The organism is Brevibacterium aurantiacum (assembly GCF_900169065.1).
Classification (GTDB): Bacteria; Actinomycetota; Actinomycetes; order Actinomycetales; family Brevibacteriaceae; genus Brevibacterium; species Brevibacterium aurantiacum.
The window spans coordinates 113769-160909 of the sequence record NZ_FXZB01000007.1; the positions used below are offsets into that span (position 1 = coordinate 113769).

Sequence of the window (47141 nt, forward strand, 5' to 3'; positions counted from 1 at the left end):
CACCGCGATCAGCGAAGAGAACTATGAGCGTGCCGGGGAACTTCGCGACGAGGTCATGAGTCTCGGGGAGAAGCTGCATGCAGCCGAGAACCCGGACGACGGCGCGCAGCGGGCTGAGGCTGACGCCAAGCCGAGCATCGTCGATGCTGACCAGATCGCACAGGTCGTCTCCCGTGCCACCGGAATCCCGGCGGCGAGCATGACCCAGGGTCAGAAGGCCAAGCTGGCCAAGCTCGAAGAGATCCTCCACGGTCGCGTCATCGGTCAGGACAACGCGGTGACGGCAGTGTCGAAGGCCGTGCGCCGGTCCCAGATGGGAATGGGAGATCCGAACCGTCCCATCGGCAGCTTCCTCTTCCTCGGACCCACCGGCGTGGGCAAAACCGAGCTGGCGAAATCTCTGGCCGCGACCCTGTTCGATGACGAGTCGGCGATGATCCGATTCGACATGAGCGAGTTCGGGGAACGCCACACCGTCTCACGCCTGGTGGGTTCGCCTCCCGGCTACGTCGGCTACGACGAAGCGGGACAGCTGACCGAACAGGTTCGGCGCAAGCCGTACTCGGTGATCCTCCTCGACGAGGTCGAGAAGGCTCACCCGGACGCCTTCAACCTGCTGCTCCAGGTCCTCGACGACGGTCGTCTCACCGACGGTCAGGGCCGGACCGTGGACTTCCGGAACACCGTCATCATCATGACGAGCAACCTGGGCTCCGAGTTCATGTCCGGCAGCACCCCGCTGGGCTTCAGCTCCACCGATGCGAAGGTCACCGAGAAGGACCTGAGTGCAAAGGTGATGGGCAAGCTCAAGGAGTTCATGCGTCCCGAGTTCCTCAACCGGATCGACGAGACCGTGATGTTCTCGCGGCTCGATCGTGAGCAGCTGCGCGTCATCGTCCGTCTTCAGCTGGAGCGTTCGGTCGAGCGTCTGGCGCACCAGGGCATCGGCCTGACCGTGTCCGAGGATGCTGTGGAGTGGCTTTCCGATACCGGGTACGAACCCGAGTTCGGTGCCCGTCCGCTGCGCCGCGTGATCCAGCGTGAGCTCGATGACCGCATTGCGGACCTCCTCGTCAACGAGACAGTGTCCGAAGGCGGAAGGGTCAGCGCCACGGTTGACGACGGAACACTGCGAGTGGTCGCGGAATCACCCGAGGTTCCTGTGGCAGTCTGAGGCAGAGCCGCCTGTGCAGGGTGATCACCTGCACGGCACGGGGCCGGATCGGAAGCGATGTCTTCCGGTCCGGCCCCGCTTCATTCATGCGGCAGGAACTGCCTCTTCCTGCTCGTGAACCTTGAGGACACGGTTGAGCACGAGGCGCTCTGTCAGGGTCCAGGCTGTCGTCGTCATCAGGTAGAGCGTGGCAGCTAGAGGCACAAACAGTGCGATGACCGCGGTCATGAAGGGCATGAAGCTCAGCACCCTGGTCACGCCTGAGAGGTCCGGCATGGCGGGTCCCTCGGTGGTGGAGTTCTGGCTGCCAGACGCCCGGACGGGCGGGGTCTGCGGCATATCGGGGGTGAGCAGATGCCGCGAGAGGGCAGCGACGACGGCGATGATGATCACGATGACGCCGAAGACTGCGGCCGAGACCACGCTCAGGTTCCCTCCGGTCAGGAGACCCACGAAGCCGGCGTTGAGGGGGACGCCCAGCAGGGAATGGTTGAGAAGGTCATTGGCGTGCCCGCCGATCGTGGATTGGATGAAGATTCCATAGACGGCCATGAGCACCGGCATCTGGGCCAGCACGGGCAGGCAGCCGGCCATCGGGGAGGCCTTTTCCTCCTTGTAGAGCTCCATCATCTTCTGCTGCATAAGCTCGGGGGTCTTCTTGTACCGGGTCTGCAGCTCGGTGATCTTCGGTGCGAGGCGTTTGCGAGTGATGCCGGCTCTGACCTGTGAGAGCCCGACGGGGATGAGCACGGCGCGGACGATGATCGTGAGCACCACGATCGCCAGCGCAGCACTTGCGGTGCCAGCCAATGGTTCGAGCAGAGTCGTCAGCCAGGTGACGACCCAATAGGCGGCGTTGACGAGCAGTTCGATGGGTGGAAATTCGTAGATGTTCATGGTGATGGCCCTCCTGGGCGCTGCCGATGCAGGCAATTCGGCCGTGCAGCGTTGAGCAGCAGTGGTGATGTCGTCATGGACGTTCAACGACCGAACGACGCAGGGCGACACCACAGGCGGGATCCGTTAGGGAAACAGACAGGAGTGGCGTCAGCGACCGTGCTTGAGGAGCACGGAGATCACGTCGTCGGTCAGGCGAAGGAGCGGACGACGAAGGAGGGGGCTCTGGCTTGAGCGGTGCCCGGAGTGCCGGGTTCCTCGGGCATGCGGAATTCGCGAACCTCGGTTCGCTCTCCCCGTCCCCAAAGACCGCGAGGAGACTGAGGAAGGAACCTGAAGAGAGCCCTTGCCAACCACGGTGCGACCGGCGACAGCAGTGCCGCACCGAGCAGCACGAGGACGATCAGATGCATCGACGACTGAGGAATGACCGTATCGGCATCGGCGCTGAGAAGCACCACGATGAACTGAACTGTCATCCACAGATTCAGCATCATTCCGTCTCGGCCTTCCCTTGACACAGTCGGGGTTTCTCGCCCGATTTTATCACGGCAGCACCATCACACCGGGCGCACAGGCACGCCGTCCGCTCACAGCGGCACCCTCCTGCTCAAGGCGGAAAAGACTTCCGACTCGGCACAGCCAGCTCCAGTGTGGAGGCATGAACACACGAATCGCACATCAGAATGCTCACAACCGACCCACCTCACCATCGCCGAGGTTCGCCGACGGTGACGAGTCCACGACGACGACCCGCATCCCCGAGTCCCAGAGAATGCTCTACGCCTACCGTTCGGTGGTCTTCAACGGGGAGCTGCGCGATGAGAACGGCATGGAGATCATCTCGCGACTCATCCTCCTCTCCGCCGAAGACTCCCACAGTGACATCCACCTGTGGATCAACTCACCGGGCGGATCGGTGCCGATGATGCACGCGATCGCCGATGTGATCGAGACTCTGCCCAACGATGTGGTCACGGTGGCGTTCGGGTGGGCCGCCTCGGCGGGGCAGTTCGTGCTCATGATGGGCACCCCCGGCAAACGACTCGCCCTGCCCCACGCCCGGATCCTGCTGCACCAGGGATCATCGGGCATCGGGGGAGCGGCCGCTGACATCGAGCTGCAGTCCGGGGACCTGCGCACCGTCCGGGACACGGTCCTGCATCGCATCGCCGAGGCGACGGGAAAGACCTATGAGCGTGTCTTCGAGGACTCCCTGCGCGATCGGTGGTTCACGGTCGAACAGGCACTGGACTACGGGCTCATCGACCGCATCGTCGAGTCCCCGGCCGATCTGCGCGGCGGGATCGGTGCGCCATGAGCCAGTACACGATTCCGAATGTCGTTGACCGCTCGGGTGGCGGGGAGAAGATCGTCGACGTGTATTCCCACCTGCTGGGCAACCGCATCATCTACCTCGGAGTGCCGATCGATGACGGGGTGGCGAATACGATCATCGCCCAGCTGCTCCACCTCGAGGCGAGCAGCCGAGAACTCCCGATCCAGCTGTACATCAACTCACCGGGCGGATCGCTGACGGCCATGACCGCCATCTACGACGCGATGCACCACATCGGTGCGCCCGTGGCGACCATCTGCGTGGGGCAGGCGGCCGCTGATGCCGCGGTGCTCCTGGCAGCTGGCGAACCCGGTCAGCGTTCGATGCTCGAACACGCTCGAGCGGTGCTGCGCCAACCCCATGCCGAGGGTGCTCGCGGGGCAATCCCCGATCTCATCGTCGCCGCCGACGAGATCGCCCGGCAGCGCCGAGATGTTGAGGCGATGCTGGCGAAGGGCACCGGGCGCAGTGTGGACCAGATCCATGCCGACCTCGACCGGGATCTCGTGCTCAATGCGCAGGCGGCCCGGGACTTCGGCCTCGTCGATCAGATCCTCTGAGTTGCTCCCGGGCCGCGGTACTCCGCGGGAAGTCCGGTCGGATACTCCCGTGGTACGACGTTGAATCCGGTGTCAGTGACTACGATCGGAGGATGAGCCGATCCTGGCGTGCCGCCGCCGAGGCGAGCGATCCCGATGCTGATCGTCGCGTCCGTCGTCGACCTCGGCTGCTCCTGGTTGCCCTGAGCGTCCTGGCCCTGCTCCTGCAGCTGCCCTTCGCCGTGTTCATGGCCACCCACGATGGTGTCGATGCCCTGGCCGGGGGCGTGCGCATCGCCGTAGCCCTGCTGTCCCCGATGATCTTCTTACTCTGTGCACGATGGCCGGGCCCGAGAGTCGCGATCATCGCCGGGCTGACGCTGGTTGACTTCGTCGCCTGGGCCGCACTGGCGGGATCCAGCCTGTCCGGTGCGTGGAGCCACGGTCCAAGTAATCGTCCCTGGTCTGGGGAGGGTCCGGGCGGAATGTGGGCGCAGGGGCTCACCGGACCTGAGATGACACCGTTCTATGCGGCGTTCCTCTTCGCTCTCGTCGTGGCCATGGTCCGCGGTCATCAGATCTGGGCCATCGCCTCGGCGGCCGGTGTCTGGTTGGGTGCCCTGCTGCTCGGTCCCTTCCTCGGTGTCGACTGGTCGGTGGGGCGTGTGGCCTCTGCGACGATCGGTCTGCTGATGACCCTGAGCATCGGAGCCTTCGCTCGGCGCAGGCGCGAAGGCAGGAGGCTCGCGGCCGAGGAGGCGCAGGCCCGGCACCAGGAGGTGATTGCGGCCGAAAGGCTGCGCATCGCCAGGGACCTCCACGATGTGCTGGGCCATTCCCTGTCCCAGATCAACGTGCAGGCCGGTGTGGGCGAACACCTCATCGACCGGGACCCCGAGCAGGCCAGACGGGCGCTCGCCGCCATCAAGGAGCTGAGTCGAACGGGACTCAACGAGGTCCGTTCAGTGCTCCACACGATGCGCTCGGATGCTGCCGGCCCAAGCGATCTCGACTCCGACGCGGCCGGCACTGACGCGGCCAGTGCCGACGCAGGCACAGCCGAGCCGCTGGCCCCAGTGCCGGGCCTCGACGAGCTGCCGGCACTCATCGCCGCAATGACCGGGCGACCAGCCATCCACCTCGATGACCGGCGCGAGCTCCGAGCCGACGGTACTCGAGAGAATCCCGGCAGTGCCGCGGATGCGGCCGCCTACCGGATCGTGCAGGAGGCGCTGACGAATATGGTCCGCCACGCTGCCGCCAGCCAGGCGAACGTCAGAGTCTTCCGTGAAGGCGAGTTCCTGCACCTCGAGATCAGTGACGATGGCCAGGGAACAGAGAACGCGATGCACGGGCGAGACGAAGGCACCGGAATCATCGGGATGCGGGAGCGGACGAAACTTCTCCACGGAACCTTCGCGATCACCTCGGCGAGCGGGGACGGCACGCACATCAGCGTCCGGCTGCCCTGGACCAGCGGACACGGACGAACAGATCGGCAGGCTGAGGCATGAACGATATCTCGGTGGCGATTGCCGATGATCACCAGCTGGTTCGCGCCGGCTTCGCTTCGCTGTTGGATGCGGAACCGGGCATCAGCGTGAGTGTGCAGGCCTCCGGCGGGGAAGAGCTGTTGGAGAAACTGGCAGCGACGCCGGTCGACGTCGTGCTCATGGACATTCGGATGCCCGACGGTGACGGACTGTGGGCCACCGAGGCGATCGCAGCCGATCCCGACCTCGGGCACGTTCGGGTGGTGCTGGTGACGACCTTCGGCCTCGACGAGTACATCGTGCGCGCGGTCAGGGCGGGTGCCAGCGGATTCCTGCTCAAGGACACCGAACCGGTCGACCTGATCCGAGCGGTGCGCGTCGTCGCCGAGGGGGAGGCGCTGCTCTCACCGGAGGTGACCCGATACCTCCTGTCGAGGATGTCCCTGGGACTGCGGGCGGAGCCGGCGAAGCATCTCGACGTGCTGACACAACGTGAACGAGAGGTGCTCGCCCTCGTCGGGCAGGGACTGTCGAACGACGAGATCGCGGCGCAGCTGGTGCTCTCACCGCTGACGGCGAAGACCCATGTCTCGCGCATCATGAGCAAGGTCGCCGCACGCGACAGGGTCCACCTCGTCGTGCTCGCCTATGAGTCCGGGCTGGTCTCCCCGGGCTGGCTGCGCGAACAGTAGGAGCTCATCCTCAGCGAGTACCCGAAGTGACTCCCAGCGGGGGATTCGCCGAGGCGGCTGCAGGAGTTGGATTGATGTCATATCCACGAGCGACGTGGATTCCTGACAAGGAGGCATTATGAACATGGAACACGGACCCGCGGCCTGGCCGTTCTTCTTCCTCATCCCGATCTTCTGGGTGCTCATCATCGGACTGGTCGTCACTCTCATCATCACGCTCAATCGGCGTCGTTGGCGCCAAGCCGGGGGACCGCCCTGGGCAGATGGTCAGGGCCGATTCGGGTCGACGAAGAACGCGGAGGCGACACTGTCCGAGCGTTTCGCCCAAGGTGACATCGACGAGGCCGAGTACCGGGGCAGACTCGAGGTGCTCAGGGCCAATCGTCTCGATTCCGGTACGAGCTGAGGCACCCGGCCGGTGTGACTAGGCCACGAGGGACAGCTGCGCCCGTCCGGTGAGCCCGAATGCGGGCACCGTCGCGGGCGCGGCTGTCGGCGTTGAGCCGGCGGCGAGGACGAGCACCTGGGGGAGTGCGAGGCCGAGGACTATGGCGATTGCCTCGATGACCTCCGAAGAGGGATCCTTGAGGCCGCGTTCGACCTCGGACAGGTATTGGGTCGAGACTCCCGAGCGGCGTGAGACCTGAGCCAGGGTCAGGCCCAGCTCGGTGCGGCGCAGCCGCAGCACCCTCCCGAGCATCTCGCGCCACAGCAGCGCCGGAGTCCGGTCGGCGTACGCATCTGTGACGTGAAGTGCATCCATGATGCGATCCTAGGAGGAATCGCCGTCGCTCACGCGGATTTCTGCTCTGAGCAGACGAATACCGGCTGCCCCGTCATGCGCTCGAGGGGGATCAGGGCGCGGTCGAGTTGCACCCAGGCCGCGAAGTTAAGTTAGGCTGTCCTTTGTTAAAGTGGAGAGGTCGACCACGACCCTCACAGACGAAAGGGCAGGAATGTCAGCTCATCTCACTCGCCGGGCCATGGCCATAGGCACCATCGTCACACTCGCCTTCAGCGCGAGCGCCTGCAGCCAGGACTCGGCGGATTCTGCGAAGTCAGCCTCCGACGACTTCCAGACCGTCACGATCGAACACGCACTGGGCAAGGCCGTCATCGAGGCCGAGCCCAAGCGCGTCGTGACCCTCGGGCAGGGGTCGACCGAGACCGCCATCGCACTGGGCAAGACACCCGTCGGCATGGAGGAGTACGCCTGGGGCAGCGATGACACCGGCTATATGCCGTGGATCCATGAAGCCGTGACAGAGAAGGGCGAGGAGCTGCCGAAGCAGTTCCAGGGAGATACCGAGCTCGATGTCGAAGCCATCGCCGAACTCGAACCAGATGTCATCCTCGCACCATGGTCCGGCGTCACCGCAGATCAGTACAAGCAGCTCGACGCCATCGCACCCACGGTCGCCTACCCCAAACAGCCATGGACGATCGAATGGGACGAGCAGATCACGACCATCGGCAAGGCCCTGGGACAGGAGAAGGAATCCGAGGGGCTCGTCGATGACATCAAGACGCAGCTCTCCGAGGCCAAGCGGCCCGAATACGAGGGACTGACGTTCTCCTACATCTACAACGACGGACCGGGCACCCTCGGAGCCTTCTACCCCAATGAGCAGCGAGTGGCGATGGTCTCGGCACTGGGCCTGACTCCTGACCCCGTCGTCGACGAACTCAAGAAGAACTATGACGCCCCGGGTACGGATTCCGCGCTCATCGGGCTGGAGAACGCGGACAAACTCGACGACTCCGACCTCATCTTCACGTTCTACTCCGATGAGAAGAGCAAGAAGGAGATCAAGGCACAGAGCGTGTACGCAAACATTCCGGCGATCAAGTCCGGCGCGGTCGTCGCGCCCGAAGACCAGCCGTTCGTCACAGCCTCATCGATCATCAACCCGCTCACCGTCCCATGGACGCTGGAGCGCTATGTACCGATGATCGACAAGGCCGCAGAGAACGTCAAGAAGTAGGCAGCGCGCTCATCTTCTTCCAGTCATCCCACTCATAGACCCAGTCGGAGATGTCGCTGGCTGCGGTCGACAGGGTGGCATTCGAACCGGTGATCTCGACCGGGTCGCCGAAGATCGCCGAGTCGTAGTACTGCTTGGCACGTGCGGTCGAGAGGTTGATGCAGCCATGGGAGACATTCGCCGACCCCTGAACCCCGGTCGACCAGGGCGCGGCATGGATGAACTCTCCGTTGTTGTGGATGCGCACGGCCCAGCGCACATCGGTTTCGTAGTCCCACTGCTCGGAGGTCATCGTGTAGTCCGAGGCCTTGGACATCACCACATGGGTTCCGTTGTAGGACGGGGACTTCGCAGCACCCAATGAGGCCGGGAAGTTCATGACCTCTTTGCCGTCGCGCGTGACGACCATGCGGTGGGTCTTGGCGTCGGCCTTGACGACCTGCTTGCGGCCGATGTCGAAATCGAGTGTGAGGTCGTTCTGGCCGACGGTGTCATCGGTGGTGGGAACGTTCTTCAGCGGCACGTCGACGGAGACCTTCGAATGCGCGGGCCAGAATTCCTTGGGACGGAAGTGCAGTCGCGACTGCGGGTCATCAGGCAGCCAGGCCCATGAGCCTTCGACTTTGCGCTTCTTCCCATCGTTGTCCGTGACCTTGACCGACAAGCGGTGCTCGACGTCGTCACGGTACTTCTTGGCCACCGTAGAGCCGAAGGTGAGGATGATCGGAGCTCCGACGCCCACGGTCTGGTCATCGGAGAGGATCGTGCGCACCGCCATCGGCGAGGCGTCGCCGGCTGAGACTGTGACCGTGGACCTGAAATCGACTTCCTCTCCATCCGCCGAGGTGGCCGTGGCCGAGAGCTCGTATGTGCTGTCGGCGACGAGGTCGTAGGCAGACATCCAGGCCGCGGCGTCGTCGGGGGCGGTGATCGCGTCTGAGTCTTCTGAGGCTGATTCGCTTGGAGTCGAAGATCCCGCCTTCGCGTCTTCGGTGCTGTCTGCTGCTTCGAGTTCGCTCCCGGCGGTGTCGAAGAAGACTCCGGGATCGGTCTTGATGCGCGGGTGGTCGGATTCGGTGATGGAGATGTCGCTCAGCGCCGCGTTCTCGACGCTGAGGCTGATGCGCTCGCCGGGGGCAGCTGTTGTCTCTGCACCGGGTTCGACCACTTCGCCGGTCTGCTGGGGAGCAGAAGTCTGTGTGCTGGTGGGCGTAGCCGAGGCGGTGGAGTTCGAAGCCTTCGCCGACGAGCCCTGTTCCGTCGCCTGGGCTGCCTCGGCTTCGGAGACGCTCCCTATTCGGAACACCGGCTCGGCTGCGGCCTCGGCTTCGGCCGTCTTCGCACCATCGCGAGTCGCGTCGGGGTCAGAGTCTGCCGGGGTGCAGGCCGTGAGTAGAGCGAGTGCTGAAAGGGCAGCAACCGCCCCGTGAATCTTCTTGGGTGACAAAACAGGGATCCTCGTTCGAGCAAAGGGATGAGAGCTACAGACCATGCTAGTGAAGCCAAATCACGAAAGTATTAAAGCAGTGGCTGAATTCCTCGGGAAAAGGCCATTTATCGTCGTTGAGATGGGCCCTGACCTGGACTGACATAGGGGAGGGGGAGTTGTGGAATTGTAACCTTGAGAAACGAAGGACTCCCCGTGCACCCGCCAGAGCTCGCTTACCCTTGCTGCCTTCCGGCCCTGGGGGAGTTCACAAGATGACGCCGCACGGGGAGCCATCGATCAGTGTAGTCGAGAGCATCCTCGAGGCACAAAACGAGGTCCGAAGTCAGGCCCGGTGCGGCGGGGACTGGAGGGGATTCTATCTGTGATTAGTGTGATGGTTCACACTTGGCCATCTTGATTTCGCATTGTCGACACGACTCATATAGGCTGGCTCGCGGAGGATTCGCCTAGTGGCCTATGGCGCTCGCCTGGAACGCGGGTTGGGTTAACGCCCTCAGGGGTTCGAATCCCCTATCCTCCGCCACGGGAGTCCCGGTCTCGCAGTTTCTGCGGGCCGGGACTTCGTCGATTCACCCGGTTTCGAGCCGAGCGCGGGCCTCGCAGTCGCCTTTCGGGCATCCCTCACCGTTCGTGGCAATCCGGATTGGCCGTGGCATTTCCTACTGGTGCCTCCGCATCCCTCACCATTCGCAGCACTACGCACCGGTGCAACGGGGTGGTGCGCCGGTGAGGGTGAGGGATGCTGAGTGGGCCGCAGCGCAGGACCGCTGCCCGAGGCGCAAATCGCATGACGCCCCGTGGCGGAATGCCTCATTGTGACGGTGCGCGGCGGCCCGCGAAATCTGCTCGCCGTGTGTGGTCTGTGTCTCAGTAATCTGGCACAGCTCGCCCGCACACAGCACTCGGAGGTGGCCCGCGCCCACAATCGGAAAGTCCGTTTCGGACTCAACGGGTTCGTGATCGTCCGCGACACCGAAGCCGAAGCCTGCGACCAGCTGTGCGAGATCATCGCACACGCCGACGCCGAGGCGGTCGAAGGATTCCGCGAGTCCGTGCAGACCGCCGGAGCCGCGACCTCGGATAAGAAAGGCATGTGGGCGGATTCGAGCTTCGAAGACCTCGTGCAGTACAACGACGGCTTCCGTACCCAGCTCATCGGAACCCCCGAACAGGTCGCCGACCGCATCATCGAATACAAGAAGATCGGCGTCGACCTCATCCTCACCGGCTTCCTCCACTTCCAGGAGGAACTTGAAGCGTTCGGCAAGTCCGTCATCCCGATCGTGCGCGAGAAGGAAGCCGAACTCGTCAACAGGGGACTGCTCACCCCTGCCGGAGTCTGAGTCAGCCAGTCGGTTTCCCTCAGGCCACGCTGAATGACGCGGACTTGAGCTTCAGCTTCGTTCGCAGCTGATCGCCGGTGAGGCTCGCGGTCTTCCCCTTCACCGAGGTGGCTTTCACCGTCTTCACCAGACCTGAGCCGGTCTTCGCCACCGCCACAGACCGGACGTCTGCCAGCCCGAAGGCCCGTGCCATGTCGGACTGCTTGGCCGTCACCGACCACGAGGCGTTCGGGTTCTGCGCAGAGGCATACTTCGACGGAGAGTCATCGACCGAGACCAGGTACGGCACGGCCGACCCCCACACCTCGGCAGCCGAATGCGTCTTCGACCCGGCCGACGACGAGTAGACAGCATCGATGAGCCCGCCCTTGTAGGTGATGAGGCGCGCCGACCTCACCGTCGACCCGCTCGTGGTCTGTGTCGCGGCCACGGCCTTGCGCCATGGACCGGAATCGCCTGCATTCTCATGAGTCCACCCGAGGAAACGCTGCGAGGCCACCTCGTCATAGACGTTGCACCCGCAGGCCGGCTTCACCGCACCGAGATTGCGGTAGGCGTAGGTGCGCGAAGCGATGGCCTGAGCGCGCAGGGCCTCGGACTGCCACGACGCCGGCATCTCGGCGATGCCCGGCAGATATTCCTTGTTGAGACCCACCACGTTGATGACGTTGAGCGAGCTCTTCAGCTGACCGATCTCGAGCCGTCCGTGTCGGTAGGTGCCGGTCGCCCCGTTCTGGGCACCGCTGACCGACACCGTCGTCGCCGACGAACTCTTCCAATATCGGGTGCCCTGCCATTCGAGGGTGAGCTTCGACCCCGAATAGCTCTTCGACCCGACGGTCGCCTTGACCGAACCGGATGACGTCCGTTCGATCGTGACCTTCGAGCCCGATTCGATGGTCTTCGACCCGACCTTGATCCGAAGACGGCCGGACCGCGGAGTGACCGTCACGGACTTCTTACCGGTCAGCAGCTGCACCTTGAGACTGGCGTCGGCGTTCTTCGACATCGTCGTGACCTTGGCACCCGTGTAGTAGTGTTGCAGGATCTGCGTCGACGACTTTCCGGCTGTCGCCATTCCGCGCGCTCCGTACTGGCTCATCCCGACCCCATGGCCGAACCCCGACCCCTTGATCGTGAACGACGACGGCGCTTTCGTCACCGTCACCTTCGCCCCGGATTTCGCCGTCCACACGATCATGCCGTTCTGGAACTTCTGCCGGGTCTCCGAACCTGAGCGGTATTCGTTGCTCGTCGGATAGCCGAGCGGACCGCGTTCCCACCCGGACTTCTTCCATGCTGTGCGGATCGCGCCCAGAGTCGCATGGGCGCCGGTGGCCTTCGTCCAATGGATGCTGCCGTGCTTGAACGACTAATAGCAGCCCTTCTGGATCAGCGTGCACCGCTGTGGGCCGACCGCTGGGCCGAGCTTGCCGGAATTCCCACCGAGCGATTTGTGCATCGTTCCGATCGCACCCGAAGTCGCATAGGCAGCATGTGCCGGAGGCTGTGTGGAGCAGAGAACGAGAAGGAACCCGATGAGCAGTGCCGCGAGGGTAGGAGTCGTCGCCTTGACGGACGGGGAAGCTGGCATGAGTAGATCATAAGCGCGGCTGTCAAGACCCCAGGTGACGAACAGACGAACTCCCCGGAACGATCGTTCCGGGGAGTTCTTCGCCGAGGTGGTTCCGCCTCGGCGAAAGAGGCATCGTTCCAGGTCAGCTGAACTTATCAGCGATTGCCTTGTTGAAGGCGTCGAGGTCGTCGGGGCTGCGGGAGGTAATGAGGTTGCCGTCGACGACCACCTCGGTGTCGGCCCAGTCGGCTCCGGCGTTGATGAGGTCGGTCTTCGTCGAGATGAAGGACGTCAGCTTCCGTCCCTTGGCCACTCCCGCCTCGGCGAGGATCCACGGAGCATGGCAGATGGCCGCGACCGGTTTGTCGGCGGCGAAGAACGCCTTGACGAGGTTGACGGCGTCCTCATTCAGACGCAGGGCATCGGAGTTGAGGGTGCCGCCGGGCAGGACGAGGGCGTCGAAGTCATCGACCGAGGCCTCGGCGACGGGAACGTCGACGTCGAAGGTCTTCGCGTGCTCCCAATCGCCTTCCATCGCCTGCAGAGTCCCCTCTGAGGGGGAGACGATGACGGTCGTCGCTCCGGCCTCGTCGAGGGCTGTGCGGGGGCTGGTCAGTTCGACCTGCTCGACGCCGCTGGTGAGGAGGAATGCGATCTTCTTGTCAGAGAGTGCCATGATGGTGCTCCTTGTCGGTTGTGATTGGTGAGATTGTCGAATCTGACATGGGCTCGGCTGGCCGAAACCTCGAGGCCGACGTGCAGCTGGGCCGACGCCCGCATTGGACACAACAACGGAAAGTGCAGAGTTGTTCCAGATCGCGACGAACGGATTCCCCTGGTCGGGATGACCAGGGGAATGCGATTCGGGGATGCGAGACGCTCGAGGGGTACGTTTCGCGGGCTCGGCGGACGGCTCAGATGTTCGGGAACTCGAGGCTGTAGCCGATGCCGGACTGCGACGCCGAGGTGATCTTCACAGTGCCGTAGTGATTCTTGCCGGCAGCGGTGACGGTGCAGTTCTGCGATCCGCTGTGGGAGAAGATCCGCAGGTCGGAATAGCAGTCGACGGTGTCGACCGTGGTGCCCTGCTTGGCGTAGGCGTTCTTGATGTCCGCCTCGAGAACGTCGGCGGGGATCTTGCCGTTGCCGTCGGCGTCGAGTTCGACTCCGTTTTCGCCGATCCGCGGGCCCTGGTAGCCGTTGTCGGTCGTGCCGCTCGACGACGATGATCCGCTCGAGGTGGAGTCGCTCGAGGACGACGATCCGGTCGACGACGAGCCGTTCGAGGTGGAGGAGCCACTCGCCGAGGAGGCGCTGGACGAATCGGTGGATCCGCCGCTGCCGGTGGTGCCGTTGTCCGTCGTGCCGCTATCGCTCGTGCCGGACGAACCCGAACCGGCGGAGTCCGAGGTGGAGCCCGAATCCGATGCCGGTTCTTCGGCGGTCGTCTCGGTGTCCTCGGTCTGCTGCGCCTGCTGGCCGTCCTGCTCCTGGCCCTGTTCCTGCCCCTGGCCTTCTGGGCCGAAGGTGATGTTCATATCGCAGGCCGAGAGTGTCAGGGTCGCGGCGAGAGCTCCGGCAACGGTGATGGTTTTGAGAAGTGTCTGTGCCTTCATGATCTGCTCCTGGTCTCGTGTGCACAAGGCTGTCGGTGTTTCGTACAAGACAAGCGTCTCAGCGCGGAGCCGTGACCTGGGCCGATTCGTGTTCGGATCCGGTGACGCATGTTCCAGGACGGACACATCGGCCTATTCTGGGACTGTGTTCGATGACCGGAGCCGAAGAGAAACGAGAAAACTTCGCCGCCGATGTCGAGAACACGAGTCCGGCTGCGTCCCAGACATGTCAGCGAGCACATCCCGTGCGAGCGGCACGAGACAAGGAGACCATCATGGCCAAGTACCTCATGCTCAAGCACTATCGGATGCCGGAGCAGTATATGGATTACACCCCGATGGATCAGTGGAGTCCCGACGAGGTCGACGCGCATGTGGCGTACATGAACGCCTTCGCCGACAGACTCAAGGACTCCGGCGAATTCGTCGACTCCCAGGCACTCTCGCCCGAGGGCACCTTCGTCCGATCCGGCGGACCGGGCAAGCCTCCGGTCACCGACGGTCCCTTCCCCGAGACGAAGGACCTCATCGCCGGGTGGATGGTCATCGACGTCGAGAACTACGACCGCGCTCTCGAACTCGCCGGTGAGCTGTCCGCCGCACCGGGCAAGGGAGGAGAGCCGATCAACGAATGGCTCGAACTGCGCCCCTTCCTCGACCACGCACCCAGCGTGGACGAATGATCAGGGACGCGAACGGAGTTCGCGATGATCGATCGGGATCCCCTCGCAGAGGCGGAGCTGCGTGAGCTCGTCCCCGCCGTGATCGGCATCCTCGTCAGTCGTGGAGCAGACTTCGCGACCGCCGAGGACGCCGTTCAGGACGCGCTCATCGAAGCCCTGCGATCGTGGCCGTCCGACCCGCCCCGTGACCGGCGGGGCTGGCTCGTGACGGTGGCATGGCGGAAGTTCCTCGACATCGTGCGATCTGAAGGATCGCGGATGAAACGCGAGGAACGGGTCATGGCCGCCACTCTCGCCGAGCCCGAAACCTCGTCCGAACCCGGGACGGACGGCGTCCCGAACGCCGATGACACCCTCGACCTCTACTTCCTCTGCGCCCATCCCGACCTCAGCCCCGCCTCGGCGGTGGCCCTGACCCTGAGGGCGGTCGGCGGACTGACGACGAAGCAGATCGCCGCAGCCTATATGGTGCCCGAGTCGACGATGGCTCAACGCATCAGCCGAGCCAAATCCACGATCGCAGGGTCCCGGCTCAACCGACCCGGCGGCCTGTCCTCGGTGCTCACCACCCTCTACCTCGTGTTCAACGAAGGGCACTCGGGCGAGGTCGACCTCGTCGCCGAGGCGATCCGACTGACCCGCACGCTTGCGTCGATGATCGACTCCGCCGAGGTGGACGGACTGCTCGCCCTCATGCTCCTCCACCACGCCCGCCGCGATGCCCGCTTCGGCGCCGACGGTCGCCTCATCTCGCTGGCCGATCAGGACCGCACCCTGTGGGATCAACGGCTCATCGTCGAGGGCATCGAGATCCTGCAGGCAGCCCTTGGTCGGGACGAACTCGGCCAGTATCAGGCACAGGCCGCCATCGCGGCACTCCACGCCGATGCGCAGACGGTCGAGGACACCGACTGGGTGCAGGTCGTGGAGTGGTACGACGAACTCCTCAAGCTGAACGAGAGCCCGATCGCGTCCCTCAACCGTGCCGTTGCGATCGGTGAAGCCGACGGACCGGTGGCCGGACTGGCCGAACTGGGCAGACTCGATGAGACGCTGCCGCGCTACTTCGCCGTCGAGGCCCACCTGCGAGAACGGGCAGGAGAAGACGAGGCGGCGGCGAAGCTCTACGTCGAAGCCGCGGCCAAGGCGAGCAACCTCGCCGAACGCGACCACCTCATGCGACAGGCAGCTCGCCTGAACTCGCGGTAATCTGAGCGCATGGTCGAAGCGAACGTGGACAGCGTCATGGAGACATTGGCGGCGATGGAGGATCCCAAGGCTCGTGCCGTCAACGAGAAGCACGGTGATGATCACGGTGTGAATCTGAGCAAGCTGCGGGCCGTGGCCAAGGAGCTGAAGAAGAACGACGAGCTCGCCGTCGAACTGTGGAACACCGGCGATACCGCGGCGCGCCTCGTCGCGATCCTCATCATGCGTCCCCGCAGCTATGACGCACAGCATCTCGATGCCATGCTGCGCGAGGCGCGTGTGCCGAAGGTCCACGGCTGGCTGGTCAACTACATCGTCAAGAAGTCGAAGCATGCCGAATCGCTGCGCCTGGACTGGATGGACGACCCTGATCCGATCGTGGCGTCGGCAGGCTGGGCACTGACCAGCGAGCGTGTGAACAAGTCACCCGAGGGCCTTGACCTGTCCGGTCTCCTCGACACCATCGAGGCGCAGATGCTCGGCGCCGATGAGCGCCTGCAGTGGGCGATGAACGAAACCCTGTCCTACATCGGCATCGAGAACGAGGACCTGCGGCCACGGGCCATCGACATCGGCAACCGCCTCGGCGTCCTCAAGGACTATCCGACCCCGCCGAACTGCACGTCGCCCTTCGCCCCGACCTGGATCACGGAGATCGTGGCCCGCAGAGCAGGGGCCTGAGTCAGATCAGAAGTCTGACGCACAGGAATCAGCTCAGAGTGCGGTGACGGCCGATCGGGAGCATCAGCGGCTGACCGGAGACAGGATCCTCGATGACCCTGTTCTCGAGACCGAACACGTTGCGGACATTGTCTTCGGTGAGCACCTCGGCGGGAGCCCCGGAGGCATGGATCCCGCCGTCGGCGATCATGACGAGCCGATCACAGTACCGTGCGGCCAGATTGAGATCATGCAGGACCATCACGATAGTCACGCCTGAACCCTGGTTGAGTTCGGTGAGCAGATCGAGGACCTCCACCTGATGGTTGACGTCGAGGAAGGTGGTCGGTTCATCGAGCAGGAGGATGTCGGTCTGCTGGGCGAGGGCCATTGCGATCCACACTCGTTGCCGTTGGCCGCCGGAGAGTTCGTCGACGGGACGGTCGGCCAGGTCCGCGGTTCCGGTGGTATCCAGAGCCTGGGCGACAGCGAGATCGTCCTGGGCATTCCATCGTGAGAAGGCCCCCTGGTGGGGATGGCGACCGCGTCCGACGAGATCGGCGACCGTGATGCCCTCGGGAGCGATCGGTGTCTGTGGGAGGAGTCCCAGGGCCCGCGCGAGCTGCTTCGCCGGCATCGTGTGTACCTGTCTGCCGTCGAGGATGACAGTGCCGGATCTGGGCGTCAGCAGTCGGGACATCGATTTGAGCAGCGTGGACTTGCCGCAGGCGTTGGCCCCGACGATGCCCGTGATCTGGCCGGGCGGCAGGGTCAGATCAAGTCCCTTGATGATCTCTGTGTCACCGTAGGCCAGATGCAGGTCCTGGGCGGCAAGCGAATGGTCCTTGGTCACAGGGAACCTCCCGAACGATTGATCCTGATGATGAGATAGATGAGGTAGGGGGCACCGAGGATGCCCGTGACGACTCCGACCGGGTAACGGGTGCCGAGGCCGAACTGTCCGACGAGGTCGGCGACGAGCACGAGCAGGGCTCCGACGAGTGCGGCGGGGATGAGCGGCGAGGGTCCCGGCCCGATGAGTCGAGAGGCGATCGGGCCCGAGAGGAAGGCGACGAAGGCGACCGGTCCGGCAGCGGCGGTGGCGAAGGAGATGAGGCCGACAGCGGCGACGATGACGAGAAGCCTGGTCCTCGACACACGCACTCCCAACGCTTCCGCGGTCTCGTCCCCGAGCTGCGTGATGGAGAGGTTCCTCGACTGCCCCAAGAGAATGGGAACCAGCACGATGAGCGCGCACAGCAGCGGCACGACCTTGTCCCAGCTCGCCCCGTTGAGGCTTCCGGCCAGCCACCGCAGCGCCTCCTGCAGATCCCACTGCGCGGCCCGGGTCAGCTCCCAGTTGATGAGCGCATTGAGCATTGAGGAGACGCCGATGCCCACCAGAATCAACCGGATACCGGCCGCGCCATTCCGGTAGGACAACATGTAGATGACCAACGCCACCGCAAGACCGGCGACGATGGCCATGACCGAGACTCCCGTGCTGCCCAGGCCCAGAGTCACGATCGCGAACACGGCCGCAGCCGAAGCTCCGGAGCTGATCCCGATGATGTCGGGGCTGGCCAGGGGATTGCGCAGCATGGTCTGGAACGTCACCCCGCCGAGGCCGAAGCTCAGACCCACGAGGAGCGCGAGAACGGCTCGGGGGAGTCTCAGGCGCCCGACCGTGAAGGTGGCGCCGGGGACCTGATCGCCGCCGATGACGCGAAGGACCTTGTCGAAGGAATAGAAGGTCTGACCGACCATGAGGCTGAGCAGGAAACTAAGCAGCACCAGCCCGCTGAAGATGAGGACGAAGCCGGTCCAACGGGCGGAGCGTCGTCTCCGCAGCTGTGCCACGGCAGCGATCGTCGATGTCGATTCTGCCGTGCTGGTCGGCGCGAGGAGTGGGTTCGCGGGGTTCGGTGGGGTCACAGCGAACGGACCTTCTGTCTGCGGACGATGGCGATGAAGAACGGGGCGCCGATCAGCGCGGTGAGGATGCCCACGTCGAGTTCGGCCGGTCGAGCGATGATGCGACCGAGGATGTCCGAGGCTGTGAGCAGTGCGGCTCCGGTGACTGCCGAGAACGGGATCAGCCAGCGGTGATCGATGCCGATGAGCAGACGGCAGGCATGGGGGATGACGAGCCCGACGAAGCCGATCGGTCCAACGACGGCGGTGGCTGCCCCGCAGAGGAGGACCGCACCTGCAGCGGAGACCATTCTGGTGGTGCCGACGTGCTGTCCCAGCCCGGCGGCGAGCTCATCGCCGAGGGCCAGGGCATTGAGGCCAGGCGCCGAATAGACGCTGATGAGCAAGCCGACGATGAGGAAGGGAAGGATGAGTGTGACCGAATCGAACGTCACACCCCCGACCCCGCCGATCTGCCAATCGCGTGCCAGATCCGCGATGTCTCCGCGGGGGAGGACCACGGCGCTGATGAACGACGACAGTGCAGCGGCGGTGGCCGCCCCGGCCAGGGCCAGCTTGAGCGGGGACGCACCCTGCCTCCCGAGTGACCCGACCGCATAGACGAACACCGCGGTGAGAGTGGCGCCGACGATGGCGAACCAGATGTAGCCGTCGGCCGTTGACAGTCCGAAGAAGGCGATGCCGATGACCACGGCCAGGGACGCGCCGGTGTTGACACCGAGGATGCCTGGGTCGGCCAGAGGATTCCTCGTCACGCCCTGCATCACAGCCCCGGAGATGCCCAGAGCCGCTCCCACGCACACGGCGAGCAGGGTCCGCGGAATGCGTTTGGCGACCGCGGCCTGATCGAATCCCGCGGCCGGCCCGCCGTAGGCGGCAAGAACGTCGTCGAGGCCGACGTTGCGGGAGCCGATCATCGTGGACAGGATCATGAGGACGGCAACCACTGCAAGAGCGGCCAGCATCCATGCGAGGCGGACATGAGTCGACCGCCGCAGCTTGGCGGCGGTCGACTCGACTGTCGATTGTGACGTCATCGTGTAAGTGTCCGCTTCTACTTCGCTGCCGTGGCGGCCTTGTCGAGTTCGTCGAGGTAGTCATCGAGAACGAAGGAGATGGACAGCGGTGTGGGGTTCGCAGCAGTGCCGAGCGGGGCATCACCGGGCAGGTTGACGATCGACTTGTTCTTGACCGCGGGCATCTGAGACAGCAGCTCGTCGTCTTCGAGCGTCGTGACCAGGTCGTCGCCGCCGTAGGTGACGATGATGTCGACATCGTCGAAGACGTCGGCCTGTTCGGCGCTGACGGTCGAGGAGAATTGATCGGTCTCGTCGGAGGCCTTCTGGATGCTGGCGGGTGCCTGCATGCCCAGGTCCTCGAAGAACATGGCGCGGGTGTCATGCGTGGTGTAGAAGTTCACCTCGGACAGGTCCGAGGGATCCACGTGGGTCAGGAACATCGTCGACATGTCCTTGATCGCAGGGTGGTCGGCGACCGCCGAGTCGATCTCGGTCTCGAGGTCCTTGACGAGCTCCTCGCCTTCCTCTGCCAGACCGATCGCCTTGCTGTTGATCTCGATCATCTCTCGCCAGGGAGTTCCCCAAGCGGTCTCCGGGTAGGCGACGACGGGCGCGATCTCGCTGAGGGTGTCGTAGTCCTCCTGGGTGAGACCGGAATACCCGGCGAGGATGACGTCGGGCTGGGTATCGGCGACAGCCTCGAAGTCGATGCCGTCGGTCTCGTCGAAGAGAGCCGGAGTCTCTGCATCCAGCTCCTCGAGCTTGTCTTCGACCCAGGGGAGGACGCCGTTGCCGTCATCGTCGCCGAAGTCGGCACTGGCCATGCCCACCGGGACGACCCCCAGTGCCAACGGCACCTCGTGGTTGGCCCAGTTGACGGTGGCCACCCTTTCGGGCTTCTCCTCGATCGTGGTGGTGCCGAGTGCGTGCTCGATAGTCACCGGTGTCCAGGACTCGTCGCCGCCCTTCGCATCTGCGGGGGTCTCGGTAGATGAGCAGGCGGTGAGCACGAGTGCGGTGGACATGGCTGCTGCAACGGTCATTGCGCGAAGCGGACGGGACATCTCTTCCTTTCGGAGGTGCTTCTCAGCACACCCCCGAAGCGAGATTGAGTTAGGTGTGCCTAAACAAACTATCGGAGGAATCGCCTGCGCGCAATGGAGTATTTACGACAGATGATTTCGCGAAACGGACACGAGTGATCTTCAGCTCGCGTGCTCCTCAGTTCGCGCTGGGGCGGAACTGCCCCGGTGTGGTGCCCGTGATGCGCTTGAATGCAGTCGTGAATGCACTGACCGAGCGATAGCCGACGCCGGCGGCCGCTTCGTCGACCTCTCCGCCGAGGCTGATCATGCTCACCGCGTGCTGGACCCGTGCCGTCGTCGCCCAGCGCCCGAAGCCGAGACCCGTCTCTGCCTCGAAGGCGCGGGTGATGGTGCGGCCGCTGATCCCCAGTTTCCTCGCCCAGTCCTGGAGACTCGAGGCATCCGCCGGGCCCTCGATGATCGCGTTGGCGATCGGAGCGATGAGCGGATTGCTCGGCATGTGAAGCAGAAGCTCGTTGTCCGCTGGCGTCATGACGTCGAGGATCATCGCCTCGGTGAGTGAGTAGGAGGAAGTCCCCGGATCGGTGTGCTGAAGTCGATCGAGAAGGAGCCGGAGCAGAGGGGTGATGGCGATGGCAGTGGGCCGATCGCTGACAAGCGGGTTGTCGAGGCTGAACTGCGCGGCGTAGACGACGACGCCGGCGGGCGTCCATCCGGAGTGCCGTACTCCTGCGGGAATCCACATCCCTAAGGGCGGGGTGATCGTCCACGTGCGCTGATCGATCGTGACCGTGCCGACCCCGGCCTCGCGCCAGAGCAGCTCATGTGTCGGATGCGAATGTTCGGACCAGTAGGTCTCGTGCTCCATCGCCTCCTGGGAGCCGATGATCCGCAGCGGCATCTCCACCTGACCTGCGGTGTAGCTCGGCAGCGTCCGTTCGGAGGCCGTCGCCACGCGTGCGGTCTTGGAGCGGAAGGGTCTGATCGTGGGCACCTCACCAGGATAGGCGCAGCCGACCGCGATCTGCGCCCCCGACCTGGGCAGGCGCAGTGAGCCTCGACTAGACGGCCACGATGTGAGGGTGCTGTCGGTGGAAATCGGTGGCCTGCTGGAAGGTATGCCCAGCGGCCAGCAGCAGGCCCTCCTTGAAGTCACCGGCGACGAACTGAGCAGCCAGCGGGGTGCCGCGCTCGGTGAAGCCGGCGGGCAGAGTGATCGAGGGCATGCCACAGTTGTCGATCGGTGCCGTCGGAATCGTGACTCCGGCGAACAGCTCGGCGTCGGAGCCGAGATTCTCCATCTGTGAAATCGTCGGTGAGGCGGCGCCGATGCCTGGAAGCAGCAGCAGGTCGATGTCGGACATGAGAGCGCGCATGCGACCGGTGAATGCTCGCCGGGATTCGAGCAGCTCGTGGTAGTCGATGGCGCTGAGGCCGCGCCCGATCTCGATGAGGCCGGCGAGGTCGGGACCGTACTCGGCCGACCTCGACGGGTAGTTCTCTGCGTGAACGCCCGCGGTCTCGATTCCGCACAGGGCAGTCCATTCCTGTGCCGCTTCGGCGAATCCGGGGGTGCGCACGTCGAGGACGCGCCAACCGAGGTCGAGGAGCACCTCGATGGTGGATTCGAGCATCTCGTTGGTGACGTCATCGAAATGTTCGGCTGCCAGTTCGCGGTCGAATCCGACGACCGGGGTGGTCTCGAGCCTGAGCTGCCGGCTGTAGCGGGGCACCGGTTCAAGCGCCGACGTCGGGTCGTTCGGGTCATGGCCGGCGATGGCCTCGAGGATGATGGCGGCATCGCGTGCGCTGCGCGTCATCGGTCCGATGTGGTCAAGGCTCGGCGCCAAGGGAAAGATGCCGTTGCGTGAGACCCGGCCCCAGGTGGATTTGAGTCCGGTGACCCCATTGGCCGAGGACGGCAGTCGGATCGAACCTCCGGTGTCCGAGCCCAACGAGCCGTAGCAGAGGCCGGCTGCGGTCGCGACGCCCGAACCGCTCGAGGAGACCCCTGACCAGGTGTTGGGCTCCCAAGGGTTGACCGGGGTCGGCAGGTCGGGATGATGTCCGGTGAACGCACCCTCGGTGAGCCGCAGCTTTCCCAGGATCACCGCCCCGGCCGCCCGCAGGCGAGCCACGACGGTGGCGTCGAAGTCGGGCTGGAAGTCGGCGTGGATCGTGGTGCCCGCACCTGTCGGCGCGTCATGGGTGTAGGCCAGGTCTTTGATCGCCAGCGGCACACCGTGCAGCGGACCCAGCCAGTCCCCGCGCGCCAGACGTTCATCGAGGTCGTCGGCGGCGGCCAAGGCCGATTCGCGCATCAGGGTGACGAAGGACAGGAGGTGAGGGTCGAGTTCGTCGATCCGGTCGAACATGGCCTCGGTGGCTGCCCTGGAGCTCAGCCGCCCGGATCTGATGAGTTCCGAGACCTCGTGCAGCTCACGGAACTCGAGTCCGCTGTTCGCCGAGGTGGTTGTGCTGCTGGCCATGGACGCCTCCTTGCATAGGTTGTCCCCATGCTAACCGGGAAATCTCAGAACGTCACTGCTGGTCAGCGCCGCCCCCGGCGAGCTCCCGCAGGGCCTGGACATGAGCGTCGAGTCGGGCGCTCCCGTCTGTGCTGATGGCGACCCATGTGCGGGGGCGTTTGCCGACATAGCCCTTTCGGACCTCGACCAGCCCCGCCTTCTCGAGGGCGGAGATGTGGCGGGAGAGCACGGAGTCGGAGACGCCGAGGGAGTCGCGCAGGAGTTTGAATTCCGCGCGGTCCCGATTCTTCAGACTCGCCACGATGCCGAGTCGAGTGGGATTGTTCAGATCTGATTCGATCCGAGTCAAGGACTCGCCGAGGTTGTCCATCGTGTCATCGGATTCGTCGTCGGTGCTGATGTAGGGATTCATGATCGTGCCTCGTCCTTTCTCAGCGGCGCAGTCCGACAAGGGCCATGATGGGGGAGAGGACCCAGATGAAGCCGGCAGCGGCGAACGGCACCCACGACGTGGGAGTGAACGAGTCGACGATGATCGCTGTGAACAGGGCGACGAAGGTCAGCGGCAGCCAGGTGCAGAGCAGGACGGTTGACCGGCGACTCCAGCTCAGGGCCTTCACGGAATAGACGATGAGGGTCGGCACCAGCCAGGCGCCGCCGGCGCCGAGGATGATCAGCTGGGTCGTGTTGTCCTCGATGAGTCCGACGGCGAGGATCCCCACGGAGATGGCCGCACTGTAGACGAAGAGCATCGTGACCAGCGGCCAGGCATCGCTGGATCGGGCGTGGGCCTGATTCGACTCGACCTGCGAGAGAAGGTCCTTGGCCTGCTGCGGGGTGGGCGTGGTCATGACAACTCCTTCGTTGCTGTCTTCACCGAGAAACGGTGACTTCCTGATGGAAGTAATTACAGCTTAGCAAGTACTTTCCATAATGGAAAGTGCTTTCGCGAAGTTGTTCTCGCAGCAGGGCTCAGGCAGAAGCCGCAGCAGCCACTGTGGCTGCAAGCTCGGTGGTCGCGCCGAGGTGGTCGGCGGTGACCTCGCCGGTGACGATGAGCGGGTCGAAGGCGAGCCTCCAGCCCAGACCCGTCGTGATCTGCTTCATCGCGGTCTCCGCTCCGGTCGTGTCGTAGCCGCCGTGGATCCAATAGGAGAACGGGCGACCGGCGGTCGGCTCCCTGACCGCGTCGTACGTGGTGTCGAAGAAGTGCTTGAGGGCTCCGGAGATGTAGCCGAAGTTCGCCGTCGTGCCGAGGACGAACCCATCGGCGGCGAGCACGTCCTCGGCCGTCGCCTCCAAGGCGGGACGGACTATGACGTCGACGTCACCCAGCTCCGGCATGCGCAGTCCGGACAGGGCCGCCTCGGCGATTTCAGTCGTTGCCTGTGACGGGGAATGATGAACGAGCAATATGCTGACCATGGGACCAGACTAACCCTGCAGCATTTCGACGAGGGAGGATTCGTGGCAGTCATCTTTGATCCGCTCCGCGGGCGGACACGACCCGAGCCCAGCCACAGCGATGATGAGATCATCGACGTGCTCACCGGCGCTGCCGAGGCCGTGGGAATCGACACCTCCGGGTGGGCGGTGCTGACCGGGGCCGGGATGAGCACGGATTCGGGAGTCCCCGACTATCGGGGACCCGACGCCGTTCCCCGCCAGCCGATGACGATCCAGACCTTCCTATCCCATCCCGACCAGCGAGCCCGCTACTGGGCGCGTTCCTGGGTGGGCTGGCCGCGGATGCGCTCTGCCCGGCCTAATGCGGCACATCTGGGGCTCGCTCAGCTGCCCGTCGCCGGCATCGTCACGCAGAATGTCGACGGACTCCACCAGGCCGCGGCACGGGAGGAGGGCAGTCGCAGTCCGGTCATCGATCTGCATGGCAGCCTGGATCGTGTCATCTGCCTCAAGGAAGGGCACATGTTCGACCGAGACTGGGTCCAGATCCAGTTGAGCGAGCTCAACCCCGAGTTCGCGAAACTCGTGGGAATCGATCCGATCGATGTCGAGACGGCCCCCGACGGTGACGTGGATCTGGAGGAGACGGCGGATTTCATTGTCACCGACTGCCCCCGCTGCGGTGGAATCCTCAAACCCGATGTCGTGTACTTCGGTGACTCCGTGCCTCCGGCGAGGCTGCAGGAGGCGAATCGCATCTGCGCTGAGGCGAGTGGAATCGTCGTGCTCGGATCCTCGCTCGCGGTGTTGTCGGGGCTGCGTTTCGTGCGGGCGGCGGCGAAGGCCGGGAAGCCGGTGGTCATCGTCACAGACGGTCCCACCAGGGGAGATGAGCTTGCTGACTACCGCTCGATCTCCCGCGTCGGCGACTTCGTCAAGGGGTGGGCACTCAGAGGAATCCAAGGCGATGATGACAAGCTTCAGGCATGAGCAATCTTGCCCGAACCGAACGCCTCCGCCTCGTCGATACAGCCAACAGGGCCGGTGAAGACGCCCCGACGCTGTGCGAGGGCTGGACGACACGTGACCTTGCCACCCACCTCGTCATCCGCGAACGCCACCCCGTGGCCGCCCTCGGCATCTTCATGCCGAAGCTCGAAGGCAAGCGCGAGGAGCAGGAACGTGTGTATGCCGCGATGCCGTATTCGAGTCTGCTGGGTCTCGTGGCATCCCCGCCGAGGTGGACCCCGGGTCGGTGGCCCGGCGTCGAATCCGTGATGAACACCGCCGAATACATCGTCCACCACGAGGACATCCGACGCGCGGAGATCGAATGGATCCCACGCAGGCTGTCCCTGCCGGAGAACCGTGCCGTGTGGACAGCGTGCCGAACCGCGCTCCTACCCTTCGCTGCCAAGGCCGAGGGCCGCGTCACGATCGTCAGCCCCGGATTCGGCCAGCACAGCACGGGCAGAAAATCCGGCGGGAGTAAGGGCGGTGCCCAGGGGCTCACCATCACCGGTGAACCCGTGGAGATCCTGCTCTACCTCATGGGCCGAGAGGACCATGCCCTCGTCGATGTGAAGTGAGGGACCGCATCGTTGGGCGAGGCGGGGGAAAACCCCCGAACAGCTGAACGGTTTGTATCATTCCCCTGCCAAGTGCAAGTTCCTAAGCTGATACCAACAGCAGCCGCACAAGCAGAGGCAGAAAGATCCACCCCACCCCCACCCCCAACTCCGACTACACAGCAGAGACCAACTACCCCTCGAACTCCGGATACTCCTCGACCACTGGTGGCCAGGGCTACCTGGAAGCGAATCAGGGCTACACCACCGGCGCACAGCCACCGCAGTCCTACCGCGCCCGGGCAGAGGAAGATCCGGGCAAGGTCCTGGGAATCATCTCCCTCGTCGCGACCCTCTCGACCTTCCTGGGCTTCAACTTCCTCGGCCCCATCGTCGGCATCATCACCGGCCATATGGCGCGCAAGAACTCACGAAGCGCGGGTTTCGGCGACAACGAGATGGGCAAATGGGGCTTCATCCTCGGCATCGTCTTCATCTCAGTGGCGGTGCTGGGCGGACTGCTCGGCCTGTCCATCGCAGGATTCGCCGGACTGGCAGGACTCCTCGGGGCCTAGTACCCGACCCAGGCTCCGCGCTCCTGGTCGAGCACGCGAGGGTGGAGCAGGGTCGAGGCCTCAACATCACCGACGGAAGCCCGATCACGGTCGGGCGCGAACGTGGTGGAGGACGCGAGCACTTCAGCCGTCGCGAATTTCAATCCCTCGGGAGCATCCCGGGGGATTGTCACGTTCGGACCCTGCTCCTCGGCTCCACTGCCTTCGGAGGCATCGGCCAGGAAATAGCCCCAGTCACCGAAGCTGGGGACATCGACGTGATAGGGCGTGGTGGCCAGGCCCGCCTCGGCGACGGCCTCCCCGATGCCCCAATAGGCCTCCGGAGCGAAGTACGGGGAGCCAGCCTGGACGACGAGCCTGGCCTCGGGGGACATGACCTGTTTGATCAGTCCGTAGAACTCGATGCTGTAGAGCTTCGAGGTGGCGACATCGTCCGGATCCGGCAGATCGGCGATGACCGCATCGTAGGCGGTGTGCTCGGCTTCGCGCAGCCAGGTGAACGCATCGGCGGCGATGGTCTTCACTCGGGGATCATCGAGGGAGTCTTCGTTGAAGTCAGTGAAGTGGTCCGATGTCTTGGCGAGTTCGAGGACGCGGGGGTCGAGGTCGACGAGTGTCACCGATTCGACATCGGGATATTTGAGGATCTCCCGCACAGCCAGACCGTCCCCGCCGCCGAGGACGAGGACATTGCGCTTGGGCCCATCCATGAGCGGATGGACCAGGGACTCGTGATAGCGATATTCGTCGGCCGAAGCGAACTGCAGATCTCCATTGAGGTAGAGCCGCGTGTCCCCGGTCTTCTGTGACTCGGTGAGCACGATCTCCTGGTAGTCCGTGCGCTGGGAATAGACGATCGGATCCCGGTAGAGGCGCTGCCGGGTCGTCATCTCGATGTCGTCGGTGAACACCCAGACCACGGTGAGTCCGCCGACGATGAGGACGAGCAGGCCAGCCAGGATCACCTGTGTGCGGGTGCGGATCTCGGTGCGGAAGAGCCAGAGCACGATGAGGATGCCGACGACGGCATTCGTGATCCCCACCGCCAGAGCGCCTCTGGGCAGACCGAAGATCGGGAGCAGGATGAAGGGGAAGGCGAGCCCGCCGACCAGCCCGCCGACGTAGTCCGCGGCGAAGAGATCGGCGACGGCGCTGGAGGCCTTCTGCGCCCGGATGCGTTGGACGAGCTCCATGAGCAGGGGGATCTCCGCGCCGATGAGCGCGCCGATGACGAAGGCGAGGGCGACCATCGCGACTGTGTAGATGTCGGCGAAGGCGAAGGCGAGGTAGAGCAGGATGACCGAGAGGCCGCCGATGATGCCCAGCGCGGCCTCGATGAGGGCGAAGGCGACTGCGGCGAACTCGGTCAGGCGCTTCGTGGCCAGGGACCCGATGCCCATCGCGAATACCATGACCGAAAGGACGATCGAGGCCTGAACGATGGTGTCGCCGAGGAGGTAGGAGCCGAGTGCGACGAGCGCGAGCTCGTAGACCATGCCGCAGCTGGCGCAGATGAAGACGGCCAGGAGCACGAAGAAGCGGGCGGGTCCTGGCTTCAGCGGCAGCGTGATCGGTTTGCTGCCGCCGATGCTATCGGCGTCAGCGGATTCTGTCGGTGAACTCAAAGGAGCGCTGCGGCCATGATGCCCGCGATGCCCACATGAGCGGAGGCATTGACCCACACTTCAGGGTGAAACGCATCGGGTTTGATCATGTCGCCGAGCTTGCCGGGGGTGAAGGCGTCGATGAGCAGGAAGCTCAGGGCCATGAGGATGATGCCGACGATGCCGAAGACCAGGGTGGAGATGATGCCGAAGACGAAGTCATCCGCGCTGGCACGGATCGCGGCGATGACGATGATCGCCACACCGAGGAGGTCGGACGCGACGAGGATCACGGCATTCTTCGACTTCTGCTGCCAGAGGATGACGTGCAGCTTTCCCGGGGTGAGGAGGTCGACGACGAAGTAGCCGATGAGCATGAGCGCGAGGCCGCTCACGGCGTAGGAGAGGACGATCCCGATCTCAAAGAAGAGTTCTGCCAACATGATTGCCTTTCAGAGTGCTGTCGGTGCTGTCATTTGCCGCGAACGCTGTCATTTGCCGGTGCCGGGTCCGCCGCCGCGGAATCCCGAGCCGTCGCCGTAGTTCGATCCGACGCTGCTGGAGCCGCCGCCGAAGAAGGGCAGGAAGAAGAATCCGCCACCACCGCCACCCGAGCCGTCCGAGTCATCCGTGCAGCCATTCATGATGTTGCCGAGGATCAGGACGATGACTACCAGTGCGATGACGGTGCCGCAGCCGGAGCGTTTCTTCGGGCCGCCGGCATTGTTGTTCGAGGGTCCGGAGCCGCGGTCTCCGCCGCCGGAGCCGCGCCCGTTCTCGGCGTCGAAGTTGAAGGAGCCTCCGCCCATGGAGACATTGGGATCGCGGCTCATGATCTCCTCCTCAGTTCGCTGTGGCTGTGCACGATCTGTCGGTGCTGTGGATAGCAGTGCCAGCTCCGCCAGGAGAGTTGCTCGGAACTGCAGTCGGTCAGGGCCAGCGCCGTCAGCGCACCTGGTTCACCGGGGAAGTCAACGACGAGGTGACGGTCGTGGGCACTCGAACGGGCCACCACCTCGGCGGCGGCATCACTGAAGCTGCCGGGAACATCTGTGAGCTCGCAGCGGAACTGATGTCGGGTGAATCCCGACCAGGTTCCAGCGGTGGTGCGGGTCGTGTCCCAGCCGGGACGCTCATCCTCGCCGAGGCAGGCGAAGGTTTCGATGAACGCGTCAGTGTTGTTGTCGCTCAGGATCACTTGGTGGGAGGAGCCGATGACGTGGAGCTCGAGCTGCAAACGATCCTGCCCATTCGACGACGGCAGGTCGATGAAGTCGGAGGCCAGAGGGGTGATGCGGCCATGGTCGAGGCTGAAGGTCAGCGCCTGGGCAGACGTATCGGCGAAGGCCACGTCGACGCTCAGGTGCTGGGCCGGCACCGGGTGTGTCAATGGGGGAGTGAGTGTCATCAGCTGCCCGAATAGATGGTGAAGGAACCGACCGGGATCGATTCGCCGGTGCTCACTTCCCAACGACCGTGGTCGAAGCGTTCGAAGGCGAGCAGCTTGTGGTCATCGGACTCGTAGTCGACGTAGTCGACGCCGCCCTTCTCATTGAGGCCGGTGGTGCCCTCGGAGCGATAGGAGGCGGTGCCGTGCTCGACGAGTTTGTACTCGGTGCCCTCGATCGTGATGGTCTTGGCCTTGGGCTCGATGTCGAGCTCGGGGCGATCACTCCACCGGGAGACCTGCAGATCGGGATCATTCTCGACGGTCAGCCACAGGCGGGTAGCGGACTGGTCGGCCTGGAAGAAGTGCTCGGCCCAGTCGTAGCCGCCCTCTGAGATGCGCAGGGTGCCGCGGACGAAGAACTTCTCATTGCCGAATTCGAGCAGGTCACCGGCCTTGATCGTCTCCGGATCCCCGCCTGCGTTCTGCTCCGGCGCGAACGGATCCTGTGGTCGGCGGGGTGCGGCCGCATTCTCTTCGAACTTGCGGCGGCTGGCAGCACGCCTGCGGATGACGATCACCGTGATGAGAACGACGATGATGAACACCAAGACGGTGATGAGGATATTCGATGACACGGGTGCCTGCTTCGATCAGATAGCCGGAACTTTCACACTCAACTGTAGTCGAAACGTCCCTCGAGCGCGGTCATGGAATCCGCAGGGAAGAAGCCGAGATCCCGGTTGAGCGCGTGCATCGGCCCATTGCCCGTGGCTGTGTAGGTCTGGATCCAGTCGGCCTGGGCGACTTCCGGGATCTCGTGGAGCTGGCGCATGTTCGCGACCTTGAGCCCGCGTCCGATGCCACGACCGCGATACGCTCCCTCGACGAAGGTGTCCTCCTGGACGACGATGTCCGTCTCGTGGCGGGAGACCATGATCTCCGTGTACCCGACAGCAACCGGCCCGTCAGCGGCATTGTCGTCGACCTCGGCGGTGTGGTCGTCGACGTGGGCGATCGAGCTGACCAGAATCCAGCCCTGGTCGGCCATCCGCTCCTCATGGGTGCGGATCGCGTCGGCACCGGCATGCTTGAGCGTGCGCGTGAGGTCACCGACCGGGACGTCCTCGTCCATCTGCTGACGCAGCCGTGCCCAGTCCTCGACTGCTTCGTCCGGGCAGCCACCGATCCACGAGGTGATGGACACATTCGGATCGGGGTCTATCGCCAGCCGTGACTTCACAGCCGGGTCCCTGTAGCGGTTGGCATCATCACGCAGGTAGGCCGGCAGGTCCAGCAGCAGCCGCTGTTCCTCATTGCCGATGATCAGTCCCTGTGCCTGTGCGAAGGCCACCCCCTCCGGGCAGTAGGTTTCGGTCTGGACGAGCTCCGTGCGTCCACGCAGCAGATCCGCGACGGCTCCGGCGATCGACGTGCCGTGTCCCTGTCGTCGGTGCGCGGGCAGGATCCCGATTTCGACATCGGCAGGGGCGTCAGTGACGATGTTGATCTCGGCGCCGCCGACGGGTACTTCGCCGAGGTGGGCCACGAGTGCGATGTCGGCCTTGTCGGAGCGCGGCTGTGCGAATTGGGTGAGGGTCGACTCGAGGCTCTGCCACCAGGCGGCGGTGCGGCCGACGGTGTAGGCCTCACACATGAGCGCACGCCATTGCGTGAGCCCGTCGACGTCGTCGGGCTCGATGCGGGTGATCTGGACATCGACCATGACTTGAGTCGACCACGCTTCGACCCGGATTTCAAGGATTCGAGGCAGGGTCCGATCCGTCCTCAGGTCCCACCTCGGCGTTGGGATCCTCTGTGGGCAGGCGGGAGCCGATGTGTGCGTTGGGACGATTCATCACCCGGTAGATGAGGAAGGCACCCACGCTGAAGACCACGATGATGGTCAGGATGAGGAAGATGACGGCGCCGAGACCCGGCTCCATCACTTGGCCATCCGACGACGGTCGAGGAAATTCGCGAAGCGGGCCCGGAAGGAACCCATGCCGATCGAGCCGGTGACTACGATGGTCGGTCTGCGGCCCTCGGGAATTGCGTTGACCACGGACTTCACCGAGCCCCAGGACTTGGACAGGTCGTCGACGTTGACGGCCCAGTCATCGGGAACGACGACGACGACCGACCCCATTCCGGCGACGACTTCGACATGGATGACCTCAAGGTCGGTCTCGACCTCGAGGAAGTTCAGTTCGACGTTCGACATCGACGGCTCGCACCTGATGTAGGGCGGGACCTGCCACCGCCCGCGGCGGAGGTCGCTCTCCCAGCCGGCCTTGATGACCAATGGCTTGCCTGACTCGATGGCCCGGCCAGCGGGAGCCGATCGGCTGACAGCGGTACCGGGGCGGAATCGATCAGAGGGCAGTTGGATGGTGAGGTCGGAGAGGACTTCGTCGAGGTCGATCGGGAATCGGGCGGCATGGACCTTCTCCATACGTTCGTCGAGTTCCTCCACCGTGATCCGGCCGTCGCCGGCGGCTTCGCGCAGGACTTCGATCGCTTCGTCACGCTCTTTGTGTCCGATGCGGTAGGTCTTCGCCGGGTCGTTTTCGGCACGATCGTCGTCAGGGGAATGGGAGGAGGAGTTGCTCATGATCTCTATCGTGCCCGATTCACGCGCTCGTCCACAACGGCAATGGGCGCAAGCTCACGATGGCGACGAGGAGCGGGTGCGTGTGTCGTGTCAGCCGTTGGCATTAGGCTAAGCATGTGTCCACCGCACTGTACAGAAGATACCGCCCAGAGACCTTCGATGAGGTCATCGGTCAAGAGCATGTGACCGATCCGCTCAAGGCCGCGATCGAACGTGGCCGCATCAACCATGCCTATCTGTTCTCCGGCCCCCGAGGGTGTGGCAAGACCACCTCGGCACGGATCCTGGCGAGGTGTCTCAACTGTGCCAAGGGGCCGACTCCTGTGCCCTGCGGTGAGTGCCCGAGCTGTGAGGACCTGGCCAATGGCGGCTCGGGTTCGCTCGATGTCGTGGAGATCGACGCGGCCAGCCACAACGGCGTCGACGATGCCCGCGACCTGCGTGAGCGCGCGATCTATGCCCCGGCCCGTGATCGGTACAAGGTCTTCATCCTCGATGAGGCCCATATGGTGACCTCGCAGGGCTTCAACGCGCTGCTCAAGATCGTCGAGGAGCCGCCGCCTCACATCAAGTTCATCTTCGCGACGACCGAGCCTGAGAAGGTCATCGGCACAATCCGCTCGCGGACCCATCACTACCCGTTCCGCCTGGTCCCGCCCGAAGCTTTGGGTAACTACATGGAAGACCTGTGCAACCGCGAAGGTGTGCAGGTTGCCAAGGGTGTGCTTCCGCTCGTCGTGCGCGCCGGCGGCGGATCCGTGCGTGACACCCTGTCCGTGCTCGACCAGCTCATCGCCGGTTCGGGTCCCGGTGGCGTCGACTATGCAGGAGCCATCGCGCTCCTGGGATACACCCCTGACTCCCTGCTCAGCGACATCGTCGACGCCTTCTCCGCCGGCGATGGCGGCGGGGTCTACCGTGCCGTCGAGCGGGTCATCGAGTCGGGGCAGGACCCGCGTCGCTTCGTTGAGGATCTGCTCGAGCGCATGCGCGATCTCATCGTCATCAATGCTGCCCCCGAGGCGGCTCATGCCTTCTTGCCGGAAGTCCCTCCGGACCGCCTCGAGCGACTGACTCTGCAGGCCAGAGGCTTCGGACAGGGTGAGCTCTCTCGATCGGCGGACCTGCTCAACCAGGGCCTGACCGAAATGTCAGGAGCAACCTCGCCGAGGCTGCAGCTCGAGCTGATCTGTGCGCGCATTCTTCTGCCCGGCTCGGGTCGCAGTCGAGACGCCGTGCTCAGCCGTGTCGAACGGATGGAACGCCGCATCGGCATGTCCGCCTCGGGCACAGCCGCGAACATTCCACCTGCTCAGCCGGAGGCGGTTGCCCCGTCCGGAGACGGCGGGCAATCGAGTTCCACACCGCCGGCGCAGGGACAGTCACAAGGCGCTTCGGGACAGTCGCAGCCTTCGCCGGCTCCCGCAGCGCAGTCCTCGAATCAGGCACCGCCGCCGAGCCAGGCGCCACGAGATGATTTCGACGAGCTCGCCGAGATGGCCGCGGCCGCCGAGTCCATGCTCAACGAGCCACCAGCCTCGACTCCAGCCGATAGTCCACAGGAAGATCGGTCGTCACTTCCCGAAGACTCCGCGCAGGCTGCGGAGGCCGTCGCGGATGATCGGCCATCCGGTCGCGATGCTCAGCACGGTGATTCACCGTCGAGCTCAGATGCCTCACATGCTCAGCAGCCTGGCGCCATGCCTTCGTCCCAGGAGCAGCCTGACCGGGCTTCGCAGGCTCAGGCCTCGCAGGGCCAGGTCTCGCAGGCTCAGGCGCCGGCTGACTCAGATGCGGCTGGCCCAGGTCATTATGACCACGCTCCGGCTGACTCAGCCCAGTCCGGCTCAGCCCAGTCCGACCCAGTTCCCCAGGTCCGTAGCGAGCAGAAGGCCGGTGCGCAGCCTCGGGGCTCAGCCTCGGCGGATAACTCTGCGCCGGAGGGCGATGCCGTGGCCGGCGCCGGTCACATCGGCGGTGAAATCGAAGCGATTCGACGGGCCTGGCCGAGCATCCTTGCCGCAGTCGAAAAACGCAGTCGCCTGACCAGAGCGATCATTGCGGCGAATGCGATCCCGCAGTCATATTCCGCTGGAGTCGTCTACCTCGGATTTAACAATGCCGGTTCCGTTCAGGGCTTCCAGCAGAGAGACCATGCGGCCAAGCTGGCGATGGCGATCAATGACGTCCTCGGCATTCAGGCACGTATCGACATCGGTGATGTCGGTCGTATCGGCGGGAACTCGGGCCAGGCAGATGCCGGACGCGGGACAGGCGGCAAGGGAGCCTCGGCGTCGGCGCCGAGCGAGGCTCCAGGAAATCGGGATCCGGCACCCGCCCAAAGACGACCCAGTCCGCAGGAAGTGGCCGCGGTCGTCGGCACACGCGAGGTCGACAAACCGCAGGTCGATCATGAGAAGTTCTGGGAGACCAGCGGCTCTCCGCAGGGCCCATGGTCCGATGACGACGAGGAGGGGGAACAGCCGGCGTCACACGAAGCACCTCAGCCACCGACTGATTCTCAATCCGGCTCAGACTCTGGCCCAGATTCCGATGCCACCTCCGACTCACCATCTGCAGACGCTTCCAACGATGCCGGAGACGGACCAAGCGCCCACTCTGGCCCCACCGACGAACCTGCTTCGCGGGAAGAGAACGTTCCGACCGACCAGAACACGGCGGACGACGCGCAGGATTCAGGCGGTCAGTCGGCACCTGTCGAGGAGCAGGCACCTGCCGAAATGGCGGCGTCGGCAGGTCAGAGCCCCGAACAGCAGGCCTCTGAGCAGTCGACGTTCGAACAGCCTGCCTCGGACGAGTCCCTGGCGGACTCGGACATTGTCGTACCTGACCTCTCCGATGAGGACTTCTTCAGCGATCCCTCGGACAACACTGCCCCTGAGCAGCCGGAGGTGGATCACCGGGCGGATCTCGCGCCACATGCCGCAGCACCGGAGGCGCAGTCGGCACCGGAGGATGCACCGATGGAGTATGTGCAGCCACGGTGGGAGGAGCCGACCTGGCACGACGGACCCGACGAAGAGGCCCCGAACCTCGGCGACTCCTCAGACGGAGAGACCCAGCCTGCAGCTGCGGGCGAGGAGTTCACGAGTGCAGGCTCGGGCGCTGTGGAAGTCGGAGCACTTGTCGTCCCTCCGCCGGAAGACGACGACCTTGATTTCCTCGGTGACTACGCCGATGGTGGTACTGGACTGCCGGAGACTACCTCTCAGCCACCTGCCCAGTCCTCACGACCACAGGGGCATGGAGCGGCGAAGCCGTTCAAGTCCCGTTTCGCCGCTCTTGCTGAAAAGCATGGTGGCAGCACCCCGCAGCCACCGGCCCAGAGCGGAGAGAACGGGTACTCGCAGAACGGGAACTCCACGATGCCTGGATCTTCAGCGAATGATGCCCACGCTGATGCTCGGCCTCAGAGCTCCGGGGCTGATGAGGACGAGTATGATCCGGAGACGGACCTCGACATCTCGGACGCCCCGCAGATCGGGGTGGCCGTGATCGCACGGGTCCTCGGCGGCGAGATCATTGATGAAAGAGAAGTATGAGCGCGGTTTACGAAGGTGCCCTGCAGGACCTGGTCGAGGAATTCGGCAAGCTTCCGGGCATCGGCCCGAAGTCCGCGCAGCGGTTGGCGTTCCATATTCTCCAATCTGAATCCGCCGACGTCAGCTCACTGGCTCAGGCCCTGACAGAGGTGAAGAAGCGTGTGCGCTTCTGCGACATCTGCGGCAACGTCTCTGAAGAGGCAGAGTGCACAGTGTGCCAGGACCCGCGTCGCGATCGCTCGATGATCTGCGTCGTCGAGGAACCCAAGGACGTCGTGGCCATCGAGCGGACTCGCGAGTACCGGGGCCTCTATCACGTGCTCGGCGGTGCGATCGATCCGATGGCCGGAGTCGGGCCGGACAATCTGCGCATCAAGGAACTGATGCCGCGCCTGCAGAACGGCGAAGTCAAGGAATGCGTCATCGCCACCGACCCCAACCTCGAGGGTGAAGCCACCGCCACCTACCTCGTGCGTCTGCTCAACTCCCTGGGAGTGACTGTGACGAGGCTGGCTTCGGGACTGCCTGTCGGCGGAGACCTCGAATACGCCGATGAAGTCACCCTTGGTCGGGCCTTTTCCGGCCGTCGCGAAATGGACTGATCCACCTCTGCTCAGTGTTCGCGGATGTCCGTGAACTTTCGCTCCGCCCTCTTGACTCCATATCGATTATCGTGAAGTATGTTGATTATCGATATATCGACTAACGATATGAAGTGGTGAATCTAGGCGATGAATTCGGGGTCGACGCTTTGACGACCCAGGAGGACTCGCCGAAGCAGGAAGGCAGGATCATGGCACAGGAGAATGGGCAGAGCGAACTGCCCGAAGAGCCAGACGACGCCGTCATCGGGAAGCCCAAGGGTGGGGTGAAGCGCGGTGACGGTGCGGCCAAGCGGAAGGCGTTCGGCACGGGGTACGAACTCTGGGTGGGACTGGCACTTGGGTTCTACGTGATCTATGCAGTGACCGAGCTGGTCACTGACCTCGTGCATGCAAAGATCAGGCTGCCGCTCGAATTCGAGTCCGATGCTGTGGCGACACTTGGCTTCCCAGGGGGAGAAGCGACTCTGAGCGGACTGACTCAGATCACGGTGTCCACAACCGACCTGGCCACCGCGACGATGGTCCTGCTCCTCATTGCGAAGATCGCGCTGATCCTCACCTTCATAGTCGCTGCAGTCGCGATCGTTCCCGTCATCAGGGATATTGCCAAAGGTGACCCGTTCACCAGCCGTTCGATCATGGCGCTCGGAGTGCTCGAGAGCTTCATCGCCGTGGGATGGCTGGTCTATTTCGCCGCGATGGTGCTGGGCAGCAACATGGTCTCGCGTGATCTCGACATCGCCGATGAGGTAGGTCCGGGCGTGACGACGGTCCAGGCGTTCGTCTTGCTGGGTGTCGTCGGTGGAATCGAGCTGCTGCGGCGCTGCTTCACTTCGGGGCAGAGGGCTTCGGAAGAACTCGAGGGCCTCGTCTGATGGTTGAGGAATTCGAATCACTCCACGTCGTCTGCCATCTGGACTCTCTGCTGACCCAGCGAGGTCTGAGCCTGACTGAACTCTCGAAACTCGTCGATGTGTCCCTGGCCAACCTCTCGGTGCTGAAGAACAACCGCGCCAAAGCCATCAGATACTCAACACTCATCGCACTGTGCCAGGTTCTGGACTGCCAGCCCGGGGACCTGTTCACCGTCAATGTCCGCCCCGACTGAGATGAGCACATCGCCCCGACCGAGACGAGCACATCGCGTCGTCTGAGACAAGCAGATCACATCGTCGCTCGAGTACTCGAGATCGTGAACAGCGCGGGGATCTCGGCGGACTGTCGCCGCGAAAACGGCGTCCCTGAGCAGTGTCTGAATGACGGGCGAAGGTGAAGTGAAATGGCTGACCTCATATAATGGTCGAGGTGCCGGAGAGCCGACACGGCTGAAATCCTGATCGAAGCAAGCACGAGACCACCATGTTTGGAACCATGGAATCGATCGCCCGGCACGGAACTTATCAGCGATAAGGAAGAGACTGCAGTGAGCATAGTCGTCCAGAAGTTTGGCGGGTCCTCGGTAGCCGATGCGGAATCGGTGAAGCGGGTGGCCAAGCGAATTGTCGAAAACCGTCAGGCCGGTCACGAAGTAGTTGTCGTGGTGTCGGCCATGGGAGACAGCACCGACGATCTCATCGACTTGGCCCAACAGGTTTCTCCGATGCCCCCAGCCCGTGAACTCGACATGCTCCTGACTGCAGGTGAGCGCATCTCCATGGCAGTTCTTGCCATGGCGATTGCCAACCTCGGCGAGGAAGCACAGTCGTTCACCGGCTCACAGGCCGGTGTGATCACCGACGAGCAGTTCGGCAAGGCGCGCATCATCGACGTCACGCCAGGTCGCATCCGCTCGGCACTCGACCAGGGATATGTGGCTATTGTGGCCGGATTCCAGGGAGTCAGCCAAACAGCGAAGAACATCACCACATTGGGGCGCGGCGGATCAGATACGACCGCGGTTGCCCTCGCAGCGGCATTGGATGCCGATGTCTGCGAGATCTACACCGACGTCGATGGTGTCTTCACCGCCGACCCCCGCATCGTGCCGACAGCACACAAGATCGATGAGATCGGCTACGAGGAGATGATGGAGATGGCGGCCTCGGGCGCCAAGGTCCTCATGCTCCGGTGCGTCGAGTACGCCCGCCGGTACAACGTGCCCGTGCACGTGCGGTCCTCATTCTCACGTAATCAAGGCACCTGGGTGACCGACTCACCCATTCCTGAAGCCTTCCGGCCGAAGCAGGGATCGAAGGCCCCGGCAATAGCGGAATCAGAAACGGAGTCCAACATGGAACAGGCAATCATTTCCGGAGTCGCCCATGATCGCTCGGAGGCCAAGGTCACGATCGTCGGCGTTCCCGACGTTCCCGGCAAGGCTGCCGAAATCTTCAACACCATGGCCGCGACGGAGATCAACATCGACATGATCGTCCAGAACATCTCCACCCGCGAACCCGGCAAGACCGACATCTCCTTCACCCTGCCGATGGACGACGGCGCCAAGGCGCTCGAAGCCCTCGACGCGGTGAAGGCCTCGATCGGCTTCGACCAGGTCCGCTACGACGACCAGATCGGCAAGCTCTCGGTCGTGGGTGCAGGGATGCGCTCTCACCCAGGCGTGACCGCCATCCTGTTCGAGGCCCTGAGCAATGCCCAGGTCAACATCGACATGATCTCCACTTCGGAGATCCGCATCAGCGTCGTCACACGAGCAGACATCCTCGACGACGCCGTCCGTGCCGCGCATGCCGCGTACGGACTCGACAGTGAAGACGACGAAGCAGTGGTTTACGGAGGTACCGGACGATGAGCGTCAATATCGGAGTAGTCGGAGCAACCGGTCAGGTGGGCGGCGTCATGCTCGACCTGCTGGCAGACAATCCCGGATTCGAGATCAACAGCCTGCGACTCTTCGCCTCGGCTAGGTCGGCTGGCAAGGTCGTCGAGTTCAACGGTGAGTCCATCACCGTCGAAGACGCCGCCGAGGCGGACCCCAGCGGGCTCGATATCGCATTGTTCTCCGCCGGTGGGGCCACCTCCCGTGCCCAGGCAGAACGTTTTGCCGCAGCCGGGGCCATCGTGGTCGACAATTCCTCGGCTTGGCGCTCGGATCCTGACGTCCCCTTGGTCGTCAGCGAGGTCAACCCAGAGGCTCTGGACACACTGCCCAAGGGCATCATCGCCAACCCGAACTGCACCACGATGGCCGCGATGCCGGTCCTCAAGGCGCTCGATTCCGCCGCTGGTCTCCAGCGACTCATCGTCAGCACCTATCAGGCAGTGTCCGGTTCCGGCGTGAGCGGAGTTGAGGAACTCGCCAGCCAGCTCGAAGCCGGTGTCGCCGACTCGCGCAAACTGGCCCGCGATGGCAGCGCGGTCAGCCTGCCCGCTCCGGACAACTACGTCGAGCCCATCGCGTTCAACGTCCTGCCCATGGCAGGATCCATCGTCGACGACGGTGAACTCGAGACCGACGAAGAGAAGAAGCTGCGCAACGAGAGCCGTAAGATTCTCGGGAAGCCCGATCTCCTCGTGGCAGGAACCTGCGTGCGCGTTCCCGTGTTCACGGGACACAGCCTGAGTATCCACGCGGAGTTCGGCTCCGAGATCACCCCAGCCAAGGCCACCGAGGTGCTCGCCGAAGCGCCAGGGGTCGAGCTGGATGACGTCCCAACACCGTTGAAGGCAGCGGGCAAGGACGCGAGCTTCGTCGGCCGTATCCGTGCCGACCAGTCTGCCCCTGCAGGTAAGGGCCTCGTCCTGTTCGTGGCCAACGACAACCTGCGCAAGGGTGCTGCCCTGAACACAGTGCAGATCGCAGCACTGCTGGCGAAGAAGGTTGAGTCACAGGCCGCCTGAGCACAGATCACAGGCACGCTCGAGCTGAGCTGACTGAGAGCCGTCCGAAGACCGTTGGTCTCGGGCGGCTCTCCTGTTTCCACACATAAACAGGTTGCTATATATAAATATTTATATTAGTGGTGAGTCTTCAAGCTGAGTAGTGTGAACGTCGTTGTCACACATTCCCTCGCTCACGCTCTGAAAGGCACACCATGCGTTCTTCCCGACTCGGCATCATGTCCGGGGCAATCGCTGTGACCACTGTTGCGGCCCTGAGTGGGTGCGGGGGACAGGCCTCTGGATCCACCGAGCTCTCGGTCGTCGCCTCGACCAATGTGTACGCCGACATTGTGTCCCAGGTGGCAGGAGACTTCGCGAAGGTCAGCGCGGTCATCGATGACCCCAACCAGGACCCGCACTCCTATGAGGCCACGACCCAGGACCGGTTGAAGCTGTCGAAAGCCGACCTGGTCATCCAGAACGGCGGCGGCTACGACTCGTTCATGACCACGATGCTCGAGGCCTCCGACGTCGAGGTCGACACCATCGACACTGTCTCCATCTCCGGTCTGCCAGGATCCGAGGACCTCGGCAATGAACCCCATGATCACGGTGATGAGGAAGCCAAGGGCGGCGGCCACGTCCATGAGCACGGCGAAGAAGAAGGTCACGAGCACGCCGAAGAAGACGGTCACGAGCACGCCCACGGGGAGTTCAACGAACATCTCTGGTACTCGTTGCCCACGATGACGAAGCTCGTCGACGAGGTTGCGACCCACCTCGGCGAGGCCGAGCCCGAACACAAAGATGACTTCACGGCCAATGCCGATGAGTACAAGAAGACGCTGGAGAAGCTGCAGTCGCAGATCGATGACGCCAAGGCTGAGCACGAGGGTGACGAGGTCGCGGCCACTGAGCCCGTACCGCTGTGGCTGTTTGCGGACATGGGGCTGAAGAACATCACCTCCGATGAGTTCCTCGAAGCAGTGGAAGAGGGCAACGATGTGCCGCCGCTGGTGCTGAAGAAGGCCGAGGAACAGATCTCGTCGGGTGATGCGGTGCTGCTTGGGTACAATACTCAAGCGGCAGGTCCACAGGCAGAGCAGTTGAAATCCACGGCTGAGAAGTCCGATGTGCCGGTCGTCGACCTCGGCGAGACGATGCCGGCCGATACGCACTACGCGGATTGGATGGGCGAATACATCACTGAAATCTCCACCGCGCTCGAAGGACACAAACACTGAGAATGGCCCCTGATTCCAACGTTTCTCCAGAGCAGACCACGGCCACCGGCCACACCCCGGTGATCAGTCTGCGCGACGCCGAACTGCGTTTCGGGGAACGTGTGCTCTGGCATGACCTCGACCTCGACGTTGCACCGGGGGAGTTCGTGGCGGTGCTGGGACCCAATGGAACCGGAAAGACATCGCTGCTCAAGGTGCTGCTGGGCCAGCATTCGCTGTCGACGGGCTCAGCCCAGATCGACGGCAGGAATGTTCATGCGGGCAACTCGGCAATCGGCTACATCCCCCAGCAGCGAGGAATCGACCAGCACACCCCGATGCGCGGTCGCGATCTGGTCCGGATGGGCATCGACGGGCACCGCTGGGGACCGGGCCGCTTCCTGAAGCGACGTCGTCATCAGGTCGACGAGCTGCTGAACTCCGTCGGCGCCCGCGACTATGCCGATGCGCCAGCCGGGACACTGTCCGGTGGCGAGCTCCAACGACTGCGCGTGGCCCAGGCCCTGGCCAACGACCCGTCGGTGCTGCTGTGCGACGAACCACTCCTGTCCCTGGACATCCACCATCAGAAAGTCGTGGCCAGTCTGCTCCATGAGCAGCGGGTCAAACGCAACACTGCAGTCCTCTTCGTCACCCATGAGATCAACCCGATCCTGCCCTACGTCGACCGTGTCCTCTATATCGTGGGCGGTCATTTCCTCGTCGGCACCCCCGCCGAGGTGATGACCACCGAATCGCTGTCCCGGCTCTACGGCTCCCCAGTCGAAGTGGTGCGAGTGGGCGGTCGGCTCATCGTCGTCGGCGGCGAGGCCGAATGCGTTGACCACCACGTCCACGACGGTGACATGACCATAGAACGAGGTGCGATCCGATGACGGCTCAGGAGATCTTCGGCAGCCTCTTCACCTTCGAAGACTACGGCGAGCTGGTGGCGCTGCTGTTCAACTCGCTCATCGCGGCCGGGCTGCTCGGCGTCGTCGGCGGACTCATCAGCGTCTTCGTCATGGCCCGCGACATCCCCTTCGCAGTCCACGGAATCTCCGAGCTCTCGTTCGCCGGTGCCGCCTTCGCCCTGCTCATCGGGTTCGACGTGGTGGGCGGTTCCATCATCGGCTCCATCATCGCCGCTCTCATCATCGGCGTGGGCGGGGCCAAGGCCTCGGAGAAGAACGCCATCATCGGCGTGCTCATGCCCTTCGGCCTGGGCCTGGCGATCCTGTTCCTCGCCCTCTACGACGGTCGGGCCGCCAGCAAGTTCGGGCTGCTGACCGGTCAGATCGTGGCCATCACCCCGAGCCAGATCATGACCCTGGTGGTGAGTTCGCTGATCGTGCTTCTGGTGCTCGCCGTGATCTGGCGCCCGCTCATGTTCGCCAGCCTCGACCCCGAGGTCGCCCGCGCCAAAGGGGTGCCGGTGTCCGGGCTGACGATCGTGTTCATGCTCGTCCTCGGCCTGGCCGTGGCATTGAGCGTGCAGGTGGTGGGCGTGCTCCTCGTGTTGGCTCTGCTCATCACTCCGGCGGCGGCTGCCACCCAGCTCTCGGCCTCCCCGGTGTGGGTCCCGGTGCTCAGCGTCATCTTCGCGGTCACATCATCAGTCGGCGGCATCCTCATCGCGCTCGGCTCACCGGTGGTGCCGATCAGCCCGTTCGTCACCACGATCTCCTTCCTCATCTACCTCGTCTGCCGCCTCGTGGGGCGGCGGCGGATGAAGCATCTGCATCGTCGCCGCACGGCCCGTGCCGCAGACGAACATGAGAACCCCGTCGCGACCGTCACCTGAGGCGCCGTCAGGCGGTCCTTGGGGGAGGCAGTCGGTGGGAGAACGGGCAGGATCGCCGACTAGAGTTGGACGAATGAAGAAACGTGCACTATTCGCCGGCGCCCTTGCAGTCCCCGCGGCGGCCGGAATCTGGGGAGCGGTCATCGAACCGCACCTCTTCACGGTCCGGCGCCACACACTGCCGATACTGCCCGCCGGGGCGAAGAGCATCAGAATGCTGCACGTCTCGGATCTGCATCTGGCTCCGTGGCAGAAACACAGAGCCGCATGGGTCAAGGCGCTGACCCGGTTGGAGCCCGACGTGGTCGTCAATACCGGCGACAATCTCTCTGCCGACATCGTGCCCGCCGTCCTCGATGTCTTCGATGGGCTCCTCGACGTTCCCGGGGTCTTCGTCCTTGGATCCAATGACTTCTTCTCACCCACAGCGAAGAACCCCGCGAAGTACCTGCGCTCACCTTCAGAGGTGAAGCACCGTACGCAGCCCGACCTCGACGTCAAGGCCCTGATCCGTGGGTTCGAGGCCAGAGACACGCCCGCCGTGACCCGTGGATGGCATTTCCTCGACAACGCCGAGGCGAGTCTGACGATCCGGGGGACCAGGATCGATTTCTGCGGTCTCGGGGATTCCCACATCGACCGCGACCGAATCCAGCTGAACCAGGGTCAGGGGAGCGGTCCGAACGCGTACGACTACCCACGGTTCGATCCTGCTTCTGGGGTGAAAGTGGGCGTTACGCACGCGCCGTATTCGCGCACCCTGGAGGCGTTCACCTCGGCGGGGGCCGATCTCATCATGACCGGACATACCCACGGGGGACAGATTCGGGTCCCCTTCTGGGGTGCGCCGGTGACGAACTGCGACCTGGATCGGACACGCGCGAGAGGTGTCTTTCCGTATCGAAAATCTCTTGTCGAGATCTCTGCCGGGTTGGGCTTCTCGCCCTTCTCACCGGTGCGTTTCGCCTGCCGTCCCGAGGTCAGCCTCCTGACCTTGGTTCCCAGAGGCTGACGTTCTCAACGGTTTTTGAGAATTTGCACAACTCGTATTAGCTAAACTTGTTGTCATGGTGTCTCCTGAGTCAAATCCGAATCCGACCAAGACGGGTGCGTTCCTCCAATTCGTCGCCGTGAGCGCGGTGGCGGGAATCGTCGCCGCCGGTCTTGCCATCCCCGGGGTCGGCGTCGCTACTGCCAGCGCAAACAGTGCCGTCGAGATCTTCAATTCGCTTCCCGCCACCCTCGAGATCCAGGATCTGGGGGAGAAGTCGACGATGCTTGCCTCCGACGGATCGGAGATCGCAGAGTTCTACTGGCAGAACCGAGTCGAGGTGCCCCTCGATGAGATCTCAGACCACATGCAGGACGCGACGATCGCAGTCGAGGACTACAGGTACTTCGAACACGGCGGCGTCGACATCGAGGGCATCGCGCGTGCGGCGGTGCACAACATGGTGTCCTCGACGACACAGGGCGGATCAACGCTGACTCAGCAGTATGTGAAGAACGTGCTCGCGGAGAACGCCCACGCCGAAGCGGACAAAGAGGGTGTGTCGGCAGCCAAGGAGTCGGAGGGCACGGCCGGCTATGCGCGTAAGCTGCGCGAAGCCAAACTCGCTGTGGCAGTTGAGAAGAAGTACGACAAGAAGGACATTCTCAACCGCTACATGAACATCAACAACTACTCCGGTTCGCCCAATGCCTACGGAGTGCAGGCGGCCGCCCACAAATACTGGGGCATCGACGCCAAGGACCTCAATATTCCGCAGTCGGCGATGCTCGCCGGCATTGTGCAGAACCCTTCGGCGTTCAACCCGCAGCGGTCCCCCGACCAGGTGCTCAAGCGTCGCAACACCGTGCTCGGGCAGATGCTCAAGTACGACCACATCACGCAGAAGGAATACGACAAGGCGGTCAAGACCGACCTCGACCTCGACCTGCATGAGACTCCGAACGGCTGTTCGGCAGCCAAGAGCAAGGCAGAATTCTTCTGCAACTATGTTCAGAACGTCATTATGAATGATGACACCTTCGGCGACACGGCTGACGAACGCCTGGCCTTCCTCCAACGTGGTGGTCTGAAGATCAAGACCAGCCTCAATCCCGATATCCAGAAGATCGCGGACAAAGAGATCAAGAAGCGCGTCCCCGTCGGCGACCCCTCCGGCGCCGGTCACGCCCTGGTGACGATCGAACCTGGAACCGGTGAAGTCATCGCCATGGCCGAGAACCGCGAATACACCGCGGGAGAGGTCAAGAAGAAGGACAAGAACAAGAAGACCTCGATCAACTACACCGTCGACAAGAAGCACAACGGAGGCGGCGGCTTCCAGGTCGGTTCGACGTGGAAGCCTTTCGTCCTGACGGCATGGCTGAAGGAAGGAAAGAGCCTCAACACCACCGTCAATGCGACGAAGCGCAATTTCCCGGCCAGCTCCTGGAAGTACGAGGGCTGTCCGAACATGGCCGGAGACTGGGACCCGAACAACGCCGGCGACGGACCAGGTAAGGGGTCGATGACCGCGCTCGAGGCGACGAAGAATTCCGTCAACACAGGTTACGCCGCGATGGGCAACCAGTTGAACATGTGCGACATCATGGACACCGCGATGGATCTGGGCATCCGATACGGCAGTGGTGAGGCGCTCGACTTCAAGAACAAGCAGGGCTTCATTCAGGCGCTCTCGCCCTCCTCGATTCTCGGTACGACGGAGACCACCCCGATCGCCATGGCCGCAGCATTCGCGACCTTCGCAAACGAAGGTGAGTTCTGCGGGCCCAAGCCGATCACCGAGATCAAGGATCGCAACGGCAAGAAGCTTGATCTTCCGGGTGAAGGATGCAAGCGCGTCCTCTCCAAGGACGTCGCCAGGGGCGTTGCTTACGCACTGACGCAGACTTTCAACGGCGGCACGACCAGCTCGCTGAAGATCGGAGTCCCGGCCGGTGCCAAGACCGGTACGACGAACTTCGAGGTCGGTCACACCTGGTTGCTCGGGTTCACGAAGACTTTGTCGACCGCGGTCTGGACCGGTGATCCGGGCGGAACCCGCGATTGGCGCTACGACGGTGCTGGTGCTGTTAATGGGCAAGTCTACGGTGCCACGCTCTCCGGTAAGACTTGGCAGGCCTACATGAGGCAAGCAGTCAAGGAGACCAAGGGCAACACCGGCTTCCCGAAGCCCAGCAGCAAGTACTTCTCCGGAGGCGGCTCCGGCGGTGGCGGCGGTTCGTCCACCGGCGGCCGCAGCGGCGGTGGAGGCGGTAGAAGCCACAACAACGGCGGCGACAACGGCGGTGGCGGAGGTAACTCCGGCAGCAACGGCGGCGGTGGCGGTGGCTCGTCGAACGGCGGTGGCGGCGGCACCGGCGGCGGAGATGGTGGCGAGGCTCCCGGCCTCGGCGGCAACTGACACAGCTGCTTCGTTATCTGATAGAGGCGTCTATCAGATAACGACCCCGCTTAGTAGTTCCCACCCGTCGCTACACAACTCGAATAGCCGACCAGCTCTCCACGCATCGGATTTGAGAGTAGCGAATATAGCCCACGGAGGTCGCAACAGGAGCTGGTGCCCGTGCCCGTTTATCAGCGCGACCAGCGTTGAAGACGGCCGATATTGAATGGGTCTACGTCTATCTTCACTGTTACTTGCCCGAATCCAACAGAGAATTTCGTTCCAAGGCGCCTTCAGAGTCGGGCACAGGTGAACCGGCGACGAACCGTGGCCAGTGCTGGGGTCAAGTCCCTTTTCGTGGTGTTCTTCGGTAGTTCCTTTAACTTGGTATTAAGCAGCGGGGTCGGGCTACGAATCACGCGGTCAGCGGCATCACCACCCCGACCGGGTCGACCTCGGTCTGCCCAT

General features: G+C 63.8%; 50 protein-coding genes, 1 tRNA gene, 1 other RNA gene and 2 pseudogenes (1 of these 54 only partly in view). 27 read left to right on the forward strand and 27 right to left on the reverse strand.

The window, feature by feature from the left end; genetic code table 11:
* Window positions 1–1174, forward strand: the final stretch of a protein-coding gene (locus tag BAUR9175_RS06455) for an ATP-dependent Clp protease ATP-binding subunit (RefSeq protein ID WP_009883202.1). The gene continues 1379 nt to the left of window position 1, outside the view; only the last 1174 of its 2553 coding nucleotides appear in the window; the start codon falls outside the window, past its left edge; its stop codon occupies window positions 1172–1174.
* Window positions 1175–1258: 84 nt separating this feature from the next.
* On the opposite strand, the gene BAUR9175_RS06460 is transcribed toward BAUR9175_RS06455, so the two are convergent.
* Both BAUR9175_RS06460 and BAUR9175_RS06465 read right to left on the reverse strand, forming a co-directional pair.
* A complete protein-coding gene (locus BAUR9175_RS06460; protein ID WP_009883201.1) occupies window positions 1259–2071 on the reverse strand; it encodes a YidC/Oxa1 family membrane protein insertase in 813 nt (270 codons plus the stop codon).
* A gap of 191 nt (window positions 2072–2262) precedes the next feature.
* Complete coding sequence (locus BAUR9175_RS06465) at window positions 2263–2550, reverse strand: hypothetical protein (RefSeq protein ID WP_226823736.1); 288 nt, start codon at window positions 2548–2550, stop codon at window positions 2263–2265.
* Window positions 2551–2732: 182 nt separating this feature from the next.
* On the opposite strand from BAUR9175_RS06465, the gene BAUR9175_RS06470 reads away from it, so the two are divergent.
* The 5 genes from BAUR9175_RS06470 to BAUR9175_RS06490 all read left to right on the forward strand — a co-directional run bounded on the left by BAUR9175_RS06470 (window position 2733) and on the right by BAUR9175_RS06490 (window position 6540).
* Window positions 2733–3392: a ClpP family protease gene (locus BAUR9175_RS06470; RefSeq protein WP_009883199.1), complete on the forward strand. Its 660-nt coding sequence runs from the start codon at window positions 2733–2735 to the stop codon at window positions 3390–3392.
* Complete coding sequence (locus tag BAUR9175_RS06475; protein WP_069599611.1) at window positions 3389–3970, forward strand: ClpP family protease; 582 nt, start codon at window positions 3389–3391, stop codon at window positions 3968–3970. The genes BAUR9175_RS06470 and BAUR9175_RS06475 overlap by 4 nt, the downstream gene beginning before the upstream one ends.
* A gap of 92 nt (window positions 3971–4062) precedes the next feature.
* Window positions 4063–5463, forward strand: coding sequence for a sensor histidine kinase (locus BAUR9175_RS06480; RefSeq protein ID WP_101583297.1), 1401 nt, complete (start codon window positions 4063–4065; stop codon window positions 5461–5463).
* On the forward strand, window positions 5460–6134 hold the full coding sequence (locus tag BAUR9175_RS06485; protein ID WP_009883196.1) for a response regulator transcription factor: 675 nt from the start codon (window positions 5460–5462) through the stop codon (window positions 6132–6134). Before BAUR9175_RS06480 ends, BAUR9175_RS06485 begins: the two co-directional genes overlap by 4 nt.
* 118 nt (window positions 6135–6252) lie before the next feature.
* Window positions 6253–6540 (forward strand): SHOCT domain-containing protein, encoded by a 288-nt coding sequence (locus BAUR9175_RS06490; RefSeq protein WP_009883195.1) that lies wholly within the window; start codon window positions 6253–6255, stop codon window positions 6538–6540.
* Window positions 6541–6558: 18 nt separating this feature from the next.
* Here BAUR9175_RS06490 and BAUR9175_RS19645 read toward each other — a convergent pair whose 3' ends face one another.
* Window positions 6559–6897 (reverse strand): helix-turn-helix domain-containing protein, encoded by a 339-nt coding sequence (locus BAUR9175_RS19645; RefSeq protein WP_009883194.1) that lies wholly within the window; start codon window positions 6895–6897, stop codon window positions 6559–6561.
* 193 nt (window positions 6898–7090) lie between these two features.
* Between BAUR9175_RS19645 and BAUR9175_RS06500 the strand changes: the two genes are divergently transcribed.
* Complete coding sequence (locus BAUR9175_RS06500; RefSeq protein ID WP_101583299.1) at window positions 7091–8119, forward strand: iron-siderophore ABC transporter substrate-binding protein; 1029 nt, start codon at window positions 7091–7093, stop codon at window positions 8117–8119.
* Here BAUR9175_RS06500 and BAUR9175_RS06505 read toward each other — a convergent pair.
* A complete protein-coding gene (locus BAUR9175_RS06505) occupies window positions 8109–9566 on the reverse strand; it encodes a L,D-transpeptidase family protein (protein ID WP_101583300.1) in 1458 nt (485 codons plus the stop codon). The two genes, BAUR9175_RS06500 and BAUR9175_RS06505, sit on opposite strands and share 11 nt — an antisense overlap.
* Window positions 9567–9747: 181 nt before the next feature.
* Window positions 9748–9843, reverse strand: an RNA gene (gene ffs / locus BAUR9175_RS06510) — signal recognition particle sRNA small type.
* Between the two features lie 161 nt (window positions 9844–10004).
* On the opposite strand from ffs, the gene BAUR9175_RS06515 reads away from it, so the two are divergent.
* Both BAUR9175_RS06515 and BAUR9175_RS06520 read left to right on the forward strand, forming a co-directional pair.
* Window positions 10005–10092: transfer RNA gene (locus BAUR9175_RS06515), tRNA-Ser, on the forward strand.
* A gap of 391 nt (window positions 10093–10483) precedes the next feature.
* Window positions 10484–10912, forward strand: a pseudogene (locus tag BAUR9175_RS06520) (LLM class flavin-dependent oxidoreductase); the annotation flags it as partial.
* Window positions 10913–10931: 19 nt separating this feature from the next.
* On the opposite strand, the gene BAUR9175_RS06525 reads toward BAUR9175_RS06520, so the two are convergent.
* Window positions 10932–11990, reverse strand: coding sequence for a SpoIID/LytB domain-containing protein (locus BAUR9175_RS06525; RefSeq protein ID WP_226825667.1), 1059 nt, complete (start codon window positions 11988–11990; stop codon window positions 10932–10934).
* Window positions 11991–12048: 58 nt separating this feature from the next.
* Here BAUR9175_RS06525 and BAUR9175_RS19650 point away from each other — a divergent pair, with 58 nt between their 5' ends.
* Window positions 12049–12174: a hypothetical protein gene (locus tag BAUR9175_RS19650; RefSeq protein ID WP_257944288.1), complete on the forward strand. Its 126-nt coding sequence runs from the start codon at window positions 12049–12051 to the stop codon at window positions 12172–12174.
* Here the strand turns inward: BAUR9175_RS19650 and BAUR9175_RS19925 are convergent.
* The 4 genes and pseudogenes from BAUR9175_RS19925 to BAUR9175_RS06535 all read right to left on the reverse strand — a co-directional run.
* A pseudogene (locus BAUR9175_RS19925) lies at window positions 12126–12269 on the reverse strand (LGFP repeat-containing protein); the annotation flags it as partial. The gene BAUR9175_RS19650 and the pseudogene BAUR9175_RS19925 overlap by 49 nt on opposite strands.
* 15 nt (window positions 12270–12284) lie before the next feature.
* The gene (locus BAUR9175_RS19660) at window positions 12285–12506 is read right to left on the reverse strand and encodes a hypothetical protein (RefSeq protein WP_226825668.1); all 222 of its coding nucleotides are present in this window, start codon (window positions 12504–12506) and stop codon (window positions 12285–12287) included.
* 124 nt (window positions 12507–12630) lie between these two features.
* Entirely contained in the window at window positions 12631–13164 is a 534-nt protein-coding gene (locus BAUR9175_RS06530; RefSeq protein WP_009883189.1) for a type 1 glutamine amidotransferase domain-containing protein, read from the reverse strand.
* A gap of 238 nt (window positions 13165–13402) precedes the next feature.
* Window positions 13403–14104, reverse strand: a complete 702-nt coding sequence (locus tag BAUR9175_RS06535; protein WP_101583302.1) for a hypothetical protein — start codon at window positions 14102–14104, stop codon at window positions 13403–13405.
* Window positions 14105–14379: 275 nt separating this feature from the next.
* Between BAUR9175_RS06535 and BAUR9175_RS06540 the strand changes: the two genes are divergently transcribed.
* From BAUR9175_RS06540 to BAUR9175_RS06550, 3 genes are read left to right on the forward strand one after another with little or no spacing between them, the layout of a single operon-like run.
* Window positions 14380–14787, forward strand: a complete 408-nt coding sequence (locus tag BAUR9175_RS06540; RefSeq protein ID WP_009883187.1) for a YciI family protein — start codon at window positions 14380–14382, stop codon at window positions 14785–14787.
* Between the two features lie 24 nt (window positions 14788–14811).
* On the forward strand, window positions 14812–15996 hold the full coding sequence (locus tag BAUR9175_RS06545; protein ID WP_096146597.1) for an RNA polymerase sigma factor: 1185 nt from the start codon (window positions 14812–14814) through the stop codon (window positions 15994–15996).
* 9 nt (window positions 15997–16005) lie between these two features.
* Complete coding sequence (locus tag BAUR9175_RS06550; protein ID WP_009883185.1) at window positions 16006–16677, forward strand: DNA alkylation repair protein; 672 nt, start codon at window positions 16006–16008, stop codon at window positions 16675–16677.
* A gap of 28 nt (window positions 16678–16705) precedes the next feature.
* Here BAUR9175_RS06550 and BAUR9175_RS06555 read toward each other — a convergent pair whose 3' ends face one another.
* From BAUR9175_RS06555 to BAUR9175_RS06595, 9 genes are all read right to left on the reverse strand, one after another.
* The gene (locus tag BAUR9175_RS06555; RefSeq protein ID WP_009883184.1) at window positions 16706–17509 is read right to left on the reverse strand and encodes an ABC transporter ATP-binding protein; all 804 of its coding nucleotides are present in this window, start codon (window positions 17507–17509) and stop codon (window positions 16706–16708) included.
* Entirely contained in the window at window positions 17506–18591 is a 1086-nt protein-coding gene (locus BAUR9175_RS06560; protein WP_101583304.1) for a FecCD family ABC transporter permease, read from the reverse strand. The genes BAUR9175_RS06555 and BAUR9175_RS06560 overlap by 4 nt, the downstream gene beginning before the upstream one ends.
* The gene (locus tag BAUR9175_RS06565; RefSeq protein ID WP_096146600.1) at window positions 18588–19628 is read right to left on the reverse strand and encodes a FecCD family ABC transporter permease; all 1041 of its coding nucleotides are present in this window, start codon (window positions 19626–19628) and stop codon (window positions 18588–18590) included. The genes BAUR9175_RS06560 and BAUR9175_RS06565 overlap by 4 nt, the downstream gene beginning before the upstream one ends.
* Before the next feature lie 17 nt (window positions 19629–19645).
* On the reverse strand, window positions 19646–20653 hold the full coding sequence (locus BAUR9175_RS06570; RefSeq protein ID WP_236850655.1) for an iron-siderophore ABC transporter substrate-binding protein: 1008 nt from the start codon (window positions 20651–20653) through the stop codon (window positions 19646–19648).
* A gap of 178 nt (window positions 20654–20831) precedes the next feature.
* Window positions 20832–21650 (reverse strand): helix-turn-helix domain-containing protein, encoded by an 819-nt coding sequence (locus BAUR9175_RS06575; RefSeq protein WP_009883180.1) that lies wholly within the window; start codon window positions 21648–21650, stop codon window positions 20832–20834.
* 67 nt (window positions 21651–21717) lie between these two features.
* Entirely contained in the window at window positions 21718–23145 is a 1428-nt protein-coding gene (locus tag BAUR9175_RS06580; protein WP_009883179.1) for an amidase, read from the reverse strand.
* 52 nt (window positions 23146–23197) lie between these two features.
* Entirely contained in the window at window positions 23198–23557 is a 360-nt protein-coding gene (locus BAUR9175_RS06585; protein WP_009883178.1) for a winged helix-turn-helix domain-containing protein, read from the reverse strand.
* A 19-nt stretch (window positions 23558–23576) separates the two neighbouring features.
* Entirely contained in the window at window positions 23577–23996 is a 420-nt protein-coding gene (locus BAUR9175_RS06590) for a hypothetical protein (RefSeq protein WP_069599620.1), read from the reverse strand.
* 121 nt (window positions 23997–24117) lie between these two features.
* Entirely contained in the window at window positions 24118–24570 is a 453-nt protein-coding gene (locus BAUR9175_RS06595; protein ID WP_009883176.1) for a flavodoxin family protein, read from the reverse strand.
* A 42-nt stretch (window positions 24571–24612) separates the two neighbouring features.
* Between BAUR9175_RS06595 and BAUR9175_RS06600 the strand changes: the two genes are divergently transcribed.
* The 3 genes from BAUR9175_RS06600 (at window position 24613) to BAUR9175_RS19665 (ending at window position 26695) form a co-directional block, all read left to right on the forward strand.
* Window positions 24613–25542, forward strand: coding sequence for a Sir2 family NAD-dependent protein deacetylase (locus BAUR9175_RS06600; RefSeq protein ID WP_069599621.1), 930 nt, complete (start codon window positions 24613–24615; stop codon window positions 25540–25542).
* A complete protein-coding gene (locus BAUR9175_RS06605; RefSeq protein ID WP_009883174.1) occupies window positions 25539–26141 on the forward strand; it encodes a TIGR03085 family metal-binding protein in 603 nt (200 codons plus the stop codon). Before BAUR9175_RS06600 ends, BAUR9175_RS06605 begins: the two co-directional genes overlap by 4 nt.
* A gap of 314 nt (window positions 26142–26455) precedes the next feature.
* Window positions 26456–26695 (forward strand): DUF4190 domain-containing protein, encoded by a 240-nt coding sequence (locus tag BAUR9175_RS19665; RefSeq protein ID WP_257944287.1) that lies wholly within the window; start codon window positions 26456–26458, stop codon window positions 26693–26695.
* Here BAUR9175_RS19665 and BAUR9175_RS06610 read toward each other — a convergent pair.
* The 8 genes from BAUR9175_RS06610 to BAUR9175_RS06645 are packed head-to-tail and all read right to left on the reverse strand — an operon-like array spanning window position 26692 to window position 32300.
* Window positions 26692–28320: a polyamine aminopropyltransferase gene (locus BAUR9175_RS06610; RefSeq protein ID WP_009883172.1), complete on the reverse strand. Its 1629-nt coding sequence runs from the start codon at window positions 28318–28320 to the stop codon at window positions 26692–26694. The two genes, BAUR9175_RS19665 and BAUR9175_RS06610, sit on opposite strands and share 4 nt — an antisense overlap.
* Window positions 28317–28742, reverse strand: coding sequence for a DUF350 domain-containing protein (locus BAUR9175_RS06615; RefSeq protein ID WP_069599623.1), 426 nt, complete (start codon window positions 28740–28742; stop codon window positions 28317–28319). Before BAUR9175_RS06615 ends, BAUR9175_RS06610 begins: the two co-directional genes overlap by 4 nt.
* Window positions 28743–28790: 48 nt before the next feature.
* The gene (locus BAUR9175_RS06620) at window positions 28791–29132 is read right to left on the reverse strand and encodes a hypothetical protein (protein WP_101583306.1); all 342 of its coding nucleotides are present in this window, start codon (window positions 29130–29132) and stop codon (window positions 28791–28793) included.
* Entirely contained in the window at window positions 29129–29707 is a 579-nt protein-coding gene (locus BAUR9175_RS06625) for a DUF2617 family protein (protein WP_083248665.1), read from the reverse strand. The genes BAUR9175_RS06620 and BAUR9175_RS06625 overlap by 4 nt, the downstream gene beginning before the upstream one ends.
* Window positions 29707–30324: a DUF4178 domain-containing protein gene (locus BAUR9175_RS06630; RefSeq protein ID WP_009883165.1), complete on the reverse strand. Its 618-nt coding sequence runs from the start codon at window positions 30322–30324 to the stop codon at window positions 29707–29709. The genes BAUR9175_RS06625 and BAUR9175_RS06630 overlap by 1 nt, the downstream gene beginning before the upstream one ends.
* Before the next feature lie 38 nt (window positions 30325–30362).
* Window positions 30363–31412: a GNAT family N-acetyltransferase gene (locus BAUR9175_RS06635; RefSeq protein WP_101557408.1), complete on the reverse strand. Its 1050-nt coding sequence runs from the start codon at window positions 31410–31412 to the stop codon at window positions 30363–30365.
* A gap of 31 nt (window positions 31413–31443) precedes the next feature.
* Window positions 31444–31635 (reverse strand): hypothetical protein, encoded by a 192-nt coding sequence (locus BAUR9175_RS06640; protein ID WP_141322633.1) that lies wholly within the window; start codon window positions 31633–31635, stop codon window positions 31444–31446.
* Window positions 31632–32300 (reverse strand): DUF1707 SHOCT-like domain-containing protein, encoded by a 669-nt coding sequence (locus BAUR9175_RS06645; RefSeq protein ID WP_096168525.1) that lies wholly within the window; start codon window positions 32298–32300, stop codon window positions 31632–31634. Before BAUR9175_RS06645 ends, BAUR9175_RS06640 begins: the two co-directional genes overlap by 4 nt.
* 116 nt (window positions 32301–32416) lie before the next feature.
* Here BAUR9175_RS06645 and BAUR9175_RS06650 point away from each other — a divergent pair, with 116 nt between their 5' ends.
* From BAUR9175_RS06650 to BAUR9175_RS06700, 11 genes are all read left to right on the forward strand, one after another.
* On the forward strand, window positions 32417–35863 hold the full coding sequence (locus BAUR9175_RS06650; RefSeq protein ID WP_101583307.1) for a DNA polymerase III subunit gamma and tau: 3447 nt from the start codon (window positions 32417–32419) through the stop codon (window positions 35861–35863).
* Window positions 35860–36465 (forward strand): recombination mediator RecR, encoded by a 606-nt coding sequence (gene recR, locus BAUR9175_RS06655; protein ID WP_009883158.1) that lies wholly within the window; start codon window positions 35860–35862, stop codon window positions 36463–36465. The genes BAUR9175_RS06650 and recR overlap by 4 nt, the downstream gene beginning before the upstream one ends.
* A 191-nt stretch (window positions 36466–36656) precedes the next feature.
* The gene (locus BAUR9175_RS06660) at window positions 36657–37343 is read left to right on the forward strand and encodes a DUF2975 domain-containing protein (RefSeq protein WP_125178000.1); all 687 of its coding nucleotides are present in this window, start codon (window positions 36657–36659) and stop codon (window positions 37341–37343) included.
* The gene (locus tag BAUR9175_RS06665; RefSeq protein WP_009883155.1) at window positions 37343–37576 is read left to right on the forward strand and encodes a helix-turn-helix domain-containing protein; all 234 of its coding nucleotides are present in this window, start codon (window positions 37343–37345) and stop codon (window positions 37574–37576) included. Before BAUR9175_RS06660 ends, BAUR9175_RS06665 begins: the two co-directional genes overlap by 1 nt.
* 315 nt (window positions 37577–37891) lie before the next feature.
* On the forward strand, window positions 37892–39220 hold the full coding sequence (locus BAUR9175_RS06670; protein ID WP_101583310.1) for an aspartate kinase: 1329 nt from the start codon (window positions 37892–37894) through the stop codon (window positions 39218–39220).
* Window positions 39217–40269, forward strand: coding sequence for an aspartate-semialdehyde dehydrogenase (locus tag BAUR9175_RS06675; RefSeq protein WP_096160266.1), 1053 nt, complete (start codon window positions 39217–39219; stop codon window positions 40267–40269). Before BAUR9175_RS06670 ends, BAUR9175_RS06675 begins: the two co-directional genes overlap by 4 nt.
* Before the next feature lie 194 nt (window positions 40270–40463).
* Entirely contained in the window at window positions 40464–41495 is a 1032-nt protein-coding gene (locus tag BAUR9175_RS06680) for a metal ABC transporter solute-binding protein, Zn/Mn family (protein ID WP_101583312.1), read from the forward strand.
* Window positions 41496–41497: 2 nt separating this feature from the next.
* Entirely contained in the window at window positions 41498–42370 is an 873-nt protein-coding gene (locus BAUR9175_RS06685) for a metal ABC transporter ATP-binding protein (RefSeq protein ID WP_009883333.1), read from the forward strand.
* Entirely contained in the window at window positions 42367–43278 is a 912-nt protein-coding gene (locus tag BAUR9175_RS06690) for a metal ABC transporter permease (protein ID WP_096158363.1), read from the forward strand. Before BAUR9175_RS06685 ends, BAUR9175_RS06690 begins: the two co-directional genes overlap by 4 nt.
* Window positions 43279–43351: 73 nt before the next feature.
* Complete coding sequence (locus tag BAUR9175_RS06695) at window positions 43352–44290, forward strand: metallophosphoesterase (RefSeq protein WP_009883335.1); 939 nt, start codon at window positions 43352–43354, stop codon at window positions 44288–44290.
* A gap of 55 nt (window positions 44291–44345) precedes the next feature.
* Complete coding sequence (locus BAUR9175_RS06700; protein ID WP_009883336.1) at window positions 44346–46691, forward strand: transglycosylase domain-containing protein; 2346 nt, start codon at window positions 44346–44348, stop codon at window positions 46689–46691.
* Window positions 46692–47141 lie beyond the last annotated feature (450 nt).

What these genes read in the sequence shown, in the direction of transcription:
- BAUR9175_RS06460 (WP_009883201.1), bottom strand. Translation starts at nt 2,071, where the DNA reads ATGAACATCTACGAATTTCCACCCATCGAACTGCTCGTCAACGCCGCC.
- BAUR9175_RS06465 (WP_226823736.1), bottom strand. Translation starts at nt 2,550, where the DNA reads ATGACAGTTCAGTTCATCGTGGTGCTTCTCAGCGCCGATGCCGATACG.
- BAUR9175_RS06470 (WP_009883199.1), top strand. Translation starts at nt 2,733, where the DNA reads ATGAACACACGAATCGCACATCAGAATGCTCACAACCGACCCACCTCA.
- BAUR9175_RS06475 (WP_069599611.1), top strand. Translation starts at nt 3,389, where the DNA reads ATGAGCCAGTACACGATTCCGAATGTCGTTGACCGCTCGGGTGGCGGG.
- BAUR9175_RS06480 (WP_101583297.1), top strand. Translation starts at nt 4,063, where the DNA reads ATGAGCCGATCCTGGCGTGCCGCCGCCGAGGCGAGCGATCCCGATGCT.
- BAUR9175_RS06485 (WP_009883196.1), top strand. Translation starts at nt 5,460, where the DNA reads ATGAACGATATCTCGGTGGCGATTGCCGATGATCACCAGCTGGTTCGC.
- BAUR9175_RS06490 (WP_009883195.1), top strand. Translation starts at nt 6,253, where the DNA reads ATGAACATGGAACACGGACCCGCGGCCTGGCCGTTCTTCTTCCTCATC.
- BAUR9175_RS19645 (WP_009883194.1), bottom strand. Translation starts at nt 6,897, where the DNA reads ATGGATGCACTTCACGTCACAGATGCGTACGCCGACCGGACTCCGGCG.
- BAUR9175_RS06500 (WP_101583299.1), top strand. Translation starts at nt 7,091, where the DNA reads ATGTCAGCTCATCTCACTCGCCGGGCCATGGCCATAGGCACCATCGTC.
- BAUR9175_RS06525 (WP_226825667.1), bottom strand. Translation starts at nt 11,990, where the DNA reads ATGGCGACAGCCGGAAAGTCGTCGACGCAGATCCTGCAACACTACTAC.
- BAUR9175_RS19660 (WP_226825668.1), bottom strand. Translation starts at nt 12,506, where the DNA reads ATGCCAGCTTCCCCGTCCGTCAAGGCGACGACTCCTACCCTCGCGGCA.
- BAUR9175_RS06530 (WP_009883189.1), bottom strand. Translation starts at nt 13,164, where the DNA reads ATGGCACTCTCTGACAAGAAGATCGCATTCCTCCTCACCAGCGGCGTC.
- BAUR9175_RS06535 (WP_101583302.1), bottom strand. Translation starts at nt 14,104, where the DNA reads ATGAAGGCACAGACACTTCTCAAAACCATCACCGTTGCCGGAGCTCTC.
- BAUR9175_RS06540 (WP_009883187.1), top strand. Translation starts at nt 14,380, where the DNA reads ATGGCCAAGTACCTCATGCTCAAGCACTATCGGATGCCGGAGCAGTAT.
- BAUR9175_RS06545 (WP_096146597.1), top strand. Translation starts at nt 14,812, where the DNA reads ATGATCGATCGGGATCCCCTCGCAGAGGCGGAGCTGCGTGAGCTCGTC.
- BAUR9175_RS06550 (WP_009883185.1), top strand. Translation starts at nt 16,006, where the DNA reads ATGGTCGAAGCGAACGTGGACAGCGTCATGGAGACATTGGCGGCGATG.
- BAUR9175_RS06565 (WP_096146600.1), bottom strand. Translation starts at nt 19,628, where the DNA reads ATGACGTCACAATCGACAGTCGAGTCGACCGCCGCCAAGCTGCGGCGG.
- BAUR9175_RS06570 (WP_236850655.1), bottom strand. Translation starts at nt 20,653, where the DNA reads ATGACCGTTGCAGCAGCCATGTCCACCGCACTCGTGCTCACCGCCTGC.
- BAUR9175_RS06580 (WP_009883179.1), bottom strand. Translation starts at nt 23,145, where the DNA reads ATGGCCAGCAGCACAACCACCTCGGCGAACAGCGGACTCGAGTTCCGT.
- BAUR9175_RS06585 (WP_009883178.1), bottom strand. Translation starts at nt 23,557, where the DNA reads ATGAATCCCTACATCAGCACCGACGACGAATCCGATGACACGATGGAC.
- BAUR9175_RS06590 (WP_069599620.1), bottom strand. Translation starts at nt 23,996, where the DNA reads ATGACCACGCCCACCCCGCAGCAGGCCAAGGACCTTCTCTCGCAGGTC.
- BAUR9175_RS06595 (WP_009883176.1), bottom strand. Translation starts at nt 24,570, where the DNA reads ATGGTCAGCATATTGCTCGTTCATCATTCCCCGTCACAGGCAACGACT.
- BAUR9175_RS06605 (WP_009883174.1), top strand. Translation starts at nt 25,539, where the DNA reads ATGAGCAATCTTGCCCGAACCGAACGCCTCCGCCTCGTCGATACAGCC.
- BAUR9175_RS06615 (WP_069599623.1), bottom strand. Translation starts at nt 28,742, where the DNA reads ATGTTGGCAGAACTCTTCTTTGAGATCGGGATCGTCCTCTCCTACGCC.
- BAUR9175_RS06620 (WP_101583306.1), bottom strand. Translation starts at nt 29,132, where the DNA reads ATGAGCCGCGATCCCAATGTCTCCATGGGCGGAGGCTCCTTCAACTTC.
- BAUR9175_RS06625 (WP_083248665.1), bottom strand. Translation starts at nt 29,707, where the DNA reads ATGACACTCACTCCCCCATTGACACACCCGGTGCCGGCCCAGCACCTG.
- BAUR9175_RS06635 (WP_101557408.1), bottom strand. Translation starts at nt 31,412, where the DNA reads ATGGTCGATGTCCAGATCACCCGCATCGAGCCCGACGACGTCGACGGG.
- BAUR9175_RS06645 (WP_096168525.1), bottom strand. Translation starts at nt 32,300, where the DNA reads ATGAGCAACTCCTCCTCCCATTCCCCTGACGACGATCGTGCCGAAAAC.
- recR (WP_009883158.1), top strand. Translation starts at nt 35,860, where the DNA reads ATGAGCGCGGTTTACGAAGGTGCCCTGCAGGACCTGGTCGAGGAATTC.
- BAUR9175_RS06660 (WP_125178000.1), top strand. Translation starts at nt 36,657, where the DNA reads ATGGCACAGGAGAATGGGCAGAGCGAACTGCCCGAAGAGCCAGACGAC.
- BAUR9175_RS06665 (WP_009883155.1), top strand. Translation starts at nt 37,343, where the DNA reads ATGGTTGAGGAATTCGAATCACTCCACGTCGTCTGCCATCTGGACTCT.
- BAUR9175_RS06675 (WP_096160266.1), top strand. Translation starts at nt 39,217, where the DNA reads ATGAGCGTCAATATCGGAGTAGTCGGAGCAACCGGTCAGGTGGGCGGC.
- BAUR9175_RS06680 (WP_101583312.1), top strand. Translation starts at nt 40,464, where the DNA reads ATGCGTTCTTCCCGACTCGGCATCATGTCCGGGGCAATCGCTGTGACC.
- BAUR9175_RS06685 (WP_009883333.1), top strand. Translation starts at nt 41,498, where the DNA reads ATGGCCCCTGATTCCAACGTTTCTCCAGAGCAGACCACGGCCACCGGC.
- BAUR9175_RS06690 (WP_096158363.1), top strand. Translation starts at nt 42,367, where the DNA reads ATGACGGCTCAGGAGATCTTCGGCAGCCTCTTCACCTTCGAAGACTAC.
- BAUR9175_RS06695 (WP_009883335.1), top strand. Translation starts at nt 43,352, where the DNA reads ATGAAGAAACGTGCACTATTCGCCGGCGCCCTTGCAGTCCCCGCGGCG.
- BAUR9175_RS06700 (WP_009883336.1), top strand. Translation starts at nt 44,346, where the DNA reads ATGGTGTCTCCTGAGTCAAATCCGAATCCGACCAAGACGGGTGCGTTC.